34 protein-coding genes and 9 pseudogenes are annotated in these 45,192 nt (G+C 47.2%); 22 read left to right on the forward strand and 21 right to left on the reverse strand.

Annotation, left to right across the window (positions count from 1 at the left end; genetic code table 11):
• Positions 1–128 precede the first annotated feature (128 nt).
• The 6 genes and pseudogenes from IBT47_RS27270 to IBT47_RS24605 all read right to left on the reverse strand — a co-directional run.
• Positions 129–221 (reverse strand): hypothetical protein, encoded by a 93-nt coding sequence (locus IBT47_RS27270; protein ID WP_200563685.1) that lies wholly within the window; start codon positions 219–221, stop codon positions 129–131.
• 541 nt (positions 222–762) lie between these two features.
• Positions 763–2,877 (reverse strand): peptidase domain-containing ABC transporter, encoded by a 2,115-nt coding sequence (locus tag IBT47_RS24585; RefSeq protein ID WP_200563687.1) that lies wholly within the window; start codon positions 2,875–2,877, stop codon positions 763–765.
• Complete coding sequence (locus IBT47_RS24590) at positions 2,867–4,153, reverse strand: HlyD family secretion protein (protein WP_200563689.1); 1,287 nt, start codon at positions 4,151–4,153, stop codon at positions 2,867–2,869. Before IBT47_RS24590 ends, IBT47_RS24585 begins: the two co-directional genes overlap by 11 nt.
• Before the next feature lie 82 nt (positions 4,154–4,235).
• Positions 4,236–4,490: a hypothetical protein gene (locus IBT47_RS24595; RefSeq protein ID WP_200563691.1), complete on the reverse strand. Its 255-nt coding sequence runs from the start codon at positions 4,488–4,490 to the stop codon at positions 4,236–4,238.
• 11 nt (positions 4,491–4,501) lie between these two features.
• Positions 4,502–5,251 (reverse strand): hypothetical protein, encoded by a 750-nt coding sequence (locus IBT47_RS24600; protein ID WP_200563693.1) that lies wholly within the window; start codon positions 5,249–5,251, stop codon positions 4,502–4,504.
• A 346-nt stretch (positions 5,252–5,597) separates the two neighbouring features.
• Positions 5,598–6,167, reverse strand: a pseudogene (locus tag IBT47_RS24605) (IS630 family transposase); the annotation flags it as partial.
• A 282-nt stretch (positions 6,168–6,449) separates the two neighbouring features.
• Here IBT47_RS24605 and IBT47_RS24610 point away from each other — a divergent pair.
• A pseudogene (locus IBT47_RS24610) lies at positions 6,450–6,620 on the forward strand (IS5/IS1182 family transposase); the annotation flags it as partial.
• A 457-nt stretch (positions 6,621–7,077) separates the two neighbouring features.
• Here IBT47_RS24610 and IBT47_RS24615 read toward each other — a convergent pair.
• Positions 7,078–7,506 (reverse strand): GNAT family N-acetyltransferase, encoded by a 429-nt coding sequence (locus tag IBT47_RS24615; RefSeq protein WP_200563724.1) that lies wholly within the window; start codon positions 7,504–7,506, stop codon positions 7,078–7,080.
• 614 nt (positions 7,507–8,120) lie between these two features.
• Between IBT47_RS24615 and IBT47_RS24620 the strand changes: the two genes are divergently transcribed.
• Positions 8,121–10,925: a TrlF family AAA-like ATPase gene (locus IBT47_RS24620; protein WP_200563695.1), complete on the forward strand. Its 2,805-nt coding sequence runs from the start codon at positions 8,121–8,123 to the stop codon at positions 10,923–10,925.
• A gap of 144 nt (positions 10,926–11,069) precedes the next feature.
• Here the strand turns inward: IBT47_RS24620 and IBT47_RS24625 are convergent, their stop codons facing one another.
• Positions 11,070–12,098, reverse strand: coding sequence for an Abi family protein (locus IBT47_RS24625; protein WP_200563697.1), 1,029 nt, complete (start codon positions 12,096–12,098; stop codon positions 11,070–11,072).
• A 140-nt stretch (positions 12,099–12,238) separates the two neighbouring features.
• Entirely contained in the window at positions 12,239–12,808 is a 570-nt protein-coding gene (locus IBT47_RS24630) for a hypothetical protein (RefSeq protein ID WP_234472089.1), read from the reverse strand.
• Between the two features lie 601 nt (positions 12,809–13,409).
• Between IBT47_RS24630 and IBT47_RS24635 the strand changes: the two genes are divergently transcribed.
• Positions 13,410–13,715 carry a hypothetical protein gene (locus IBT47_RS24635; protein WP_200547635.1) on the forward strand — a complete coding sequence of 102 codons (306 nt, stop codon included), beginning with the start codon at positions 13,410–13,412 and terminating at the stop codon, positions 13,713–13,715.
• A 31-nt stretch (positions 13,716–13,746) separates the two neighbouring features.
• Here IBT47_RS24635 and IBT47_RS24640 read toward each other — a convergent pair whose 3' ends face one another.
• Positions 13,747–13,932 (reverse strand): hypothetical protein, encoded by a 186-nt coding sequence (locus IBT47_RS24640; RefSeq protein ID WP_200563701.1) that lies wholly within the window; start codon positions 13,930–13,932, stop codon positions 13,747–13,749.
• A 127-nt stretch (positions 13,933–14,059) separates the two neighbouring features.
• On the opposite strand from IBT47_RS24640, the gene IBT47_RS24645 reads away from it, so the two are divergent.
• Positions 14,060–14,563 carry a GrpB family protein gene (locus tag IBT47_RS24645; protein ID WP_200563703.1) on the forward strand — a complete coding sequence of 168 codons (504 nt, stop codon included), beginning with the start codon at positions 14,060–14,062 and terminating at the stop codon, positions 14,561–14,563.
• A 720-nt stretch (positions 14,564–15,283) separates the two neighbouring features.
• Here the strand turns inward: IBT47_RS24645 and IBT47_RS24650 are convergent.
• A pseudogene (locus tag IBT47_RS24650) lies at positions 15,284–15,762 on the reverse strand (IS66 family transposase zinc-finger binding domain-containing protein); the annotation flags it as partial.
• On the opposite strand from IBT47_RS24650, the pseudogene IBT47_RS24655 reads away from it, so the two are divergent.
• Positions 15,748–16,451, forward strand: a pseudogene (locus IBT47_RS24655) (transposase); the annotation flags it as partial. The pseudogenes IBT47_RS24650 and IBT47_RS24655 sit on opposite strands and share 15 nt — an antisense overlap.
• Here IBT47_RS24655 and IBT47_RS24660 read toward each other — a convergent pair.
• Positions 16,448–16,759: a hypothetical protein gene (locus IBT47_RS24660; RefSeq protein WP_200563705.1), complete on the reverse strand. Its 312-nt coding sequence runs from the start codon at positions 16,757–16,759 to the stop codon at positions 16,448–16,450. The pseudogene IBT47_RS24655 and the gene IBT47_RS24660 sit on opposite strands and share 4 nt — an antisense overlap.
• 140 nt (positions 16,760–16,899) lie before the next feature.
• Here IBT47_RS24660 and IBT47_RS24665 point away from each other — a divergent pair, with 140 nt between their 5' ends.
• The 3 genes and pseudogenes from IBT47_RS24665 to IBT47_RS24675 all read left to right on the forward strand — a co-directional run bounded on the left by IBT47_RS24665 (position 16,900) and on the right by IBT47_RS24675 (position 18,507).
• The gene (locus IBT47_RS24665; protein WP_370569948.1) at positions 16,900–17,241 is read left to right on the forward strand and encodes a DUF2913 family protein; all 342 of its coding nucleotides are present in this window, start codon (positions 16,900–16,902) and stop codon (positions 17,239–17,241) included.
• A pseudogene (locus tag IBT47_RS24670) lies at positions 17,145–17,453 on the forward strand (helix-turn-helix domain-containing protein); the annotation flags it as partial. The gene IBT47_RS24665 and the pseudogene IBT47_RS24670, both read left to right, overlap by 97 nt.
• 124 nt (positions 17,454–17,577) lie before the next feature.
• A complete protein-coding gene (locus IBT47_RS24675) occupies positions 17,578–18,507 on the forward strand; it encodes an Rpn family recombination-promoting nuclease/putative transposase (RefSeq protein ID WP_200563706.1) in 930 nt (309 codons plus the stop codon).
• On the opposite strand, the pseudogene IBT47_RS27140 reads toward IBT47_RS24675, so the two are convergent.
• Positions 18,504–18,719 (reverse strand): annotated as a pseudogene (locus tag IBT47_RS27140) (hypothetical protein); the annotation flags it as partial. The gene IBT47_RS24675 and the pseudogene IBT47_RS27140 sit on opposite strands and share 4 nt — an antisense overlap.
• Before the next feature lie 257 nt (positions 18,720–18,976).
• On the opposite strand from IBT47_RS27140, the gene IBT47_RS24680 reads away from it, so the two are divergent.
• On the forward strand, positions 18,977–19,387 hold the full coding sequence (locus IBT47_RS24680) for a cell envelope integrity protein TolA (RefSeq protein ID WP_200563707.1): 411 nt from the start codon (positions 18,977–18,979) through the stop codon (positions 19,385–19,387).
• Positions 19,388–19,544: 157 nt separating this feature from the next.
• Here the strand turns inward: IBT47_RS24680 and IBT47_RS24685 are convergent, their stop codons facing one another.
• Positions 19,545–19,880 carry a hypothetical protein gene (locus IBT47_RS24685; protein WP_200563709.1) on the reverse strand — a complete coding sequence of 112 codons (336 nt, stop codon included), beginning with the start codon at positions 19,878–19,880 and terminating at the stop codon, positions 19,545–19,547.
• A gap of 67 nt (positions 19,881–19,947) precedes the next feature.
• On the opposite strand from IBT47_RS24685, the pseudogene IBT47_RS24690 reads away from it, so the two are divergent.
• Positions 19,948–20,503, forward strand: a pseudogene (locus IBT47_RS24690) (Rpn family recombination-promoting nuclease/putative transposase); the annotation flags it as partial.
• Here IBT47_RS24690 and IBT47_RS24695 read toward each other — a convergent pair.
• A pseudogene (locus IBT47_RS24695) lies at positions 20,500–20,826 on the reverse strand (hypothetical protein); the annotation flags it as partial. The pseudogenes IBT47_RS24690 and IBT47_RS24695 sit on opposite strands and share 4 nt — an antisense overlap.
• Here IBT47_RS24695 and IBT47_RS24700 point away from each other — a divergent pair.
• From IBT47_RS24700 to IBT47_RS24725, 6 genes and pseudogenes are all read left to right on the forward strand, one after another.
• Positions 20,816–21,378 (forward strand): annotated as a pseudogene (locus IBT47_RS24700) (DDE-type integrase/transposase/recombinase); the annotation flags it as partial. The pseudogenes IBT47_RS24695 and IBT47_RS24700 overlap by 11 nt on opposite strands.
• Before the next feature lie 510 nt (positions 21,379–21,888).
• Positions 21,889–22,722 carry an SUMF1/EgtB/PvdO family nonheme iron enzyme gene (locus tag IBT47_RS24705; RefSeq protein ID WP_234472090.1) on the forward strand — a complete coding sequence of 278 codons (834 nt, stop codon included), beginning with the start codon at positions 21,889–21,891 and terminating at the stop codon, positions 22,720–22,722.
• A complete protein-coding gene (locus tag IBT47_RS24710) occupies positions 22,719–23,267 on the forward strand; it encodes a CpmJ protein (protein WP_200548061.1) in 549 nt (182 codons plus the stop codon). The genes IBT47_RS24705 and IBT47_RS24710 overlap by 4 nt, the downstream gene beginning before the upstream one ends.
• A complete protein-coding gene (locus tag IBT47_RS24715; RefSeq protein ID WP_234472091.1) occupies positions 23,264–23,809 on the forward strand; it encodes a CpmK protein in 546 nt (181 codons plus the stop codon). Before IBT47_RS24710 ends, IBT47_RS24715 begins: the two co-directional genes overlap by 4 nt.
• Before the next feature lie 273 nt (positions 23,810–24,082).
• On the forward strand, positions 24,083–24,859 hold the full coding sequence (locus IBT47_RS24720) for an alpha/beta fold hydrolase (RefSeq protein WP_105594552.1): 777 nt from the start codon (positions 24,083–24,085) through the stop codon (positions 24,857–24,859).
• A gap of 1,190 nt (positions 24,860–26,049) precedes the next feature.
• Entirely contained in the window at positions 26,050–27,090 is a 1,041-nt protein-coding gene (locus IBT47_RS24725; RefSeq protein WP_105594551.1) for a CAP-Gly protein, read from the forward strand.
• Between the two features lie 176 nt (positions 27,091–27,266).
• Here the strand turns inward: IBT47_RS24725 and IBT47_RS24730 are convergent, their stop codons facing one another.
• On the reverse strand, positions 27,267–27,494 hold the full coding sequence (locus IBT47_RS24730; protein WP_200563711.1) for a YgdI/YgdR family lipoprotein: 228 nt from the start codon (positions 27,492–27,494) through the stop codon (positions 27,267–27,269).
• A gap of 869 nt (positions 27,495–28,363) precedes the next feature.
• Here IBT47_RS24730 and IBT47_RS24735 point away from each other — a divergent pair.
• The 5 genes from IBT47_RS24735 to IBT47_RS24755 all read left to right on the forward strand — a co-directional run bounded on the left by IBT47_RS24735 (position 28,364) and on the right by IBT47_RS24755 (position 34,801).
• A complete protein-coding gene (locus tag IBT47_RS24735) occupies positions 28,364–28,918 on the forward strand; it encodes a sigma-70 family RNA polymerase sigma factor (protein WP_200563713.1) in 555 nt (184 codons plus the stop codon).
• Positions 28,919–28,925: 7 nt separating this feature from the next.
• The gene (locus IBT47_RS24740) at positions 28,926–29,891 is read left to right on the forward strand and encodes a FecR domain-containing protein (protein ID WP_200563715.1); all 966 of its coding nucleotides are present in this window, start codon (positions 28,926–28,928) and stop codon (positions 29,889–29,891) included.
• A 98-nt stretch (positions 29,892–29,989) separates the two neighbouring features.
• Entirely contained in the window at positions 29,990–32,485 is a 2,496-nt protein-coding gene (locus IBT47_RS24745; protein WP_200563718.1) for a TonB-dependent siderophore receptor, read from the forward strand.
• A 61-nt stretch (positions 32,486–32,546) separates the two neighbouring features.
• The gene (locus IBT47_RS24750; protein ID WP_200563720.1) at positions 32,547–34,211 is read left to right on the forward strand and encodes an ABC transporter ATP-binding protein/permease; all 1,665 of its coding nucleotides are present in this window, start codon (positions 32,547–32,549) and stop codon (positions 34,209–34,211) included.
• Between the two features lie 260 nt (positions 34,212–34,471).
• The gene (locus IBT47_RS24755; RefSeq protein ID WP_146114177.1) at positions 34,472–34,801 is read left to right on the forward strand and encodes a hypothetical protein; all 330 of its coding nucleotides are present in this window, start codon (positions 34,472–34,474) and stop codon (positions 34,799–34,801) included.
• Between the two features lie 2,014 nt (positions 34,802–36,815).
• On the opposite strand, the gene IBT47_RS24760 is transcribed toward IBT47_RS24755, so the two are convergent.
• Positions 36,816–37,709: an SDR family oxidoreductase gene (locus tag IBT47_RS24760; RefSeq protein WP_105594545.1), complete on the reverse strand. Its 894-nt coding sequence runs from the start codon at positions 37,707–37,709 to the stop codon at positions 36,816–36,818.
• Positions 37,710–37,999: 290 nt separating this feature from the next.
• Between IBT47_RS24760 and IBT47_RS24765 the strand changes: the two genes are divergently transcribed.
• The gene (locus IBT47_RS24765) at positions 38,000–39,439 is read left to right on the forward strand and encodes a sugar porter family MFS transporter (RefSeq protein WP_200563733.1); all 1,440 of its coding nucleotides are present in this window, start codon (positions 38,000–38,002) and stop codon (positions 39,437–39,439) included.
• A gap of 350 nt (positions 39,440–39,789) precedes the next feature.
• Here the strand turns inward: IBT47_RS24765 and IBT47_RS24770 are convergent, their stop codons facing one another.
• From IBT47_RS24770 to IBT47_RS24785, 4 genes are all read right to left on the reverse strand, one after another.
• A complete protein-coding gene (locus IBT47_RS24770) occupies positions 39,790–40,962 on the reverse strand; it encodes a diguanylate phosphodiesterase (RefSeq protein ID WP_200563722.1) in 1,173 nt (390 codons plus the stop codon).
• Between the two features lie 314 nt (positions 40,963–41,276).
• On the reverse strand, positions 41,277–41,888 hold the full coding sequence (locus IBT47_RS24775; RefSeq protein ID WP_146114176.1) for a hypothetical protein: 612 nt from the start codon (positions 41,886–41,888) through the stop codon (positions 41,277–41,279).
• Positions 41,889–41,972: 84 nt separating this feature from the next.
• The gene (locus tag IBT47_RS24780) at positions 41,973–43,496 is read right to left on the reverse strand and encodes a sensor domain-containing diguanylate cyclase (RefSeq protein WP_172606648.1); all 1,524 of its coding nucleotides are present in this window, start codon (positions 43,494–43,496) and stop codon (positions 41,973–41,975) included.
• Positions 43,497–43,989: 493 nt separating this feature from the next.
• On the reverse strand, positions 43,990–44,226 hold the full coding sequence (locus IBT47_RS24785; protein ID WP_105594541.1) for a DUF2171 domain-containing protein: 237 nt from the start codon (positions 44,224–44,226) through the stop codon (positions 43,990–43,992).
• Positions 44,227–45,192 lie beyond the last annotated feature (966 nt).

Raw genomic sequence — 45,192 nt, forward strand, 5'->3', positions numbered from 1 at the left:
TAACCTCGCCGGTCTGGACGACCTGCTGAAGCAGTCGGGCTGGCGTCGTGAGCCTGTGGCCGGTGACGACGGGCAGCTGCACCATCTGCTGGCCAGTCAGATGTGAGATTTCGTTCCAACAGGGTCTGTTACCAGTCTCCGTCACGGTAATCAAAAGAAATCTGGTAAAAATAATGGTCCGGTTCTTTCGGCCTGGAGAAAAAGGGCTGGAGTACCGCCACCCACTCAGGAAGGGGGTTTGAGGGCCAACCGCACGAAAACTTACGGTAAGAGGAAAACTATCGTCTGAAAAATCGATTCTTAGACAAGTCTGTCCGCTAAATGCCAATTATGTTTCGAGATATCAGCCGGTTACCTCACTAATGTACGTTTCCGTTCCATTTGACTTCAGACCCCGTATTTAAATTGTGTTCCACAGCACTACGACGTTGGTCACCAGCCCCATCAGAAAAGCGATTAAGGGGCCTAACTATGAACTATGAGGAAACTTCGAAGGCAAGCTGGCGGAGCGTATGGCCTAAAGCGTTTGACCACGACTTCCTGTTGCCTTTTCGTAGGTTATTTCTATAACCCGATGCTGCTGATGGCGGTGTCCACCACAGCAACGGCCGTCAGGACGCCCGCCAGAATTAGCCAACCCCAGCCCTTATGCTGGCGCAGAGCCAGCAGTATGGGCCGGAGAAACAGCTGATGGGGATAAAGGTCAGGACCAAAATCAGCATCAGCGTGATAATTTGCGTGTCGCGCACGGGCATACTCCTTTTATTCCGGCATGCTGGCAAGGTTAATGGATCGGTCGGCCGAGGCGATAGTGGAGGGCCGGTGGGCGATAATAATACGTGTGATGCTCAGACCGCTTATGGCTGCGTTTATCAGCGCCTCGTTATGTTCGTCCAGATGGCTGGTTGCCTCGTCCATGAACAGAATGCCGGGACGGCGATAGAGAGCGCGAACAATGAAAATACGCTGGCGCTGGCCGCCTGAGAGCCCCTCACCCAATTCGCCGGTCAGGGTGTCATAGCCCATCGGCAGGGCCATGATGTCGTCGTGAATATGGCCAAGGCGGGCGCAGGCGTGAAGCCACTCCTCGTCGGGGGTTTCGCTGAAGCCAGTCATGTTTTCACGTAATGACCCGGCAAACAGACGATCCTCCTGTAGTATGCAGGACACGGCGCGGCGGTAGTTGTTCACGCCTGCTTCGTGAATGTCTCTTCCTCCGGCCACTACGCACCCTTCATTCGGGGTAACAAGCCCGCACAGTACTTTCATCAGCGTGGTTTTTCCGCATCCTGAAGGGCCGGTAATGGCCACGCTTTCCCCGGCAGCCACCGTGAGATCAAGCCCCCTGAAAATGGCCGGCGACTGTTCGTCATGACGAAACATGAGCCCTTTTGCCTCCAGCGCGATGGCAACCCCCCGGGGGTACAGGTCTGCATTGGGGGGGGACGGCTCGGACTCCGTGTGGGCGATGTCCGCAATCCGCTCTCCGTGCAGGGAAAGCATGCCAAGACGCAGAAACATGTCAGTGAGCGACAGTGCCCGGGAGGTGAATATTTCCCGGAACACCCCGAAGGCCACAAACGCCCCAAGTGAGAGCTGATGGGTCATAACGGCCCCGATGCCAAGCCAGAGGATAACCACGTTGTCCAGCGCGCTTGTCAGACTGCTGACCGTGCTGAAAAGAATGTCAAAGCGCCGACGGCTGACGGCAGCGTTGGCGGCGTCTACCTCAAGCGTCAGCCAGTTCCGGCGGCGCTGTGATGCCAGGCCCTGTGCGCGCAGCGTGGCGATCCCCCACAGCGACTCGGTAAAGTGGGAGCCGGCCGCCGCATTTTTTATCAGTTGCTCCTCCGTCAGCTGGCGATAGCGCGGAAAGGCAACCACCCGCATTACCACGGCGATCAATACAAAGCCCGCCACCACACTGGACAGGAGCACGCCTCCGTAGGAAGTAAGCAGCACGCAAGAACCAAGCAGCATAATGCCGTCAATGACGCAGCCCGTGATGTCGTGGATAAACGTGTCGCGCAGCACGTCCAGCGAGCCGAAGCGTGACTGAATGTCGCCCGTACGACGCTGGGAAAACCATGGCAGGGGGAGTCCCAGAAGATGCCGGAACAGTCCGTCCTTCCACTGGACGTCGGTCAGCGTGTCAGTGACCATCACCGTCCATGCACGGATTAAGTTAAGTCCGGTCTGAAGCAGGATAAGTGCACCCAGAGACAGGCAGACCAGCTCAAGCAGCCCCCGGTCGGCGGCGGGAACTACGTGATCCAGGGCAATCTGCGTACCCACCGGCAACAGCAGACTGATGCCTTCAATCATCGCGGACAGACAGAAGACTTTGACCAGAGCAGGGCCGAAGCCACGGATACCACTCATCAGTTCGGCAGGTCTGACGCGGGTAGATTTTTTTTTCCGACTGAAGCTGCGGCCGGGCCACAGTTCCAGCGCAGCGCCGGTAAAGTTTTCCGATAAAGTTTGTCTGCTGACGCTTAGCCGCCCACGGGCCGGATCGTGGATCACGGCCCGGTCGCCCTTCAGCCTGACCAGCACCACAAAATGGCTGAAGTTCCAGTGCAGAACACAGGGCAGCCTGAGTTCAGAAAGCTCCTCAAGCTCCAGCGATAAAGCCCGTCCCGCCAGTCCCACATCTCCGGCTACGGTGTACAGGGTGCTCAGCGTGGCGCCACGCGACGAGATGCCACCGCGGCTGCGCAGGGCAAACAAATCTGCGTGGTGGCCGTGCCAGCCTGCCACCATCGCAATACAGGCCAGGCCGCATTCAGCGGCTTCAGTCTGCAGAATCAGGGGGACGCGTCGGAGAAGGGAGAAGTTGAGGCGGTGCAACGATAATTCAGGTTCTTCACTGCTCATCTACTGCCCCCTGCGTGCTGTCACGCATGTCGTACAGTGGTGCAAGCACCCACTGCCACAGTTTCCGTTTTTCAAGAAATAGCGTGCACTCAGCGCGCAGACCGTTTCCCGGAAGAAGGCGTTGACCCTGCCAGACGAACTGACTCACGTCAGGCGTGACGGTCAGCCGATACCAGGTCTCGGATGCGCCTGCATTTACTGCCGGAGCGCCGGACCAGGATGACCTCTCCTGCAGGGTGGCCGGGGCGGAAGATATCTGCGCGACCCGGCCAGGAAAATAGCCAAATTTTTCTGATGGAAAAGCATTATAGCGGATGTTGACAGGGGAACCTTTCCTGATAAACGGCACCGCACTGTCTGGTACCCACATGACCAGCTCCCAGCGGGGTGGTGCAGCGGGAATAACCTGTGCGACAGCGTCGCCGGCGTTGACAGCCTGTCCAGGGGTGAGGCTGGCGATATCCACCCTGCCGTCCACCGGTGAGGTTACCACGAGCGTTCCCGCGGCATCGTCAAGCGTATCCTGGCGAACCAGCTCGCTGCGCTGCATTTCCATGCGAAAAATGTCGTTATCAAATTCTGCGGCCCGCGTGCGGATATCGCCCGTCAGAGTCAGCACCTGCATAGCGTTCTGCTCACGCTGGCCGCTAAGCGTCAGAAGGTCGTTCTGTTGCTGATAATAAAGAGCTGCCTGCTGAGAGAGCTGGTCACGGTTAATAAGGCCCGCGCGCTGATAGCGACGATAGTTGTCCATGTTCTGCTTCATTTCCTTAAGCCCTTCTTCAGCCTTTTTCAGTATGTCAGTCGAGAGCGACAGTGCTGTCGCATAACTGGCTTTCTGCTGTTCCAGGGTTTCCAGCGTGACACGCCTGTTTTCATGCAGGTGGTTAATTATACCCTCGACGTTTTTTAACTGTGCCTGCGTATTTTGCCGCTGCTGGAAGCTGACCACGCCGGAGCGCGTGGTGTGGCTGACGTCAATTTCATAAAGAGTCTGCCCTTTTTTAACCTTGTCTCCAGCACTCACCAGACGGCTGATAATAAACCCCTGCCCTGGGGCTGTGACCCGGACAGGGCCGGGCAGGGAGGTCAACTCCCCGTTAACGGTAACCCGACGGGTATAACTGCCGATACTGAGAAACAGTGCAAGCACGGTAAAAAAGAGCGCGGTGAGGGCGATATGTACCCAGGCGGGAAGGCCGCGTGCCAGCAATGCCCGACCATTCCAGAGTCGTGACCGGTGACTGAGCGCCGTTTCACGATATAGGGAATCCATGATTATCCTGAGGAAATGAAAGTCAAGTCTTTGTTAGAATAAGGCGACCGCCATGGTCGCCCGGGGAGCAGATACTCTGTAATCAGCGGTTTTTACCACCACCCTTCTGACTGCTTTGCCCCCTGTTGCTGGAATTACTACTACTCCCTTTATTATTCCCTGAGGGAGAAGGGCTGGCATCGGGTGCGTTTACACTACATCCCACGTTAAAACTTCCCGAAGTGGAGGAGCCACCATGGCCATCTTTAGATGTGGAAAAAGAACCACCAAAAGAACAGCTGCCAATTGAAAATCCGCCTGCTACCACATCCATTTCATTTAAAGATAGTTCACGCATTATTAATTCTCCTAATTACAGTATTTTGCAAATATAACGTGCTTTTTTCTCATTGAAACAACCCACTGAGAAGCTGAGGTGGCATACTGGATATTTGTTATGCCAAACATTCCCAGATCTTCCGGAGTATAAGAAAACCATTTTTCCGGATACTTGTCTTTATAATCAGAATTAAGTTGTGGGCAAAAAGATAATTTTATGCTTACACCGATCATTAAATAGAAATCAGCATCCTCCTTTCTTAGTTTCTTAATCTGCTCAAGATTTAAAAAGTCATCTTTTGATATATTACCAGTGACAGTTAATTCACGGTCGGGGCCGTTTAGTCCACCATGCCACAGGAGATATGAATCATTACTCAGATACTTATATTTTCCTGCCGGAAAAATATAATTAGCACAGGCTGAAGCGCATACACTGCGAACATCGACATCCAGACTATGGTTGTAGATATAATTAGCTATTTTTAATGCATTCTCAGCATCGCCACCAGTGCTGCTTATAGAAATCATCTTGATTGGGTGCTGATTTACAAGTTTAAAGAAAACGAGATAGGATGTGTTTGTAATTTTTCCATTGTAATACAATGTGCCTTTCTTGATGTAAACTTCCGGCGGGTCCAGAAGAGCCTTTACATCGGGGATGTCTATCTCTTCATACGCCTCACATGACGTAGAGTTAAATATAAAGACAAGAGTAAATAATGAAGTTATTACGAAATACTTACAACAGAGTAAGTTAATGAATATTCCCTGTCTCATTTTATAACTCCTTTTATACACCCTGGTAAATCAGAACCTACGAGGGTGAATTGTTAAATGTATCAAGAGCAATAATAGGACCTCCCTTTCATTTGTAATGTAGTCCCCATGTAACGCAATTTTAAGTAAAAATATGTAAGCAAGTGTAAATTACATCAAATTATTTGAATTAAATATGGAGTCGTAGGTGATTCTACCAACTTAATATTTTATTTTATGATGGCGATTTTGAGAGCTCTGTAGCAACGTTAGTGGTGAGGCCGTCTTTCGTGTAACTAAACGATCTTATCTTTCAATGACTCTGCTCCCCTGACGCATCTCGCCTAAATAGCTGTGCCTAATACCGCTACACTTTTGCCAGCCCATGATTGCCTCCGGGGAATGGGCTGACGGTTTCCATAAAATGGCAAACTTTTTTCAACAGTTGCCACATTGAGCGGCACTGATGATTGCGCGTTATTGTGTCGTGAAGTGCCTGCCATAGCCGTTCCACATGATTCACCCATGGCGAGTAAACCGGCTGATAAATGACCCTGAACTTCGGGTTTTCCTTCAGCCAGCGCTATGTTCCACGGCTTTTGTGGATAATGTAGTTGTCCACAATCAGCGTGATAGTTTTCGCCCGACGGTACGTCGCTTTAAGCCGCTTCAGCAGGCTGATGAACAGCCCCTAACTTTTGCTGTTGCCGCCCACGTAGCTGACTTTGCACGTTCCGCAGTGCAGTGCTCCGGCCAGATAGTATTTTTCGTTCTGTCCCAGCGTCACCACGCGTTTTTGCTGCCCGCATAGTTGCCAGTCCGCACCGATTTTTGGATTAAGATGGATATCCACCTCATCTTCATAAAATACCGGATGCTCTGGGCTGCATTCGTCCAGTGCTTTGTGGATTGCCGCCATCTTTTCATCTTTATGGGGTCCGCTTGGAAAAATGAAATTATCCTACGCCAAGGCTATTTATTAACCAGTGCGGTATCGGTTACTACCTGAATTGCCGCTGCTGTGGCGTTTCTGCGTCCGAAATCGAGCGATTACGTACACCATGCCGCCGCTCTGTACGAAAGTAGGCAAAACCAGAAACGGACAGCCTGATAGTTCCGTACATCCCTTATGGTCAGGGGTTTACGCTCAATGGAACGAAATCACCCGTTAAGCTTGAAAAGCTTAACGTAGGATAATTTCCGAATTCCAGGCGGACCCCATAACCGTCGCTCGATAGCGGAAACGGCGATGTATCTGATAAAGCAGCTGTTCGGGGGGGCACTGACGCTGCGTGATTATGATGGGCAGGTGGCAGAGGCTCTGTCCATGGTTCGGGCGCTGAACAGAATGACAAAGGCAGGAATGCCAGAAAGCGTGCGCATTGCCTGAAAATCTTCCCTGCTACAGGGACACTCGCCCCGAATCTGATTTATTCAACAACGCCTCCCGTAACAGTAAAGCCGTAACCGACGCTTTGCCATTTTTACACGAACAGGCTGAATTTCTGCATTCAGGGAACAATCCTGCTTAATGTCTTCTTTTTATACTTCAACGGGCCGTTTCTTCTGCCTGTCCGCTGGCCAGATCCGAAAACCCCTGAAGCCGGATCTATGCTCTCAACCTGCCCGGCACTGCCGGGCAGACACCGACATGCGTCCAGTGCTACGGAGTAAGAAGAAGTGAAAGGAGGGAGACGGCAGGTATGTGTCAGAAGAGGATGTTGCCAGCTCTGCGCTGTATTGATTACCGGGGAACAGTTGAATGCAGGCAAAACCGTTCCTTGCTCATGTCTGTCTGAGCACCTTAATGAATGTGGCTTGCGTCAGAAAATATTTTTCACATGCATTTAAAGTCTTTTTTCTAAAAGAACACGATAATCAGCGGTCTGGCCTTTTTTTTCAAGATTGATAATGTGATAGTTATTTTTGATCAGTAGCCTCAGCATCCCGGGAAAGCTGTTTCGCGTTTTTACCTGGAGCCTGCAATACCCTTTAACACGCGCCCATTCCTCTTGGGCAATCAGCAATTTTTGCGCGACGCCACTTTGCCTGTAGGCAGGCAAAACTCCGCCCAGCCAGCTATATAGCAACTCATCGTCTATCGCATAACCCAGCTTAAAACCTGCCGGTTTTCCCTCGCTGTAGGCAATCAAGGCTATTTTTTCTCGCAGAGAGATACGCTGAAGTAGTTCGGCTGTATGAATTGGCTTATCAAACTCAGGGATGGATTGATAAATAGGCATGATCTCTTCGAGTGAGGTTGTAGAAATAGTCAATTCAGGCACAGATCTATCCTTTAACGATTGATATTTTATGATGTGACAAACTACCGGGTTAATCCAGGCTCATCTTGAACATTCTCGACCAGAATGATTATGTCCGCTTTCGCTCAAAGCAGAAAATCCATGCTGTGAATACTCAAAGTACGCGCTGCACCGGGCGGGTGCCGGGCGATCGGTGAGCATTAAAATTCCCGCACGCGCGCCTGGGACGCTTTCGGCTGAAATAACGCCTGCATGCTCAAATCCGCCCTTCTGACTCAGTTCCTGCTCACAGACTTCTTTGTTAAAACCCGCAGATCCAAAAAAAGGTAAATTCGGATCTCTGGGTGAGCCGATATGGTGAAAATAAGTTTGCTGTAGTGGGTAAGAATTTCCGTGAGAAGGGGAAAGGGTCTCAGTCCCGTCAGCATAGTTCCGTATGCCACCAGAACCGCAATGGCAGAAAGCATCTGATAAGCACGTTCGTTTATAGAGAAGCTGGATGCAAGTAGTCACGTTTATGCGCTTGTAAAGGCTTGCGGTAACTATTAGGTTATGTTCTGTACTGACATCCCGGGTGCGTAAACGCAGATATCAATTTTTGATAGACATGTTAAAAGGAGGTAACAGTGAAGCTATTCCCGAATGGCTCTGAATGGCGTAAATGGGATCTGCATGTTCATACCCCTTCGTCATCACTTGAGAATCAGTATCGGAATGACTGGGAAGCTTATCTTTCTGCAATTGAAGCGTTTGGCGACGAGATCGCTGTCATGGGGGCGACCGACTACTGCACTATCTCCGGGTATGAGAAGCTGCTCGCATACCGTGCGCAGGGCCGGATAGCCAACATTGAGGCCGTTTTTCCCAATATAGAATTTCGCATCACACCTGAAACGCAAAAAGATAAGGGTGTGAATATTCATCTTATTGTCAATCCGGCGGATGCAGGTCACGTTGACAAAATAAAACACGCGCTGGGCCGGCTTCACTTCCGTTACTGCGGGCAGAACTATTCCTGCAGCGATCAGCAGCTGACTGAACTGGGGATTGCGGTAGCAGGGTTGTCCTCTCCCGAGAAAAATCTGCGCGACGGCATTAACCAGTTCAAACCTTCTTTTGACGTCTTTGAAGACTGGCTGAGGAGTGAAACCTGGCTGCGGAACAACGTTATTGTCATTGCATCTAACAGCTCAGGCGACGGAATCTCCGGGCTCCGCGACAATGGTCTTCTTGCTGTCCGGCAGAACATCTATCGCCTAGTTGATGCGATTTTTTCTGGTAACCCGCAGGATTGTGAGTACTTTCAGGGACGCGGCAGCGACAGCAGGGCTGAAGTCATCAGTAAATACGGCAAGCTACTCCCCTGCCTTCACGGTTCGGATGCACATGGACTGACTAAAATTTTTCGTCCCGACGGGGATCGTTTTTGCTGGATTAAAGCCGATCCTACTTTTGCGGGATTAAAACAGGTACTGTACGATCACACTCGCGTCAGGATCCAAAAAACGTCCCCCCATACAAAAACGCCTTATCAATATATTAAACACGTCTGCTTTACGGATCGCAGTGGCCATGCACTTTTTTCAGACCAGCCTGTAAACTTCAGTCCCGACCTGAATGCAATCATAGGCGGAAAGTCTTCAGGCAAATCTCTGCTGCTTTACCACATGGCATGCGCCATTAACGCTGATGAGGTTAGCGAGAAAATCAGGATCTCAGGACAAGCCGCCTATGACGACTTTAGCAATCTCAATGTTGAAGTCACATGGGGAAACGGTGAAGTTAGTTCATTACATGGTGACGACTGTCGGCCTGTGACCTACATTCCGCAGCTCTATATCAATCACCTTGCCGAACGTAGCGGTCAGCTTCAGCTAAATCAGCTGGTCGAGGAAATTCTTTATCAGAATAATAATTTCAAGGCTTTCGCGGTTGAGAATACCGCACAGCGGGAAGCGACTATTCGGATCATAAAAACCAGGATTGATTATCTTACCGAGCTGCGCAAAAAATACAGCGAATGCGGTAAGGAAATGGAGAAGTACGGCACGGAAAAGGCTGTAAGTGATGAAATCCGGCGGCAGGAGGAGAAGATAGCTCAACTGAGGAAGCAGGCATCGTTTACACCGGATGAAGAAAAGCAGTATATGGCACTCAGACTGCGCACGGACAACCTTCAATCCCGTCGGCGCGCGATAGAAGATCTTACTGATGCCAGCAGAAGCCTTAAAGAAAGCCTTTATCGGCATGCCGGTAGCACGATACAAAGCCTTACCGACCAACTCAGGCTGGATATTCCGCTGCCTGAGAATTCCTCTTTTTTGGAGAAAAACCTTCGTCAGCTGGAGGCCAGTCTTTCAACTGCTGTCAGTGACTTCATTGGTCGTCACGAGGCCCGTTTTGGCTGCATCCCCGCAAGGCTGAGGCGGATTGATACCGAAAGCGCAGCCAAAAGGGAAACGCTGCTTCCCCTGTCAGTAAAAATTACCGATCAGGAAACGCTCAAAGCATCCATGGCTGCGCTTGAAAAGGAAAGAGAAAAACTCAGACAGCTACAACAGCTCTCTGAACGCCGTCGGTCCATTTTACAGGAAGGTAATGATACAAAAAGCCAGCTCCAGACCGAGTATGCGCGCCTTACTGACCTTTACCAGGCTTACGTGGACGAACTAAGCAAGCCTGAATACCACCCTGAAGGCGAAATTAGCGTAGTTGCTCGCATATCCTTCAATGCTGAGAAGTTTGATCGCTTCACCGGCTGCTTTGACCGGCGAGGGAACATGAACCTCCTGCTCGGCGATCTGGCCAGCCCGAAAGGCGGCTACACATTTTCCGCTGATAGCTATGCGGATACGATCGCAGGCATCTATGACCGCTACAGAAGCGGCGGGGTTGCTCCCGCTCTTCGTAAGGGCATTGAGGATTCCGATATTCTGAGTTATCTCTATGATGACTGCTACCTGATTGATTTTTCTGTCCGTTACCGCAACGACGATATCGTGCAGATGTCGCCAGGCAAACGGGGTCTGGTGCTGCTTAACCTGATCCTTCACCTGAGCAATTCGCGACACCCTATCCTTATTGATCAGCCTGAAGACAATCTCGATAACCGGACGATTTATTCCCAGCTCAATGATTTCGTCAGGCAGCGCAAGGCGGACCGGCAGATTATTATGGTGACGCACAATGCCAACCTCGTCGTGGGAACGGATGCTGAATGCGTGATCGTATCTAACCAGAGTGGGCAGCGCTCGGGCATTGAGAACAGTGAATTCCGGTTTGAATATTATACCGGCTCACTGGAATGCTCGTTCACTTCACACGACGATTCCGGCCGTCTGCATACCCGGGGTATCAGAGAACATGTTTGTGAAATTCTGGAAGGCGGGATCCAGGCCTTTAAGGAAAGGGAACGCAAGTACGGCCTTTAGACTAAAACAACGCTTCAGTTCTTGCCGTACGCTGAGCATCGGCAAGAACTGACCATATTTCTGCTCTTCTATTATCATCCTGATCCGAACCTCAATAACCCGGAAGGTATCCGGGTCAAAAAGGGCCAGTAAAGATATGGGAACCTAGAGAATGGCGATGGAATTATCATTGCCGATGGTAAGTACCGTCTGACCCTCCTTCACAATCCGGATGAACTCATTTTTTTCGAGGATCCTGATTAACCTGCTGATACCTTTACCACCACGTGAAACCTTAATCTGCGCCTTAATTTTTTCCGGGGCGATGTAGCTGTTCAGTCCGTCTACCGAGCACAGGGCATAGAAACGCAGATTCCCTGAATGACTCAGGAAATTAGCCTTCCGGTCGGGACTCATCCAGCCTATCATTTCCAGAATGTCATCATAGTGTTTCCTCAGAAGACTGCAGCTGGCTTGCGTACCGTATACTGGTTTGGAGTAATCCGTCTTCCCGGTAACTGGATCGCGTTGGTGAAATTTCCACACAGCTTCATGGTGCGACAGCCGGTTTCTCAGTTCTTTTATCTGAAAGAACGCTTTACAAATATCTGTCCGAGTAAAACCTGCGGGGGCGTTCGGGAACACATGCGAAGTCAGGGCCGGCCAGAGTAATCGATCGCTCTGGTTATCTTCATACATGTCTGTCAGCAGCGTGGTCCAGAACCCAAACGTCAGACCTGAGATAATCCGGTCTGGCGTTGGTTTTTTACCTTCCTTACTAATCTGGGACTTAGCCATGGCTACCTGGTTTTCTTCTGACAGTGTTCGCGCCAGGAGCCTGTTACCCCATCTGTCCACTTTATAGCCTGCAGCATCCTGACGATCTCGTGGCGTCCTGGCTCGCTGGTAACGTTCAGCCGGATTAATACGGGTATCCCCCATGTATTTAGGGAGACTGGTAACCCAGTTTGCGTTTGTGTCCCACAGGCCTTTCGCCCCGGCAGGCGGGAAAGACTGTATAGCGGTATTCAACGCATTACGGAGCGTGACTTCAAGGCACTGCATGGCAGGGAGTAGAGCCCCTGCCAGCGCCTTATTCCAGTGATATGCAGCCATGACCTGAGAGGGTTTGATCTTCAGATTCTTTTTATATATATCCAGCCTTTCTGTCGTTATGTAGCGTTGTGCTGTCATTGTTCTTTCCCAGAAAACGTTTGACATACGTGGTATATGTCTGGCCTAATAGTCACATCAAGGCGGAGTCGCCTCCTCTGGAGGTCTCTCGCGGAAAAAGTAGTCTGGAAAAGCCATCCTTCGGGATGGCTTTTCTCGTTTCAGAGTCCGGTTATTGGCAATAGGGATTTCGCGATTCTGATCTCATTAATCTCCTTGTAATACTCCTCCTGCCCGATAATAAACCATAGAGAAGTATAGAACTGGGCGATGGTCAGTCCGTCCCGTCCGGCCACTTCACAGAACAGAGCCATTATCATCGAAATTCCTTTAGGTAGAAACGGGATCATTCCGTAACGAAGTTGTCGTGCACGAAGCTCGAGATAAGGAATATTATTCATCATTATACGCTTGAGATCGTCTTCATTATTAAGTTCGAGGATACGACAGTATTCCCGGTTATAGATTGGGACAAGATCGCTTTCAAAGCTCTGCGACGTGATCTCCCGTTCAGTCAGTCGGGCAACCTCCTTGTCCATCAAGGCAACCAGTTCGCTGGTACGCACAAAATTTCCCAACAGATCGCCGAATGTGGCTGTCAGTAACTCAAGCACAAGATCGTTCTTGGATTTACCTGTCAGTCGGGCCTGTTCTGTAATAGCAGCATCGACATCAGCAGGTATTTTTCGAAGCGTCATCACCCGATTTGTTTCTTCCTGGCATTTATCCATTATCTTCCCCATCATCGCAACCATAACTAACATTAGAAATGAACTGGTATCCTTTATCTCACACAAAGACAATTGAATTCAATTAATGTAGTTTGGCATCAATTCATAATTATGATGCACAATATCATTGTGTGACATTTCCTGATTAGTTCTGTTTTCAGCTCAGATCCGATTTCTGGTGAACCCGGATCATCATCTAAATCCGGCCAAGCTGGAAACGATTAGCCTGCACAGATGAATACAACATGCCGGGATTTGGGAAGGATGTGTAAGGGTGAACGGCAAGTATGTGCCAAAAGCGGACGTTTCCAGCATCTGCGAGCACTAATCGGTGTAAAGTAAATCTCACCGCATAATAATTCAGATGCACCGTTATCTTCATGGCCGTATTTCAGGATTCTGGCCGGAAAAAGTTGCCGGAAACGACCCTCTGGCCACAGGATCGCACTGAGTGACTCTCAGGCGGTGCCGGAAAGTAGTCTTATGTTAAATTTTGACGTTTGAGAACCGTTCATCCGGCCGATATAAATCTTTTGCTAGTGTATCTTTCGGGGTCGAACTAAAAGGTACAAAGATCGAATTTTCGAATTGGGAGATACATATGCGTAAATATTTTCTGGCCTGTTTTTTTGCTCTGTGCACTTTTTCTGTGAGTGCCGGGCATGGAGGGGCTGGCGGTAAAGGTGGAGCCGCCGGTGATATGGGTAGGCAAGGTACAGACGGTGCTGATGGCGGAAATGGTTCGGATGGCGGCAGCGCGAGCAACACCCCCGGCAGGCCTGGTTGTCCGGGCGGAACAGACCCTGATTCTACTGGTAAATTTTATCTTCCGGGAACGAAACAGCAATGTAATCCGGGCAGGCAGGACTCGATGAAAAAACATCAGCCTGTGGTTGTCGGCGTCTGATTCGCAACAGAGAGGTTATGGTAAAAAGAACTTAAACCTCTATTGCCAGTAGGATGGCTACTTTCTTTCCTGTCGTCCCTGTTATCTTGCCGACAACACGGTAGTTCTTACCGTTATGCCTCTTTCCGTCACCGGTGTTATAAGTCTCTGTGTCTACGATTGTAACTATGGTTTTTTTTCTATTTAGATCGTAAAAATGCCATTCATGGTTATACATAAAATATCTCCTTATGTTGTTGTTATATTTAATTATATTATATCACATAAAGCGGATTTTGTCCCAATTTTCAGTTATGAAAATTAGAACTCTTATGTTAAATAATTAGGACAAGGAGGATGTGTTTATGCGGAAAATTATTGTTGTGCCATACGATGATAAATGGCCTGAGATGTTTGAAGCTGAAAGTTTACTGATAAAGAAATTGCTTGATGGAATGGCTAAAGATGTCCATCACATTGGTAGCACGTCAGTTCCTGGTCTCTCAGCAAAGCCCGTAATCGACATGCTGCTTGAAGTTTCTGACATCAATGAACTGGATACGTACAATTCATTGATGGCTCGCGCCGGGTATGTTGCTCGTGGTGAGAACGGGATTCCAGGGCGTAGATATTTCATTAAGGGCGGTGATCAGCGTAGTCATCAAGTGCATGCGTTTGCAGTCGGAGATTCGCAGATATTAAAGCATCTTGCTTTCCGTGATTATCTTCGACGAAACAAGGACATTGCAGGGAAGTATGCTGAGATAAAACACTCAGCAGCATTGCTTAGCAGGAACGATGTTCATCGCTATAGCACCCTAAAATCAGACTTCATAGAGCATCATCTGCAACTGGCGCTGGCTGTCTGAAACGATAGTGATTGAGTTCGTTGCCGGGGTGTTATGTCTAATGTGGCAGAACCTCCCGGTCGCCATCATTTTAATGTCCGCTTCTCGCTCAAAGCGGACATGCAGCCCTGCTGGGAACACGAATAGAGCGTGCTGCACCGGGCGGGTGCCGGGCGATCGGTGAGCATTAAAATTCCCGCACGCGCGCCCGGGACGCTTTCGGCTGAAATAACGCCTGCATGCTCAAATCCGCCCTTCTGACTCAGTTCCTGCTCACAGACTTCTTTGTTAAAACCCGCAGATCCGAAAAAAGGTAGAAGCGGATCTTCCCCTCCCGGCGGCGGTTTTCTGCGCGCAACACTGTATGTAGTGGTTCTGTCAGCTGCTTCAGGCACCATATGTAGTGTCAGGCCTGCCGGTGCGGGCTGCCTGCCGGGGCTTTGCTGTGCCCTGACAGCGTGGTACGCTTCCGGAAACCGGTAAATCAGGCAGAAGTCGGATCATGCCAGAACGACGAAACGGTAATTGCACGGGTGATTGTTTTTCAGGGTGACCATTTTCGTGCTGGTTATCACTCAGCGGTCATTTCTGTCCCTGCCGCCGGTTATACAGTTTTTATCCCCCGTTTCTGTGGATAACGCAGACACGATCCGGAAATGTCATCACAGCAGAGGAAGCAGATCAGGGCATCAACACCGTACAGCTGAGCGCAACGCCCTGGCGTTCGTATATTTTTGACTAACGGTTCAGCGGCGTATGTTCCGTGTACTTCGACGTCAGTACCCGCGCCAGTAGCCTCGGACCCGCGATGCCGCGCTCAATAAGCCGCAACAGTACAGGGGCCTGCACGATGCGGTCGCACTATTTACAGGCGTGTTTTTCCCGTACGGTGCGGATAGTCCGGAACGCACTGCGCATCAGTTCCAGCAGCTCTGCCGCGCCTCGCCCTGGTAAGACAACGCGCCGCCGCAGCCGGAGCAGCAGACCCCAACAGGCTTCAGGGTGTTTTCATCGCGCGACAGGAATCCAGGGAACGGTTTGCGCATGCGGGGTGGGCGCGGCACCGGCGGATAGTCCACCCGACCGGTGCGCTCATCGCTCTCTTTCTACATGGCGCTGAGCTGCGTTTCTAATTGCGCGATGCGTTTTGCCACCTTTTCAGAGCGGCTGCCGAAGTTCATGCGACGCAGCTTTTCCAGCCATGCCTGCAGGTAACAGATGGTCGCTGCGCAGAGAGTCTAGCCTATTATCTTCGCACGTTAACCGATGCTCAGTTGTTGACCGTCAAAATACTCTCAATGGACATGAATGCAGGCTACATAAGAGCAGTGCGTATTCACTTACCTATGCGGTTGAGAAAATCACCTTTGGCCGCTTCCATGTAGCAAAGCAACTGGGCAATGTGGTGGATAAAACCCGCTAGAATGGACATCCTGACCTCCCTGCTGAAAGTCGTCGTCATGCAAATGAGAACCGTTTCCACGGGTTGTACAGCGATAAGTGAATGACCGAAACCAGGCAAGAAAAACTGATACGGCTGCGTGCATAGATGAAGCTAACGAGCCAGTGCTGGGCGTGAAAGAGCTGGCAAAAGATATCTGTAACAGACCATGGAGCGAGGAAAGACGGAATGACTGGCAGATTTGGCTGGCGCTGGCCGATAACAGTGATGTATCCATGATGAAAAACGCGGCTAAAAAATCAGGGAAAGGGCTGTACGTTATTCTGAACGCCATGCGTCACAGTGTATCAAGCGGGAATGCGGAGGCTCTCAACAGTAAAATCATGTTGCTGAGAATAAAAGCTGGGATACTGGAACATGGAGTGCTTCAAACTCGGTGTAATGTTCCATTACAGGAAGCTAAACATGACATTTAAGCAGCCTAAATACGACTGCTTATTAAATTAAAGGCGATGAACGACTTGAACTTCATGTTGAAAAACATAAGGATCAGACAATAAAAAGTATTTTTCATCTTCGGGGTAAGTCACAGCAACGTGGTAATCATCACCTGCAAAGGCCTTGATTGAGTCCAGGTCAGCCCAGTAGGTTGCCAGGAAAAAGTGTTCCCAGTTTCCCTGTCGCTCCTGTTTAACGAACGCGCCAAGATTCCCTTTAATTCCCTGAGAATGCTTGACCCCAGTTAACTGGAGATGAGCAGCAAAACCCTCAGCGTGCTCTGAAGGCACGCAACCATGCCATGTTCTTACAATCATTTTTCGGCTCCATTCATTTTTGAAAAGTTACAATAACCAAATGACGCGTCAGGTGGAAGTGCTTATAAGTTTCCCGCCACGATTAGGGAAAACCCCCACAATTACAGCCAGGTACTCCGGATAACTGAAAGGACGAACAACTGGATAACAGGAACCTCAACGTCAGCCACTTTGCCTGGTGCGGACTTGTTGCACTTCAGAACGCCCGGAAGGACGGGCAGGTCAGCTCACCGGCGCAGGAGAACCTGTTGCTGGTCCGGTGGCTGGCACTGGCCAAAAAACAGCGGCGTTTTCAGCGTGAATTCGCAGAGGATATTTGCTGGCTTCTCAGAACGGGAAGAAACAGGGGCGTACATGCCGACCTGCCGGGCAAGCTGAACTGTCCTGCCTCGCGCTGGGTGGTTTGGACCTCAACAGCGCGGCCGGCAAGATTATCATGCAGGTCATTTCTGCAGTTGCCGAATTCGAAAAGGACCTGCTGATAGAGCGCACATATTCCGGGCTTGCAAGCGCCAGAACAGCAGGAAAACGGGTTGGACGGCCACCGGCACTGAACCAGGAACAGCGGCAGGCAGCGCTTGGACACCTGAGAGCGGGTGCCAGTATCAGCGCCATTGCCCGCGAGTTTAGTACCTCACGACAAACCATCATGCGCCTGCGTGACGATGCAGTCAGACCGGAGTTATCAGAATAAAGGAGAGGGGACCGAACAACCCCGGCACACTCCCCCCTGGAAGAATGGCCATTCCGTTAACCGCCAATGTTAGCTTTTTCCGGGCTGTGATAACATCTTAGGGTCATTTTTCAGAGCCAGGCTGATGAAGAAGAAAAGCAGCACACCCACTCCCCACGATGCCACATTCAGGCAGTTTCTGACGCAACCTGATATTGCACGTGATTTCATGGAAATTCACCTGCCTGCAGAGCTGCGTGCAGTCTGCGATCTCAGCACGCTGAAACTGGAATCAGGCTCGTTCGTTGAAGATGATCTCCGCCAGTATTTCAGCGACGTCCTCTACAGCCTTAAAACTACAGCCGGCGACGGATATATTCATGTTCTGGTCGAACACCAGTCAACGCCGGACAAACATATGGCTTTCCGCCTCATACGCTATGCGGTAGCCGCCATGCAGCGCCACCTGGAGGCAGGGCATAAAAAACTGCCACTGGTGATACCGGTGCTGTTCTATACCGGTAAGCGCAGCCCGTATCCGTACTCTACCCGCTGGCTGGATGAATTTGACGATACGGCGCTGGCAGGTAAACTCTACAGCAGTGCTTTCCCGCTAGTAGACGTTACGGTCATTCCGGATGATGAAATCGCCGGGCATCGCAGTATGGCTGCCCTGACCCTGCTGCAGAAACATATTCATCAGCGGGACCTGGCAGAACTGGTTGATCGGCTGGCACCCATTTTGCTTGCCGGCTATCTGTCTTCATCGCAGGTAATATCGCTGGTACACTATATAGTACAGGCAGGCGAAACATCCGACGCCGAAGCCTTTGTACGCGAACTGGCACAGCGTGTGCCGCAACACGGAGACGCACTTATGACCATCGCACAACAGCTCGAACAGAAGGGCATCGAGAAAGGGATTCAGCTCGGTGAGCAACGCGGTATTGAAAAAGGCCGCAATGAAGGCAAGCTGGAAGTTGCCCGTACCATGCTGGAAAACGGCATCGACCGCAATACCGTCATGAAAATGACAGGTCTGTCTGAAGACGACCTGGCGCAGATCCGCCACTAATCCTTTCCTGAGACTCCCTGTCTGGCCATCAGTAAATACTGGTGGGGCAGGGAAGCATCACTCTCAGGTTCGGCCTGCCAGCCGCAGCTATTAAACAGTTTCACCACGCCTTCCACACTCCCCGTCAGTTGAGCTATCAATGGGTTAACCTGATGGTCATTATCGTCAAAAGCGGCATCAAGGTTAGAGCGCGAAAGATAAACTCCGTTTAGGGGGTTGAGGGCCAACCGTACGGAAACGTACGATAAGAAGAAAATTATCTTTTGAAAAATCGATTAGTAGACAATTCCGTCCGTTAAGCGCCCATTTCGATTAAAAAGACACCGTTTTGAGGGGGGGGGTCTAAAAAAGCATCGTTTTGAATACATTTTTCAACGTCCATTATTTTTGGATTCGTCATAAAGTTATGCCACTAACGTACGTTTTCGATCCATTGGACTTCAGATCCAGTTAAAAGGTACTTTAAATTATGAGTTGGCTGAATATCTTCAAAATTAAATTCATTTTGGTGGTGATTGTAGGATTTTTTGTAACGGGTTGCTCACCACTTCATCCAACCGGATGCCACAAAACGTACGCAACCGGCAGTTGCAGTTCGGGCCGCTGGGACGATCAGGATGAATGGGGAGAAAAGGCAAGGGAAATCAGGGATGCAGTAAATGCCAATCTTGCCAGTCCAGCAAGGTGGAAAAGGAAAGAATGCAGGTTACACATTCATTTTGCAGAAAATGGTACAGTTATTAAAGCTTATACAACCAGTGGAAATAAAGAATACTGTGAAGCTTTACTGTCAGCGGTAAGCAAAACTAAATTCAGTAAATTTACGAACCCTGTAATTTACCATGATTTCCGCCGGTTACATTTGAGTATGCAAGGTTAGTAAAAACTGATTTAAATGGTATTTTTATTTAAAGTGGCCAGCTGTTTATGGCCACTTTATGACATTTAAAAAATCTATTGCCTGCCAACAGCATTTTTAAGTTTTTAAGTTATTTTTATCCAAAACTCCTGGTTTTTGTATGCTTCGAAGTTGGAGACTACAAAATCAACATTACAGTTGGTTTTGTAGTAGTTAAATACTTGGATTGTTCTGTCTCTGACTGCATTATCTGAAAATTATCCCTAACCCACGATTTATCCTTTTCCTGCCTTTCCCGGATTAATTTCTTAAGCATAGGAACTACAAGGGAGTCTAAAACTTTATGACCGATAGTGAAAATATATGCATTATCTGGGGTTACTCCCAACCGGCATAGTGTATCAGTATGTTCAGTATATTCATCATCAGCTTCCTCTATGTGATATGCGTTTTCTGTACAGAATGCCTCTACTTTGCTCCTGACTTCGGCGATAGCATCTTCATTAACTTTCATATCTGCATTAACCAGGCTGGTACCATCGGGAATTTTAATAACCGGAATGAAAGTGTCCTCACGGAAATTGTTCTATACGGGTAAGCGCAGCCCTTATCCGTACTCCACCCGATGGCTGGATGAGTTTGACGCTCCGGCGCTGGCAGGCAAACTCTACAGCAACGCTTTCCCGCTGGTAGACGTTACTGTCATTCCGGATGATGAAATTGCTGGCCATCGCAGTATGGCCGCCCTGACGTTATTGCAGAAACACATTCATCAGCGGGACCTGACAGAACTGGTAGACCTGCTGGCGCCCATTTTGCTGGCGGGATATCTGTCTTCATCACAGGTCACACTATATATTACAGGCAGGCGAAACTGCGGACGCCGAAGCTTTTGTACGCGAACTGGCACAGCGTGTGCCGCCACACGGAGACGCTCTCATGACCATCGCTCAACAACTTGAACAGAAAGGTATCGAGAAGGGCAGAGCTGAAGGTCTGCAGCTCGGTGAACAACGCGGTATTGAAAAAGGTAAGCTCGAAGTTGCCCGTACCATGCTGGAAAACGGCATCGACCACAATACCGTCATGAAAATGACAGGTCTGTCTGAAAACGACCTGTCACAGATCCGCCACTAATCACCCTTTCCTGGCTCTCCCTGTCTGGCCATCAACGAATACCGGTAGGGCAGCGAGGTACCAGATTCAGGCTCTACCTGCCAGTCACAGCGATTAAAAAGCTTCATCACTCCTGCTACATTCCCCGTCAGACGCGCTGTCAGCGGATTTATCTGTCGGCCACTGTCGTCAAAAGCAACATTGAGGCAACCCCGTGAGAGATAAATTCCGTTTACGCCCGAACTGAATGCCACAGCATTGCGGCCGGAGCATTACCTATCGCTCAGCAGACGGTAGTTCCACTGCATGTCTTCCGCGGTTTCCAGAGCATAGGTTAGCCGGAAAGAAGGAGCCGCCGGTGACCAGGTGAGACGTGTGTTCATGGTAGAACGACCAGAACAGTTGTGAGTAGCTGATTTTACTTACGTCAGCACCTGACAGGGCTTCGCTTACGTGGTGTTCATCATCACTGTGTTGCCGGCCGGAGCGTAGACTGGCGGGGCTCATCGTCGATGGAAACAGCGTTCGTGCTGGATGCGCTGGAGCAGGCGTTGTGGTCCCGTCGCCCCAGCGGCACCATCCACCACTCAGGTAAAGGCTCTCAATATGTTTCCCTGGCGTACAAACAGCGGCTTAAGTATGCAGAGTTGTTGGCGTCCATAGGCAGTACAGACTCATACGACAATGCAATGGCAGAGAGCATCAGCGGGCTTTACAAAGCATAGGTGATACATCGTCAGCGCTGGAAAATCCGGTCGGAAGTGGAGCTTGCTACTGTGACGTGGGTGAAATGGTACAATAACCGCCGATTGCTGGAAATGCTGGGACATATCCCGCCGGCAGAAGCAGAGCACGCATATTATGCTTTCATCGGGTACCGGGTTCTGACAGCCTGAGTTCCCAGACAAAAAACTCGGCAGGAAAACCTGGGCGGTTTATATTGCGTATTGATTTTCGCGATGGGCATGCCTTCGTCAATCCAGGAGAAATTTCATAAATATCTGTCAAAAAAAATCTGAATTCTTCTCTGTTTTAATCGGCGAATTTAAATTTTTTTCATCCTAACCTTCTTTCAGTACGTGATCCCACCAGTAATATATTCTACCAAACAGAAATAAGCTGCAGCAGGACCGTTCGGGTCTGGCAAAGATATGAGGTGATTTCGGGATATTCCTTCCTGTAATCCCCACCGGCGCCGGAGGGCATCAATACTGTCGAACTCGGGTTCTGGCGCCACATTTTGCAGCAGAGTGTTTTTAGCAAGAAGGTTGCCGGACTGTGGGTAAGGAAGGTTGGAAAGTAATTTCTGGTTTTTACTGTTAGATATTATTAACTCTAATCCCATAATATTGTTATAGTTTATCAGATTAAGAAACCAGCAGCGTGAAATCAGCCAGGAGGGCACTTTGAAAAATAAACTTCTTTATCTGTTATCTGCTTTTTCCACATTTGCCGCCGGAGCACAATCAACTGATGAAGTGTTGGTTACCGGAGGCAGGTATTATGTCGGTAACGTTTTTGGCCAACATGATTATGCAGCACATACAAATATCTCGCTGAATTCCTACAGGATAATGCGTACTGAAGTCACCTACCGGCTTTATTCAGATGTTCACGAATGGGCTCTTGAACGTGGTTATACGTTCGGCGTCGGATGCAACGGGGCAATTTTCGAGGACTGCCTGCAATCCGATACAGACGATGGTACACATCCGGTAACCAGCGTTGAATGGTCAGATGCAGTGATTTTTGCAAATGCATTGAGTGAAAAGACAGGACTGAGACCCGTCTATTTAACCAAGAAGGGCCTACCTGCACGTGACAGTTCCAGTTACGAATTCACACAGGATACCAGGGCTGATGGTTACCGCTTACCCACAACTGAGGAATGGCAGGTAGCTGCGAGGGGAGGTAAAGCCGGAATGGATAATGCCCGTTATGGTTTCAGATTCGCTGGCAGCAACAACGCAAAAGCTGTCGCCTGGTTTCCAGAGTTTGATGATCCGAATTTCGGTACTACCCGCGTTAAAACGCTGAAACCAAATGCACTTGGGCTGTATGATATGAGCGGTAACGTTTCGGAATGGGTTGATGATTTCGACACCGTTTCCGGAGTGAAAATGTATTATTTTTGCGGCGGCAGTTACCTGATACGCACGGGTAGTCTGGCTGGCTGCGACACCCACAGTGCCGGCTACGCGCTGCCGGATACGGGGTTCAGACTGGTGCGAAAATTTTGAACCTGAAAATGCCTTTTAAAATACTGGCGGCCATGCTGATAAGCATTCCGGCTTTGTCACAGGCTGACACCCGCATCCCCCTGAATAAGGGCCTGACCAGCCTTGATTTGAATAATGATGGCTCACCTGACGCTGTTTTTTCCGCCACTTATGACAACAACACTTCTCATCCCGGTGATACTTTCAACATCTTTATCAGACAGGGGAAAGACTGGTTTATCGTCCCGGTTCCTGACGACGACGGGTTTACCTGGGAAAATTTCAGGTTGTCAGCATCATCTCTTAAAATAAGCGGTACAGAACTTCATCGCTATAAAGGGCGCGTTTACCTTATCAGGGCGACCAAATATGCAGGCAGCTCGGGGAATGGGGATGTTACCGACAAATCGCGGGTAAGGTTTTCGCGATTTCAGTTGGAAAAAAATATTGAAGATCCCGGCACATCGATTTTTTACTGGCACCCCGAAGGCATTTACCTTACAAAACAGTACTTTGATGATGTAGATGAAGCTTTTCAAATTCTGGACATGGAGAAATTTCGTTGAAAATTATCGTAGGGATATTACTTTTCTTCCTCCCCTACTGCAGCCATGCAGGGGAAAAGAGTCTATATCATGATTTGATACAGCAGTCACTTAATCAGCAGCCTCTGTGTCTGGGTGAGAAGCAATGGCCGGTTAGAATAATAGCAGGTACTGATCTGTGGGTTAATGCAAAAATGGAAGCGCTTGTCGAAGCTGGCCTGATTTCATCTCATGTGAAAACAGGGAGTAAAATATGGGAGCTAACCCCTTATGGTCAGTCTTTTTTCTCTGAACATCATGATTTCTGCTACGGAACCATGCGTGTCAGATCCATAAAGGCTGTTTCGACAGGAAACGCAGGCATTACTGATGTCACCTTCACCTATTATATTCATGCACTGCCCGCCTGGGCGAAAAATCACTCAGTGCGCGTTGCCAATACCGACCTGGATAATCTGGTCATGGGGATTGATTCAGTACGCTATCATGCCCGGTTTAATACCGACTCTCAGGGAAATATAAGGCTTATCAGTGAACCTGAACAACTTGATTTATTTTACTAGAAGATGGGCTGCAGAACTTTTTTTATGGCGTCAAGTTTTACAGGCGACTTCACTAAGCAGTATAAAGAATGATACTGATGCAATGCCCTCATACCGTCTTTCTCAACAGCCTCAGCATCAGATTTTTTTCAAAGCCAGCGTCAGTTCAGCCTCATCAATTTTAATACATGAAATTGCATTCCAGATTGTTTCCAATTCCTGAAACTCAGCCATTTGCAGTATTAAACTGATACGATACAAGTATCCACAACCATCAGGACAAGGCTCAATGGCATGACAGTCTTCAACCACCTGGACGGTGTACACCTTCAAGTCAACGGCGCGCGCATCTATTACGAACAACAGGGCAATAAGGACGGCCCGGCACTGCTCTTTCTACATGGAGGTCTTGGTGATATGCAAACCTTCAATATGCTGGCGCCGCATCTTGGCAAAACCTACCGCTTGATCGGCATCGACAGTCAGGGACATGGCAAATCCACGCTCGGTATTTATCCCCTGACATACAGACGTATTCAGGAGGATGTGGAGGCTGTTATCCGGCATTTGGGAATTACCAGCACAAGCGTAATTGGCCACAGTGACGGTGGCATTGCAGCCCTGCGCTCGGCCGCGAGCGGTAAGACCTGGATCGACAAGCTTATTACGATCGGCGCGCACTGGTCGTTATCACTGGATGACCCAACCAGAGAGATGTACGCGAACATCACTGCGGCAGACTGGTGTGAAATGTTCCCTCGAGAGGTTGATCGCTACCTTGCACTGAACCCTGAGCCTGATTTTGAGAGGCTGATGGCGGCAGTGCGGCAGCTCTGGCTTGACGACAGTGAAGCTGGCTATCCGGGCGAATCCGTGCGTAACATCCGTGCCCGCCTGCTGGTCGTGCGGGGCGATGAAGACCAGCTTGTCTCTCGCACTAATGCTGTCGAACTGGCAGACCGGGTGGCAGGAGCTACGTTTCTGAATCTGCCATTCACTGACCATTCTGTTCAGGAAAGCCAGGTGCAGTGGTTACTGTCAGTGCTGGATGAGTTTCTGCAGAAGCAGTGAGGGGTCTGGAATCTTTGCTGTCTGCTGATGTACGCCACGATCTATCAGGAAGTGACACAATACAACTGAATCCTTTAGTGTCAGGTATCTGAATAAACCGGGCTGCCCAGGATGGCGGGGTTGATAAGGCATCCACGCAGCGCTACTCGCTGCCGGAGCGTATCACCGGTAACCTCACCGGTCTGGACCAGGTGATGGAGCAGTCGGGCTGGCGTCGTGAGCCTGTTTCCGGTGATGACCAGCAGATGCACCATCTGCATACCAGTTAAATTTTGAGGGTGAACCACACGGTTTGGCACGCCCTCTCCCTGACCAGTGCTAAAGCTGGTAGAGATAACATCCGGGGGAGCTTTAGCAGGTGTCCTCGCTGGAGCCTGTATATCATAGTGGGATGAGATTTTTCATTGCAGGGTTGGTTGCCACAGTCATAGTTAAACAACCCTGTTAGAACCGGTATCATATTTGGTATATGAATTAGCTATATCTTTAAATCCTTCTCTCATATTACACCCTGATAGGCTCCCGTTAAGTCTCTGTTATATAATTAGTTAGCCGGAACTGACAATGCTGATGAATGTTCGATTTTGCCAGTCTTAATGTACTGCCGTGTGTAATGATTTCCGTAATCCTTAACATTGACCACGTTGTTAAAAACACGGTCTGTACTGATATCAGGCAGGAGTGATTTCAACCACGCTCTAATGAGAACCTGAAGGTGTTTTGTTTGCCGCGTTTTTTTTCTCCTGCTGAATGCCCGGGATATGCGTAATCAACTATCATTGTCAGGAATAAGCAGTCTGCCATCTGGCAAACAAACAGAGCTATCCGCCTTGACAACAGTTCACTCAGCCGTGTCGTCGTGCAGTGTGTTGTTATATCAAATATATGTCGCAGCCAGCATTGCGGTACCACGCCATTTCATCAGCGCTCCCCGTCAGGACTTTACATTGACTACCCCTTATGAACCTGCCAGATAAAACTCAACAGGCTACCGTCATAACGAGCAAAGAATTTATGCCGGCTGGTTATGTTTGAAGGATTACTGACGCAATAATCATTAGTAAAAATAATAATTTAAATAAATGTTATGTTTACAGGAAACATTTTGAGTCCTGAGCGTTCGGAATATTCCTGAAAAGGTCCTACACTTCTGAAGCAACTGTGCATTTTTTATAATTTAAGGACATATTATGGAAATTCATAAAGATGCTGTTCTGGTCAGACGTATCTCGTGGGGAAGTGTGATTGCAGGGGTGGTTACAGCCATTGCATTGTCACTGCTTTTCACAACGCTTGGAACGAGCCTTGGTCTCTCAATGTTAGAGCCTAAATCAGAAGATATCATTAATGGTGCTGATAAGGCTGTGATAGCCTGGTCTGTTATCTCTGTTGTGATAAGCCTGGCCTGTGGCGGGTTTATTGCGGGGCGTCTTGCCGGGACGGACGGGACCGTTCACGGTTTTCTGAGCTGGGCCACTTCGCTGATAATTGCTTCTGTGCTGGGATTTGCTGCGGTAGGGGGCGTACTGAACACGGCGGGCAGTGCTGTCAGCGGTATTGCATCTGCAACCGGGAGTGCCGTGAGCGGTATAGGCAGTCTGGCTGGAAAAGCTGCTGGCGGCTCGGCAGATGTTGCCTCCGGGCTTACTGAAAGCCTGGGTCTGGATACCAGCTTTGATTCAAATAACGCAGACCAGAAAATTACGGATGCGCTCAAAAAATCAGGCATCCCGGAACTTCAGCCTGAGTACCTTCAGACACAACTTAAAGCGGCAGGTAATGACATTACCCGCGCACTGAAGGATCTCGCTGTCAGTCCTGATAGCAGTGATGCTATTCTTGACCGTCTTAGCGACAGACTGAAGTCGCGTGCAGAACGGGTCACAAAGTCTGTAGACCGGGAAGATGTTAAAAAAGCATTGTCTGCCAATACCACAATGACGGATCAGGAAGCAGACAAGGCTGTCGAAAACTTTATTCAAACCCGTGATAACGCCACAGCTCAGATCAGGGAACGTCTTAATGACGTTGAGGAGCAACTGAATGAGACCAAAGAGCGCTATGCTGAACTCAAAAAAGAAGCCATTGAAAAAGCTGACGCTGCAGCCAGTGCTGGTGCAAGAATGGCTCTGTGGTCATTTATAGCACTGCTGACTGGTGCAGTGGTAAGTGCCTTTGCCGGCCTCTGGGGGGTCAACACGCACCCTGAGTACCGACGTACCCGGGCGTAATATCACCATTCCCGGGCTGGCACGACACAGCCCGGGAATAAGTGAATATTATACAGTTAATTAATGCCTGGAATGATATACGGTGCTGACTGGTGCGGTTAGCACGTTTTATGACTTTGACAAAGTGCGAACAGGCCACGTAAACGGATTTCAGCCTGCTCGCTGGATTTTTTCTGTCAGTGAGGTATTTCCGACACTTCTTTTACATCCTGTCTGTTAATCTGCTGCTTCACTCCATTAGCATCCGTATAACCAATCAAACCTGTTGCTGATTCTTTAGGTTTGCCGTCACTTATAATAGTTCTGCCATCATTGGTGTGTATGGCATAGCTCGTACGGGTACACCCCGTAAGTGCTGACAAGGCAACAATCGCAGCGAAGGTTGTTAAAAAAAATTTCTTCATAGTTTAATCCCTTTATCAGTTATAGAATTCACCTGCATCTTCTCTTATGAATACCCTTTTACTTTCGCTCCGGTGTATGTCAATACTGCAAAGTCCGGGTCTGAGAATTTCAATGTTACCCTGCATGCTTTAAAAGCACACTTCAGCTAACATCCTGTGCATTCAAAAAACAGGATAATGGAAACAAAGGAACAATCTCACTCAGAAACAGGTTAACTTTCCAGTACATCAGCGAAATAATCGGCTTTTTAAGAATAGCTGTTTTTGAGTTTCTTGATGGGTTTTTGTATATATCGCAGTTGAGATAATGATCTCCTTTACAGACTCAAGAAGTCACGAGCGGTGCCCGACAGTCCACAACAAGGGTGTAAATTTCTACTGTCGTGGGGTCGGTCCAACTATAGGGCAGGATCGTCTACCGGGCCGGGGTAAGTCCAACCTTAGGAACCCAATCTAAAGAGGCCTGGGATACTTACATTCGAGCCCTCAAGCGAAAGGCGTATTAGTGACTCTGGGTGAACACCGGCTAGAGCAGGTTAAATGCAGCTGAAAAAGTCATTAAATACGTTTGCAGCTGTCACGTATAACTGCTGTAATTTTTTGCGCTTTTCTGCACAGCCATTCGTATCAGAAAATATCTGACAAGCTGATTTTTCGCATAAATACAATCCGTTGATATATCTGGATATCCAACCACTCCTGGTCTCAGTTCCGGAGAAACCAACAACAATTCCCCTTTCTGACACTAATCAGTATGTCTCTGGTAAGAATCTGATCCTGTAACCTCATTTGGGAGATAATTGAAATGAAAATCGTTCTCAATTAAAATGTAACACAACTCACTTGCAGTGCCAGTCTGAGAATCTGATATGTCAGTCATCAACGCCTCATCGGCATCGGAAATAAATCAACTTTATCTGCATCATCACGGGTGGTTACGAGGGATTCTGCGTAAACGGTTGGGCAATCTCAATGATGCCGCCGACCTGGCCCACGATGTTTTTATCCAGTTGTTGCTAAAACCCAGGAGTTTTGACAGCAGTGAAGGTGCGAGGGCCTATCTGAGTGTGATGGCGCATGGTATGTGCGTTGATCTGTGGCGACGAAAAGAATTGGAAGAAGCATGGCTTAAAACAATGCAACTTCACGCCCGTACCGTCGTAATTTCCACCGAGTATAACGTGCTGATTCTGGAAACATTGCTTCAGATTGACACCATGCTGCGCAGCCTACCGGAAAAAGTACGCGCCACGTTTATCATGTCGCAGATCCAGGGGAGGACTTACGCGCAAATAGCTTTGACTTTGCAGGTTTCCGAAAGAATGGTGAAGAAGTATATGGCAAAAGCAATGTTACACTGTGTTTTGCTCGAAGCTGAGCTGTCTGACGCCACATTGTATGCCTCGCCTTCAGGCTCTCGTTAACACGACAATGACAGACTCATTCTCCCATAAACCTGACTATCAGGCGCTACAGCAAGCTGCAGAATGGTATGCACAACTGCTGGAGGCCGGACCGCAAACTGAAATCCATCTGCGCTGGAGTGTGTGGCTGAACGCCAGTGAAGAGAATCGCCACGCATGGCATTATGTGCAAGCCGTCAGCCAGCGTTTCCAGCCACTGAATGGCGAAATTGCATCAGCCGCCGCAGATACCCTCTTGTCGCCTTCCAGGATTATGGGACGGCGCCGTGCGCTGAAACTGACCGCATTTTTCGCCTCCGGAACTTTGCTCTCATGGCTGACCTACCGTCATACACCGCTACTGGCTTTCACAGCTGACTACCACAGCGCTGTCGGGGAAATTAAACAGCTGACCCTTCAGGATGGCACCCGACTCTGGCTGAATACCTCCAGTGCTGTAGACGTGCGCTACGATGAGCAGCGGCGGCAAATAGTTCTTCTATCAGGCGATCTGTTAATCGAAACCGCCCGTGATTGGCGACCTTTATTTGTTTCAAGCGCTCAGGGCCAGATGCAGGCATTGGGTACCCGTTTTAGTGTGGAACAACACGATAGCTCAACTCACCTGGCGGTTTATAATGGTTCCGTAGAAGTATCTGCGACAAATGGATTCATACTGCGCCGGGTAAACGCTGGCCAGCAACTGGACTTCGATCGCTTCGGCAAAGGTGTATTGTCCCCCAGTGCAAACGTTGACGCGAGTTGGTCGGAAGGCGTATTGCAAGCGAATAACACACCGCTTGGAGAAATCATAAAGCAGCTGGCACGCTACAGATATGGTTATCTTGCATGCGATCCGGATATTGCTGACCTGCAGGTGATGGGAGCTTTCCCTCTGACTGACACTGACAAGTCGCTGGCAATGCTGGCACAAATTTTCCCTGTCCGTATCCACCGACGTTTTTCATGGTGGGTAACGGTGGAGAAGCTCTGAATAAAAATTTTTTCTGTCCCTGGTTCCCTTTTTATCTTTCTCCTTCGATTCACTAGAAAACTTCCTTGTTTTTAACTCTGGGTAGAAGGTAAATCAGTATGTTGCTTACATCATTAATTTCATCGTCCGGCGAAAGTCGCGGCCACGTCCAGCACGTGGTTGCCATCCGGTTGTTGCTTTGTTTCACACAACTCCTAATCGCGCCTGGTTTTGCTCAAACGACACTGCCGTATTCACGCGCTTACGCCATTCCGGCAGGAATTTTGAACCAGCAGCTTAGCCAGTTTGCCGCTCAGTCAGGTGTATATCTTGCTGGCGATGCAAGTCTGGCGACAGGGAGAGGCGCAGAGCTGAAGGGCAATTATGGCGTAGAAGAGGGGTTTGCTATTTTACTCGCCGGCAGCGGACTGCGGGCAGCACGACAGCCCAACGGATCTTACGTCTTAGAAAAAACACCTGTGGAAGATGAGATGCTGGTTCAGGCAAGCATCAACAAGAATGGCATAACAGAAGGCTCAGGCTCTTACACCACACGCAGTATGAGTACCGCAACTGCCCTGAACCTGTCGCCTCGCGAAACACCGCAGTCTGTCAGTGTAATGACGCGTCAGAGAATGGATGACCAGAGCATAATCTCACTGGACGAAGCCATGGGACAGACTACCGGGATTAATGTCGTCAACCAGAATGGTTTTCAGGTGAAATATGAATCTCGTGGATTCGTTATGGACAACATTAAGGAAAATGGTGTCAATGCTTCCACCCAAAACAGCGTGATGAACGCTTTTCAGTCATCAAGTGAATCGCCGGATATGGCAATTTATGATCGGGTAGAGATTTTGCGGGGCGCATCTGGCCTTACGCAGGGGAGCGGAGAACCCGGTGGCACAGTTAATCTGGTACGTAAAAAACCTACTTATCAATTTCAGGGATACAGCACCGCACGAGCAGGTAGTTGGGACAATTACCGGGGCGAAATGGACCTTTCCGGTCCTTTGAACGATGAAGCGACCCTGCGCGGTCGTGTAGTTGGCGTTTATCAGGATAAGCAAAGCTTCGTGGATTATATTCACAGCGAACGCAATGTGCTGTACGGCGTTCTGGCTTACGACCTTACACCTGATACCACTCTAACGTCAGGCATCAACTGGCAGAAAACGCGATCGGTACCTGACATTTATGGCGTACCGTTCGCCACCGATAAAAGTAGTCTGAATCTCCCTCGTTCGAGCTATCTCGGTGCCAGCTGGAACCGTATCAGTTTTGAAAAAATCAATCCGTTTATCGAAATCGAACATATCTTTGCCAATGACTGGATGTTGAAAAGCGCCCTCAACTATACACATTCACGCTCCGATGGCAGATACATCAGCGCATGGGGTAATAGTACTACCGGGGTCGATCCAGCCCTGGGCACTGGCAGACTCAACAATAATCTCCGATACGATAACAAAGGTGAACAGTGGGGCTACAACCTGAGTGTGAATGGCCCGTTCAAATGGCTTGGAAGAATGCACGAAGTAGTGTTTGGCGGTGATTATCAGAAGGAAAATTTCGACAACGAGTTTGGCAGGATCGCAAATAACGCCACAATTGATATTTATAACTGGCAACCGGACTCCGTGGCTGAGCCCGACTGGTCGAATATTAATCTCTACAATAGCCGCTACAATGACCGTTACAACGTTTATCAACGCGGGCTTTTCGCCACGACCAGACTGGAACTGGCTGATGAGTGGAAGTTAATCCTGGGTGGACGTTACAGCGCTTACAGTTATGATTACTATTATGACAACCACCGAAACAGTGCCTCTAACGAACATACCAGCCTGCAAGTAAACGATAAATTCGTTCCCTACGGCGGCCTGCTATGGGATTTTTCCACTAACTACACCTGGTATCTCAGCTACGCCGATATCTACAAGCCGCAAAGCGAGCGGGACAGCAACAACAATATTCTTCCGGCCATCACCGGCGTCAATTATGAAACAGGAGTAAAAGGCGAATTTCTGAATGGCGATCTGAACGCCTCACTGGCGTTGTTCCGCATCATTCAGTCCAACCGCGCCCTTTCCGAGCCTGACAGCTCGGTATGTATAGATGCCGACAGCGGCTGCTACAGCTCTGAGGGTAAGGTGCGCAGTCAGGGCGTCGAGCTTGAAATAGCAGGTCAGCTCACCGAAGGCTGGCAGATACAGGCAGGCTACACGCTAACTAACAGCAAATATCTGGAGGCAACTGAGAGTCAAAAAGCGGCTGGATACAGCCCACGCACTCCTAAGCACATGTTCAAACTTTACAGCAGCTACACGTTGCCCGGGGATTTGAGCAAGTGGACTATCGGTGCAGGTCTGACGGCGCAGACTGCTACAGCAACCTACATCAATCGTACTTATGGATTGTCTCAGGGTGGTTACACTCTGTTGAACGCCAACGTGAGCTACCGTTACAACGATAACCTGAGCTTCAACCTGGTGGGTAACAACCTGACTGACAAGATTTATTACCGCAATCTGGTTAACCGCCATCTTGGGGGCAACAACTTCTATGGTGATCCGCGCAACTTTTTACTGACCGCGAAATATACCTTTTAATTACCTCCTTACACCTGATGGAATGCGATCTGCTGCTGGCAGATCGCTGGTTTGATGCCTGATGCAATCACTTAAACGTTTTTATTATCTCATTTCCCCTTTCTGGGGGACCCGAAGAGCTGCTCTTAACTGGCTTTTACTACTGATGATTGTTGTCCTGACGTTATCGGTGGTGGCCATCAGCGTTTTGTATAATAACTGGAGCAAAGATTTTTATGATGCGTTGGCTGATTATTTTCAGCATGCATCTGTTGCTACCTTAGCTCAGCGCTATGCGGGCTATACAGGGCTGTTTGTTCTTACTATCGTCTGCGGAAACTGGCTGAAAAAGTTGCTAATCATACGTTGCCGCCATGAAATGACGCAGCATTTTGAAAAAATGTGGTTGACAGGCAGTGCCCACTATCGGCTCAGTATGACCAGTGAGCCCGACAATCCGGATCAGCGAATTGCTGAAGACATAAATCTGTTAATTGAACAAAGTCTGGGGTTGTTACTTTCGCTGGTAAAAAATACTGCTCGTCTGTTTTCATTCATCACTATTCTCTGGCAGCTTTCCGGCGTGCATACACTGCACGTCAGCGAGCATCTGATCATAACCATCCACGGATATCTGGTATGGATTGCGCTGGGATATGCCATTGTGAGCAGTGCACTTACTCATCTCTTCGGTCGTCGTTTGCACAGGCTTAACGTGGAACAACAACATGCTGAAGCAGACTACCGCGCTACGCTTCTGCGCGTGCGGGAACATGGCGAACAGATCGCTTTCTATCGCGGGGAAAAGGCAGAGAAAAAACGAATGCAGCAACGTTTTATGACCATTACGAAAAACTGGCGGAGCCTTATGGCTCAGGAATTCCGACTGGAGACTTTCACAACTTTTTACTTCCGGTTTAGTCTGATGATCCCGGTTTTCGCTGTACTACCATTGTACCTGTCGCGTCTGGTCTCGCTGGGTGCGATTATGCAGGCTCGGGCAGCTTTCGGCTATGTGCTGGATGCCTTTGGCTGGTTTATCGACTCTTATCGCCAGTTAGCACGATGGTCTGCCACCGTTGAACGTCTGTGGGAATTCCAGCACAGCCTGCAAGATTTACCGACTTTTCCGACAATTCCCTGTGCAGGTAAAGAGCTGAACATCTCAGGTCTGACGGTAGTCAAGCCCGGTGGCACAACTTTGTTTTCATCCTTTACAGCCAAACTAATGCCTGGTGAATGGGCCTTACTCTCAGCTCCCAGCGGTAGCGGCAAGACAACACTTTTGCGAACACTGGCCGGTCTTTGCCCTGCCGCATCGGGCAAGTGGTGTATTCCTGCAGGGGCCATGATGTGTCTGCCACAAAAAAACTATTTACCGCAGGATACGCTGAGTCGTGTGCTGAGCTATCCGCTGGCGCAAACCCCAGATAAATCGCAACTGTACCGGGTTTTAACCAGGGTTGGACTGGAATCACTCTGCCTTCGGTTGGATGATGTATGTGACTGGGACCGGGTTTTATCTGGCGGCGAGCAACAGCGTCTGGCTCTGGCCCGCGCCCTGCTATTGCGCCCTGCTCTGTTGTGTCTGGACGAGGCAACCAGCAATCTGGAAGACGCAACTGCCATTAGATTGCTCAAACTGCTACGACAAGAAATGCCAGAAACGATAGTACTGGCCATCAGCCATCAGCCTGCCGTCCACGCACAATTTGAACATCACTGGCTGTTATCATCGCAGTACTGACAGCGGGAAAAAAGATGGTGCCCACGTGGATTCAGGCCCTCTGCCAACGTCTGTTGGCAAATGCTCAGGTCTCTGCAGGCAGGCAGGCTTGGCTGCTGGCTGCTGCCTTGTTGATTTTTCGCAACCTCGGTTAGAGAAGCTGGATCCTTTGACAAATACAATTCATTTAATTATATTGAAAAATTCATTAAATTGAGCTTGCTGTTAATTTTGGCTCATAAATGAAATGCTTGAATAATAAATAACATGGAAATTTTTAGATGAAAAGAAAAATTATTTTAAAAGCGTTACTTGTCTCCACTATGTTATCTGGGTGTGGAATGGTTGATAATGCTATCAGAGGAGATGAAAACCTTAAAGAAAAAGCTGCATTTGCTTTGGGAACCACCTCAGATAAAATAACGATAAGCAACAGAAAGGCTGATATAGACTCGGTTAAATTCAATGCAACCACGAAAGGTAAAGTATATCAATGCTATTATACCACCGCAGGTATAAGTAGCGATGCATTATGTTCTCCAACGGACGGTTCCAGTTTGCCGGCTGGATCGCAATGTAATGCTTTACTTAAAGCAGCCAATAAGTGTTGATTTGTTTGTTGTTATAAATTTTAACATGAGCATACATTTCAGATGTTGGTAATGCATGCTCATATTAAAAATCCTGTTCTTTGAACTCCTATGAAAGGCCAGCTTCAGCCATAACAATATGTGTTTGTTATTTTTGCAACCCATTTAAAAAACAATCATCAATAGAAGTATCCAGGATTTATCGTAGCAATGTACTTCAGGGTGTAAAATAAATAGTTGGCCCGAGGGGAATCCGGTACAGGTAACACACCCAAATAATTCATATGTTTGTTCCTTACATGATTTAATTCTGCCATCCAGGTTTCATATCATGAAAATAAGATATGATTGCAGGGAATACAAAGACCTTTCATTGAAGTCAAATATCGTCAAGCAAAGCTCGTGGGACTGCTGCAGATGGCGCCCACAGAGAAATCACAACTGGAAGATCCTTTACAACGCCGCTGATGAGCGTAAGGGATAGTGCGCTGCAGGTATACCAGATTGCATGGTTATTCCATAATCAACTTCAGTTTTCTCACAACTGTAGCGCTTAGGCTGCATGGTTTCAAAATCGCTTCAAGTACAGGAAATTTTCAAAATCACAGTTCCTTGAGTGGAAAAGACAATTTTTGACGCGCAAAGACATTCATTATTCTGATGAACTTAAATAAGATGATTAAATCACTACCATGAACAGGTGCAACCAACCCTAAAAATATCTATCTTAATGCATACAAGCCCCCCCTGTTTTTATAAATAAAAAAACCAATAAATGCATTCAACATTTCATAGTTGATGCTCGATAAACTGATGCACAGCAGGTCTTGTAATGAACGACTTTATTTTGTTGATTTCAGCAATAATTCTTGTTTTCATTTCTTTCTACAGTCTCTTTTCATATAGAAGAGATTTAAAACTCACCAGGTTCCCCAAAAGAAGAAGATAAGAAGTTACGAGGCATGATATCCAACAGGTCTTGATTTAAATGATCACCTTAATTGATTTTCTATTTTAATTTATTTATCTGACTTTTACTGAGGCGGGCTTTGGGATGAAATTTTCACCCAAAGCCTTTCAGTGCTGATCGCTAAATTAGAATTCTGAAAAAGTCAGTTATCTTGATGTATAAATATTCCAGAAAGTAAGAATTTAATCAACAACTATGGATTGTCGGTATTTTAAGAAAAAAAGGATATTTTTTTTAATCAAATAACCCGAAATGAGTAGTAAACCTTCCATCCACATAACCCTCTAAAAGCAGTAACGAATTGGTTTCTAATATCGCTTATATCTGATGGTATTATCAGGATAAATATTCTCAACTTGTGGTATCCACGGAGATGCGGGAATTTACGATCTCTGGATCAGTTCACCATTACTGTCAGATCATTCGTCCGGCAATGAAAAATGGCTTTTTAAGTGCAGGTGTCAATATTTCAGGGGATTATTACGTCATTCCAAAAGGACCTACCAGAGATTTTACATCGTATGCAATCTGTTATGCGGTTCATGCCACTGCCACACTGTATAAAAATTCAGTCATATTCCCTCGCTTCCGGTCTCATCACGCCACTTAGAGCTCGTTTTCACAGTAATATAAGGCTCAGCTCGTTCTTACCAATAGTGCCTTTAGAATTCATTAGTAACTCGTAATGTGGGAGAGAATCCACCGGAGTACTGTAAACCCATTCTGCTGTAACCAAACTGACATCCGGTGCATAAAGCTGTTTCAGACACGATGGTCTCGGAACGAGACTCTCGTTATGTAAAATTATTTGCTCGGATTTGTCGTAAAAAATATGGCCAGGGAATCAGTCAGGCATTGGAGAAGACCCGGGTTTAAGAGCAGACCACAAGTCTGTACAGAGCAGTATCAGTCCGTTCAACAGCCTCAACAAAAGCCTTATGGGGTGACTCTGCAAGTCTGAACTCTCTTACCGGCGACGTACAACTTGTTTTTTATATCATTTGTACTGAATGCTGAGAAAACAGAGTTGCTCGTAACAACTCTGTTTTCAGGAACTGAGGAGGGTCAGACCGTACCGGTGCCACCATCGGAGCACCAAATCTGACCAGAAGTGAAGCTGTTACTGGTTTCTGCGAAAGTGACATAGAGCGGTGCAATTTCCACCGGCTGGCCTGGACGGCCCAGCGGTGCCGTTGCACCAAACTGCTCAACTTTATCCTGAGGCTGCCCTCCGCATATCTGAAGTGGAGTCCAGTATGGGCCCGGTGCTACAGCATTAACGCGGATCTGCTGCTCACCCAGTTGCTTGGCGAGAGCTTTAGTAAATGCTGCTATCGCGGCTTTTGTCTGAGCGTAGTCCAGTAAAATAGCGCTCGGTTCATAAGCCTGTACTGAGGTAGTGTTGATGATTGAAGAACCTGCAGGCAGGTATTCGAGTGCTGCTTTAGTTATCCAGAACATGGCATAGACGTTGGTCTTGAAGGTCGCGTCAAAATCTTCTGAGGAGAGCGTAAGAATTGATTCGTTAAATTGCTGACGTCCGGCATTATTTACCAGAATATCAAGGCCGTTTAGTTGGCTGACAGCTTCTTTGACCAGTTTATTGCAAAAATCTTCGGACTGAATATCGCCAGGAATAGCGACAGCTTTTCGACCTTCTGCTTCGATTAGTTTCACAACTTCTGCTGCATCCTGCTCTTCATCTGGCAGATAGTTAATAGCTACATCAGCACCTTCACGGGCATAAGCAATGGCTACCGCACGACCAATCCCCGAATCTCCACCTGTAATCAGCGCTTTTCGGCCAGTCAGGCGCCCTGTTCCTCGGTAGCTGACCTCACCATGATCCGGACGTGGCTCCATTTTGCTGGACAGGCCAGGAAATGGCTGAATTTGTTTTGTAAATGGAGGGACTGCAAATTCCTGTGTGATGAGCGTTTTATTAGTAAATGAGTTCATCTGTATCTCCTTTTTGTCAGTCATAAAAGCCTGGCAAAAATGTGACATTTGTCACGCCGTGTACAAAAAAACTTTGTGATGTTCAGGCACAGAGCCCTGCGTGAGCGATGAAAACATTCTGCATCGGTTAACTTCCTGATTTGAGACCGGGTCTGACAAATAGTTAGCTCTGCCCGAAACTGCTTAGAGGTCCTACCTGTGCCACATTTTTGTGAAGACAGTCACATTTACTAAAACCTGACTATACTCCTGACTTTCTTTACCAGGTAGTTACAGTGAGCAAGGCAATCATGGATGTTCAAAAAGAAAACCATACCCAGAACTCATCGAGTGAGAACGATTCTTTAAATTTATCTGTGCAGCAACGCCTTTTTTTCATAGTGTTAGTGGCCACCATGGGGGCGCTGGCGTTTGGTTACGATACCGGGATCATATCAGGTGCTTTGCCCTATATGACATTGCCGGTCTCTCAGGGAGGTCTCAATCTCACCCCCTTTACCGAAGGTATGGTGACTTCTGCACTAACTTTTGGCTCAGCAATCGGAGCTTTTGTCAGCGGATACGCTTCTGACCGCTTTGGCCGCCGGATTACCCTTCGTAGCCTTGCTGTGTTGTTTGTTGCCGGTGCATTAGGAACAACTATTGCTCCTGACGTCGAGATCATGGTGCTGATGCGATTCATTCTCGGTTTCGCAGTAGGTGGCGGGTCGTCAACGGTTCCTGTTTTCATCGCCGAAATCGCCGGTCCCAAGCGTCGCGCACCACTGGTTAGCCGAAATGAGCTTATGATCGTTTCCGGTCAGCTACTGGCTTACATAGTCAGTGCGACAATGAGCCTTCTGCTTGAAAACCCTGGAATGTGGCGTTACATGCTGTCGCTGGCAATGATCCCCGGTGCGTTACTTTTTATCGGTACCTTTTTTGTACCTGCCTCTCCACACTGGATGGTAGCTGAAGGGCGTTTTAACGAGGCGCGTCGTATTATGCGAAAACTTCGTGAAAATCCACGCGAAATTAAAAACGAAATGGCTCAGATGCGCCAGAATGCGCGTGATGCACGTCGGGGGCCGCCTGCGAAAGCACTTTTGAAAGAAAAATGGATACTGCGGCTGGTGATGCTTGGATGTGGTATGGGGATCGTTGCCCAGTTCACTGGCGTTAATGCCTTTATGTATTATACGCCGATCATTCTCAAAAGCACCGGGCTGGGCACCAGCGCATCAATTGCAGCAACGATAGGAAATGGTGTAGTTTCAGTGATTGCTACTTTTGCAGGTATCAGAGCGATTAACATGTTCGGCCGGCGTCCAATGCTGATGGCAGGCCTGTCTGTGGTCATTGCAATGCAACTGGCACTGGGAGCCGTTCTGGTGCTTATGCCGTCTGGTATAGAGCAAAGCCTGCTGTCACTGGGATGTATCCTTGTATTCCTCTTCTTTATGCAAATGTGCATCTCTCCCGTGTACTGGCTGCTCATGTCAGAGCTCTTTCCTATGAAGGTTCGCGGTGTATTAACCGGCTCAGCTGTAGCTTTCCAGTGGATATGCAACGCTACCGTAGCACTGGCATTCCCCCCATTGCTCTCTCAGCTAGGTAATTATACATTTTTCATCTTTGCAGGAATTAATGTGGGATCGCTGATTTTTGTCGCGGTTATGTTGCCCGAAACCCGTGGCAAGTCGCTGGAAGAAATCGAAACGCACATGCGTGCGCATTTCGGTGAAGAATAAGCAGGGACCACAGCAATGTAGTGGTAAAACTGAGTGCCCTTTTAAAAGGGCATTTTCAGTCCTGACGGGGACTCATTTTTACCAGCAGAAGAGATGACTGGTACAGTTTATTAGAAGGACTTGAGATATCATGGCAGTGAATTTAAAATTGAAGACAACTATTATGAAAAATTAGAGTCGATTACTTTAACGGGGAAAATGACAATAAAAACTTTCCCAACAAAAATATACACCCGAAATAAATATAAGTTCTGGTATAAAAGCATGCAATATCAAACATAAATTAAACAGATAGAAAACCTATGTTTCGATCATTTTTCATGCCGCATCCTTGCGAGCCGGAACGCGAACTATACATTTTCCTTTACTTCTGGCCAGGCTAAAATGCTCCCATCTTTCAGGAATAACCCTCCCTGAAAATTCGTAACACCGGCAGCTTCCAGCCACATCCACTCTTCAGCTTTTTCTATCCCTGATACAATGACTTTAATTTCCAGAGCAGAACAGCAACGAATAACAGATTGCAAAATGGCTTGTTTAGGGCCACTGCTGTGGATGTCACGTATCATCTTCTCACCAACTCTTATCCTGTCGGGCTGAACATAGGCCAGTAAGGAGAGTCCCGCGGAACCCTCGCCGAAATTATCTATGGATAAACTGATGCCTGCCTGCTTCAAAAGTTTTACTGAGAGAGAAAACTGAGCAAGATTAGAAATGACCTCTTTCTCACTGACTCCAAGCAAAACCTGTTCCGGAACAAGACCTGATTGATAAATACAGTCTACAAGCTGACTGACAGAATCCTCGAAGATCACCAGAGTCATTGGAAGAATACTTACATAAAGAGGCATTCCTGACGGACATGACATGCCGGCACTGCGAAGTGCTTTCTTTACAGATTTGAGATTATAGAGGTGCCTGGTAAAATCGTCCTGCTCTTTACTGTCTGAATTTGGCACTGCCTCAATACCTGTTACGGTACGACCCAGAGGATCTATTATAGCCCTGAAAGTTATTCCCTCTGAACCCCCTGGTTGATGAAGTGAGTGAGGCATTTCCTCAGCAACAAAATCCCAGTAATCAGCGGGCAGAACTTCAAAGTAATTTTCCCTCTCCCTGGATTCGACAAAAGTTCTCAGAAATTGTAGTCCTCTGTCATCATAGGTAAGACGATACTTAGTCGTTCCTCTGTCAAGAACTTCCTGAAGCAAAGTATCAGTATTATGCTGACGTAAATCAAAGAGCTCCATGCCATGTTTACCAAAACGGCGTGAAGGAGAAAAATCTCTCATCAATTCAACGATGTTGTGGTGCCGCTTATCGTTACATATACGCGAATATATTTCATCGACTCCAGCTTCAGGCCCCTCAAGGATCTGAAAAAAATGTGTTCCATTGAAGAGAAGGATACCCGTAACATTAAGCTGAGCATTTTGAACATTTGCACGAGCTACCATTTCTGGAAGGATGTTTAAGGGAGTATCATCATTAATGTGACTACGGTAAATAATTGTGTTCAGCAATTATATTACTCCTGACTTAGGGGACAGTGACCGCTACACTACCAGCAGTGATGATTTTTTTAAACCTGAAACTCCCTGTAATTTATGAAAGCTTAGACGTTCTTCTACCCTTTGAATGGATCAGTTTGTCAGGGCTTAGATTCGGACATATCATTGTTCCACTGATGTTGATGCTTAATCATCACTGGTTTAAAAATCTGATTTCAAACGATAATTTAATGAAAGATAGAGTAATGAGCAGAACCAGACCATTTATAATTTAAGTTCTGGTATTCAGACCTGTGGATGCTGCTTGAATGATAGAAGATAAAGATTCATTTTTTTACAGCTACCACGTCAGTTTTGTCGGTAACGCCCTCATTAACCTGCACACCTCCTGCCAGTCCCTGAGAAAGGGCTGCACGGTACCAGCCTGCTACTGTTGCCGGTGAGCCTTCAAGAGTCCACAACTCACCTGATGCATTATGAAACTGAAGGCAGGTAGAACCGTCTTTACGAATTATATAATCAGCGCGGCATGCCTTGTAATCTTCTCCTGCAACATGAATCAATCTTTCCGGTTTAAGAAGGGTACCAGTGTTGAAGGGAAGAAATATTGGCTCTTCAGGGTTTCTGTTGATAGATTCCATTCTTTTCATGCCCTGAGGGGACTGGAGGTAATCAAGGCATGCATATCCAGCATCAGTCATGGATATATTGCTGGGAGTGCCGCAGTGATAATCTGATTTGATAAAGCCAGAAGAGTTAAGCCACTGAAGACACTGGCGCACGTTAGATCTGAAAATTCTCTTGTTGTAATCACGCTCAAGTTTATTAAACAGAGGAGTAAGCGTTACGCTTGATAAACCACTTCCCTGAAGCTCTTCAAGAGTAAGCAATATTCGCAAACCCAGACTGGAAACTTTGATTGTTTTAAGATCATTCAAAAGAACCTCCCGTTAAAAAATTAAATTTATTTCTTTATCCAGATTTTATTATAGCACACGAGCTTTATTTGTAATATTGCCGGCTTAACATTCCTGACGTAAAATCTTATTCCTGCCTGACTCCTTCGCCTCGTAAAGGAGACGGTCAGCTTCAACCAGAGCCTGCATTACATCGTCTTCACTTATCTTCAGGTTAACTATGCCTGCTGAAAATGTAACGTTCTCATTATCTGAAAATTTTAGTTTATACATTTCACCCTGAAGTTTCATAGCCATTGCACACGCTGCGTTGATATCTGTTCCGGGAAGCAGAGCAACAAATTCTTCACCTCCGAAACGAGCAATGAGAGCATTTTTTTTGAAAGAATTTTTTATAAGTGATGAGAAATTCATCAGCACCCGATCACCAGTCTCATGTCCGTAACTGTCGTTTATTTTTTTAAAATGATCTAAATCCATTAAAATCAGAGAGTTTGTTTTACTTTTCGACTGGTTAACAAGCGCGCGAAAAAAGCCTCGTCTGTTCAAAATTCCTGTAAGAGGATCCGTAGCAGACTCCTCTCTGAATTTCTCAGCGCGTTGATTCATATCCATTAAACGATAATATACTGCACTGGTTAATTGATTCGCTTCATAGAACCATGTTCTGACTCTCGGTAATTTTTTCAATAAGGATTTTCCATCTGCACCTTCAGTTATTTTAGCAAGTTTCTCTAACGGTTGGGAAATTTTCACAGAAATAAAGAAAACCACAAAAATCATTGTAAATAATATAAAGAATATCAAAGGAAGCGATTTTTTTACAGAAGCGTAAAGCATATTGGTCGCTGTTTGTTTGGGTGTTGAAATCAAGACTATCCATTTTGATCTATCTACGCATGCAAATCCTATTGTAAAAGAGGATAAATCCATACTTCCAGATACACCCGAATCGCATAACGAACTGAAATTTTTTCTTATTGATAGAACATGGCTGTCATAATCATTGAATATAACACTATCAGAAGAGTCAAGTATTGTAACCTTGGTATTAGCTCCATAAAAGTGCTGGCCTATAATTCGGCTCAAAATACTATCAGTAGTTAAATAAATTGTACCACCGATAAATCCCTGATAATTACCCTGAGAAGAAAAAACTGGCTGGGAAATCATTACAACTAAATTGCCCACAACCGATACAAATGGAGAAGATATAAGAGGTATTTTATTGATAATGTTATTTTTAACATTAAGGGTGTTTATGTATCTACCTTCCATATTTCCTGCCTGGTTGGTTGTTACTTCAACCTGACTTTCTTTGTTAATATAAAAAACAGAATTGAAATAATCTGATTGACCAGAGATGTGTAAAAATTGTTTCTTTACATCATCTTTTTCAAATGTGTTTGAAATAAGGTCAGCGCTCCATTCAAGTTGCTTTTGTGCTGACGCCAGATACTGATCGGTGGTTGATGCTATCTTTTTGGCATAGGCCTCATTACTGAAAGCAATGTAATCCCTGATTTCCTCCCGCTGGTACCAGAAGATGCAAAAAATTATCAGACATGTCGTCAACAGCATGCTACCTGCTGACAAAAAAAGTATAAGCGTCCTGAGTCTGACTTTCATTATGGGCATACCTGCCTGTGATAAAGTAAATCATTAATTAATAATGGTGTTTATTATTATACCTGAGATGATAGATATGCGAAGTTTATTTTTAAAAATCGTTAATACTTACGAATTAAGGCCTGGATCATTGGTTTTGACAACTAATTTAATGAGTTCTGGAATGATAATTTCTTAGTCCCGTAAGTGATTAGTGAAGCTGAAGTTTAAGGCGTAGATGCAGACACAATTTTCAGCAGGTAAAACGGTGAACTGAAACGCACTGATTCATAAATTATGGTTACTTATTAACTCACGTAACAGATAGTCAGGTAACTACATATCGCATGAGATCCTTGATTGTGTATATGAATAAAATAACATACTCCACTAAATTTTAGTCTTCCATGCAATATATAAAACCTTAATAAATGAATCAGCGAAGATAAAAAACTAAATTTACATCACTTGAATAGAAATGGAAATGGCAAAAATCACCTCAGCATTTCAGAAATTAACCTTCTTTCCAGTCTTTTTCGACTTCAGGCTTAGTTAATTTTAAAATGACCTTGTTATCATCAACTCTGTCGACCCAGGATAGTGGAATTATGTGATGAATACCGCCAGCTTCAGGTTCATTCCTGACAAGTTTTATACTATCATCCCCTTCTAAGTGGTCCACCACGCCAACATGAATACCATTTTTGTCGGTAACCTGTGCGTGATCCATGATTTCAGCTTTGTTTACCATAATTGACTCCTTGCATAAGATCCTTAACTATAGGAGAGAAAATAAGAATACACAAACCAAACTGGCAGAAATAAACAGAATAACATCACAGTAATATTTCAAACCACAGATGATGTTTCCGAACCAACCTATTGAAAAACAGATTTCAACCATCTGATTTTAAGATAAAAAACCTGGTTTTCTTAAGATTCTTACTGCGTTGATGTTCCAAAAAACACAAATATATTTAGCTGCAGAATTATCTTAAAATACCCCTTGATTTTAATGATTGATGATTTGTTATGTAACACGACCCGGAACTACTTTGTCCCAGCTATAATATCGTAAATCTTTGCACCCAGAACCTGACTACTGTCACGCAGTGATTCATCGGATGTTTTCACTGCTATCCGGCACAAAGCAACGCGCAAATTCCTAAGGTATTCAAGGCTTAAGTCTGAGCCACTGGAATTACAAACATGTTCTGCAAGTAAAATTATGATCTCTGATATCTTCTTCTCATTTTCTGTCATTTTTTTTCCATGATTGATGATTCATGACGTATACAAAGTACAATTATGGATTGCTATACAGTTTAATGTGTGATACAGGATGATTTTTTCAACTTTAGTTCAGGTTTAATGAGTGCTCAGTCATGATGTAAAAAAACTGGTGAATCCTGTTACTATTAAAAATCATCGAATAAGAACAAAAATATTTGAGTCTGTAGCAAAGCTAAGAAACTGGCTGCTCATATTTGTTTGTTGCAGCAGCAACTGAATTACCCTGTATAATCATCAGCATTACCAGTGTCAGTCCCGACGGAGGTTATCTTGTGACGCATGCGTTACAGACTTCCCTCCCATTGCTGCGTGGACAGTTCCGGATTTCACCGTTTTACCCGTAAGGCGAACGTGCCTGAAGGCCTGCTCAGTATGTAAGTATCCCGGTAAAACGGGCCATTCACTTTTAGAGATCTTCCGACAT

It is taken from the genome of Erwinia sp. S43, assembly GCF_016624745.1.
In the GTDB taxonomy this organism is placed as follows: domain Bacteria; phylum Pseudomonadota; class Gammaproteobacteria; order Enterobacterales; family Enterobacteriaceae; genus Erwinia; species Erwinia coffeiphila.

Excerpts from the sequence above, each read along its gene's own strand:
- IBT47_RS24720 (WP_105594552.1), top strand. The coding sequence starts at position 24,083 with ATGACAGTCTTCAACCACCTGGACGGTGTACACCTTCAAGTCAACGGC.
- IBT47_RS24735 (WP_200563713.1), top strand. The coding sequence starts at position 28,364 with ATGTCAGTCATCAACGCCTCATCGGCATCGGAAATAAATCAACTTTAT.
- IBT47_RS24725 (WP_105594551.1), top strand. The coding sequence starts at position 26,050 with ATGGAAATTCATAAAGATGCTGTTCTGGTCAGACGTATCTCGTGGGGA.
- IBT47_RS24685 (WP_200563709.1), bottom strand. The coding sequence starts at position 19,880 with ATGAAAGTTAATGAAGATGCTATCGCCGAAGTCAGGAGCAAAGTAGAG.
- IBT47_RS24680 (WP_200563707.1), top strand. The coding sequence starts at position 18,977 with ATGAGTTGGCTGAATATCTTCAAAATTAAATTCATTTTGGTGGTGATT.
- IBT47_RS24750 (WP_200563720.1), top strand. The coding sequence starts at position 32,547 with ATGCAATCACTTAAACGTTTTTATTATCTCATTTCCCCTTTCTGGGGG.
- IBT47_RS24785 (WP_105594541.1), bottom strand. The coding sequence starts at position 44,226 with ATGGTAAACAAAGCTGAAATCATGGATCACGCACAGGTTACCGACAAA.
- IBT47_RS24645 (WP_200563703.1), top strand. The coding sequence starts at position 14,060 with ATGCGGAAAATTATTGTTGTGCCATACGATGATAAATGGCCTGAGATG.
- IBT47_RS24730 (WP_200563711.1), bottom strand. The coding sequence starts at position 27,494 with ATGAAGAAATTTTTTTTAACAACCTTCGCTGCGATTGTTGCCTTGTCA.
- IBT47_RS24740 (WP_200563715.1), top strand. The coding sequence starts at position 28,926 with ATGACAGACTCATTCTCCCATAAACCTGACTATCAGGCGCTACAGCAA.
- IBT47_RS24595 (WP_200563691.1), bottom strand. The coding sequence starts at position 4,490 with ATGCGTGAACTATCTTTAAATGAAATGGATGTGGTAGCAGGCGGATTT.
- IBT47_RS24765 (WP_200563733.1), top strand. The coding sequence starts at position 38,000 with ATGGATGTTCAAAAAGAAAACCATACCCAGAACTCATCGAGTGAGAAC.
- IBT47_RS24760 (WP_105594545.1), bottom strand. The coding sequence starts at position 37,709 with ATGAACTCATTTACTAATAAAACGCTCATCACACAGGAATTTGCAGTC.
- IBT47_RS24755 (WP_146114177.1), top strand. The coding sequence starts at position 34,472 with ATGAAAAGAAAAATTATTTTAAAAGCGTTACTTGTCTCCACTATGTTA.
- IBT47_RS24630 (WP_234472089.1), bottom strand. The coding sequence starts at position 12,808 with ATGGATAAATGCCAGGAAGAAACAAATCGGGTGATGACGCTTCGAAAA.
- IBT47_RS24675 (WP_200563706.1), top strand. The coding sequence starts at position 17,578 with ATGAAGAAGAAAAGCAGCACACCCACTCCCCACGATGCCACATTCAGG.
- IBT47_RS24660 (WP_200563705.1), bottom strand. The coding sequence starts at position 16,759 with ATGATTGTAAGAACATGGCATGGTTGCGTGCCTTCAGAGCACGCTGAG.
- IBT47_RS24600 (WP_200563693.1), bottom strand. The coding sequence starts at position 5,251 with ATGAGACAGGGAATATTCATTAACTTACTCTGTTGTAAGTATTTCGTA.
- IBT47_RS24585 (WP_200563687.1), bottom strand. The coding sequence starts at position 2,877 with ATGAGCAGTGAAGAACCTGAATTATCGTTGCACCGCCTCAACTTCTCC.
- IBT47_RS24635 (WP_200547635.1), top strand. The coding sequence starts at position 13,410 with ATGCGTAAATATTTTCTGGCCTGTTTTTTTGCTCTGTGCACTTTTTCT.
- IBT47_RS24590 (WP_200563689.1), bottom strand. The coding sequence starts at position 4,153 with ATGGATTCCCTATATCGTGAAACGGCGCTCAGTCACCGGTCACGACTC.
- IBT47_RS24625 (WP_200563697.1), bottom strand. The coding sequence starts at position 12,098 with ATGACAGCACAACGCTACATAACGACAGAAAGGCTGGATATATATAAA.
- IBT47_RS24780 (WP_172606648.1), bottom strand. The coding sequence starts at position 43,496 with ATGAAAGTCAGACTCAGGACGCTTATACTTTTTTTGTCAGCAGGTAGC.
- IBT47_RS24640 (WP_200563701.1), bottom strand. The coding sequence starts at position 13,932 with ATGTATAACCATGAATGGCATTTTTACGATCTAAATAGAAAAAAAACC.
- IBT47_RS24745 (WP_200563718.1), top strand. The coding sequence starts at position 29,990 with ATGTTGCTTACATCATTAATTTCATCGTCCGGCGAAAGTCGCGGCCAC.